Below are 53895 nucleotides of genomic sequence, written 5' to 3'. Positions count from 1 at the left end.
AAATCTCCGCACCCGCGTCATTGACCTGCGACGGCGTCTTTCAAATCCAACACCGTCTGTTCGTAAACGCTTTCTTTTTCTTGCGCGAAGTCGCGAAAGGTGATCGCCGTACGCGCAAAATAGGTCACTGCCGCCAAGCCAAGGAGAAGGATCAAGAGGTATTCAACCTTCATGCCTTTTCCCTTTGGACCGAACGCTTAGTCCAGTCCGCCGCTGCCAACGTTGTCGATGATCTCGATCGCGTTGTCCTTGCCACCCTGCGCATCCTCGCCAAGTGTCAGGAAGCTTGTACCCAAGAACGCCAAAGCCCCAAGCGCCAGGATCACAACCAAAATATACTCAATTTTCATGTGCTTACCCTCTCTCTATCGGATCAATTTGCCGTCAGATCGCTTATCTCGGTCGAGACAAAACTAACAATGTCCTGCGCGATCAAACCTAAGGCGGTGACAACGGCGATCCCCAAAGTAACAACCAATAAATATTCCAAAGACATAACAAACCTCCGCGACGTCAGAGTTGAATCGGATCTGTTAAATAGCAAGCAAATTTCGAAACAAGGCGGAAATTTCTCTGCCTGCTATTCAAGCAAATGGTACAGTCAACAATCGCACTATCGTAAGTCTTCCAATGCGCCTTCACCCTTTCGCCGGAAAACGTTTCGCATCGGATACCCGCTTTCCGGGATGCCTTGGCTCAGGTCCATTTCGCCGATTGCGGTAATCAATCTGCGCTTGCCGTGACGCTCAACCTGCACCACAACATTGATGGCTTCGGTGATCTGTCGCCGAACTGCCGTCATCGGGATTTCGACGTCCGACATCAGGCACAGCGTCTCAAGCCGGGTCATTGCGCGGTCTGTGTCATCGGCGTGAACTGTGGTCAGCGACCCGCCATGGCCCGAGTTCATGGCCTGCATCATGTCCAGCGCCTCGCCACCACGGCATTCCCCCACGATAATGCGATCCGGACGCATGCGCAAAGTTGCACGAAACAGGTCGCGAATAGACACACCACCGCGACCAAGGTGGTCCGGCATCTGCGCTTCCAACGAGACCACGTGATCGTTCTGCAGGTCCAGTTCGGCCACGTCTTCGATCGTGATAATCCGCTCGTCGTCTTTGCATAGGCCGGCAAGCAGGCGCAAAAGAGTGGTTTTACCCGTGCCGGTGCCACCGGAAATCACGATGTTTGCCGGCGCGTGGTCGCCCTTGCCGGTCACCTTGTCGGTTAGGTAGGTCAGGGCCGCGGCGCTCAGCGATCCGTTTTCGACAAGATCACTCAATTCCAACCCGGCCTGTCGGAACCTTCGGATCGTAATTGACAAGCCTTCGCGGCTGGCCGGGTCCTGAACGATGTGAACCCGTGATCCGTCGGGAAGGCGGGCCTCCTGCGACAAATCGTTTGCAGAAAGACGTTTGCCGGAAAACTGAAGAATTGCACGCGCCAGCGACCGAAGGCTTTCCGGAGACCGAAACCGGTCCTCGCCGGTGAGTGGCGGCACCATGGTGCCCCCTCGTTCGACGATGATCTGGTTGGGGCCATTGATCATGATCTCGCTGACTTCGGAATGCTCCAAGTCCTGCCGAATTGGCCCCGAAAGGGCTTTGATCATCGATTCAAAGGCTGTCTTTCTTAGGTCCTGATCCATTATCCAAAAGGCATCGCAAAAAGCAGCAAGTCCATGTGGTTGAGCGCGATAATCGCTTTCGCGAGGGCTAGAAAAAGCGTTCCAAAGCCAACAACGTATACGCCGGCAACGCAAAGGTATTCGATACTCATCCCAGCCCCCTTTTTCGGGTTATACGATCACCGGTCCGGGCGGTTTAAGTCAAGCCCGATGTTAAAACGGGTCCCGGATAACAAAGGGTATTCCAAGTGATGGCCACAGACTATTCCCGGCCTTATTGGCCAAACAACCCGCGAGGTTTCGTGGCACATACCGGGTACGGATATTGCAAGAAAGATGTATGCAATGACCTGCCCCCGAAACTTCGCTGGTTTTGATAGAGAGTTTGCTCACCTTTTGAAGGAGCAAACAAATGCGATAGAGCCGTTTTACCGAGGCACGGATCATCGGGATGAACAAGGAACATGAAGCCGGGATGCTGACGTCCGGAGGGTGACGGAAGCATGGCCTCAGCCAGGGCACATTCGACAATTTCAAGCCCAAGTACGGCGGCAGGGAAGTTTCCGACGCGTCTTAATTGTAAACCCTGGAAGACGAGAATGCTCAGCTCAAGCGGCCGTTGGCGGACACCATGCGGGACAAAGTCGTCCTGAAGGACCTACTGGGAAAGAGCTGACGACATCAAGCGAACGGCGGAATGCGGCGCTCAGGGCAATGCGGGATCACGACATCTCGCATCGCCGGGCCTGCAAGTTCGTTGGTGTCGATCCCGGAACTGTCAGGCGCGACCGTCCGCCTCATAATCTGAAGATCTGCAAGGATATGAAAAGGATTGCGAACAAGGTCTGCGAAAGTCGCGGCGTGAGTCTGCAATAACGGCCCGCGGGCCCAGAGAAAGGATGATGCCGGAAAACAGGTTCTACACGCCCTATTTGCCCTGGACCGTTCCCAGACCTTCAATGGTGAATTCGGCATGGGTGAACATCGCCGCGCATTGTTCGATCTGGCCAGCGTCCAGACGAAAAGCGTATTCCGTCAGAAGTGCGTTGATCTGAGCAAAGGCGTTTTGCCCGGTATGCCCCACGGCGTTTGCAGCCCGAAAGGTGAGACCAATCGCCAGCGAAGCCGGGAACACCAGCAGGAGTTGCCGTTTGGACAGCATGCAAATTTTCCTTTAATTTATATGGTTGAGGCAAGCAGCCATCCTGCGGCTGCAAGGAGAGAGGCACCTGCGACCGTGCTGAACCAGCCCGGCGAAGGCAATGATTTTTCGACGGTGACCACTATCGTGAGACCGACAATCCAGTAGATGTTCATCACGCCGCCAACAAACAGCAGTCCCATCATCGGCGTGGTGGCAATCAGACAAGTCCGGCCATAGCTCAGGCCAGCAAAAAAAGAGGGCGTAGCTCCCTTCATATTCCGGCAAGATTCGAGGCTCTGTCGTTTGGTGGGCAGGAACTGATAGGCACCAGCACAAACCAGAAGTGCGGCGGACAAGATGAGATTGGTGCTCCACAACTTCATAGGGTCCAAAAGCCCAACAGACACCAACCCGTATTGCACACCCGTCGCTGCAATAGAGAAACCGAGCCACGCCACTGAATAGCCCGCGATGTGAGAGGCCAGGCGCCAAACGGGCAAGCGGCCAGCCTGCGTGTCAGGCGGCAAATGGGTCCAGATGCCCGGAAGCATCATCGCCAACATCATCCCCCACCACATGCCCAGAACCCGCATTGGCCCTGGCCCCGCCACAGGCATGTCCATCATTGGCGCGTCGCCGGTCCGATGCCCGACGATCCCGGGATACGACATCTTGGAAATGCTCATGCCCATACCTGCACCGGCCAGCAGAAAGGCCCAGCAGAGTAGGACCAGCACAACGAGCAACCCAACCGCCCTATTTGTGCGGAGCGGATTGTGGTCTTCAGTAGTCGTCATGGTGCTTCACCCACGCCATCGGGTTGCCCTCGGTCGGTTCGTTGCGACCCGCCGGTGTCATGTCGATGTAGCTGTATGCCGCGTTTGTGATGTCTAGCCCGCGGCCATAAGTAGAGTAGGTGTGGAAAACAGTGCCAGCATCATCGCGAGCAAAGACGCTGGTGCCATGCGCCTCGTCCATCGGGTAAATCGCGTTGTCCTTGAAATTGTACCGCACCGGTTCTTCTGCGCGGTGATCCGAGCCGAAGCTGACGTCGAAATCGGCGTTGAAGCTGTTCTTGAACGACGAGACCCAGTTGAATTGCCATCCCATACGGCTCTTGAACGGCAACAGCTGCGCCAAGGGCGCGCGGGATATAGCGACAAACGCAATGTCGCGCCCGTTCAGATGTGGTTCGAGACCATTGAAGCTGTCGGCCCAGAACGAGCAACTCTTGCAGCCCTCCTGCCACTCGGGCCCGAACATGAAGTGGTAGACGATCAACTGGCTTTTGTCCCCGAACAGGTCCAGCAGCGTCGCCTCCCCTTTTTCTGTGTCAAAGGCGTACTCTTTATCTAGAGGAACCCATGGCAGGGCCCTGCGCGCTGCCGAAAGGTCATCCTTTTGTCGGGTGTGCGCCTTTTCCTTCTCCAACAGGGCCAGCCGCGCTTCGAGCCAATCTTCGCGTGTTCCGATGTTTGCTTGGGTCATGTCATGTCCTGAGTTCGTCGACACAATGTCGAGCGTTTCACCAATTGATTTGCAAATTAGCGATCGGCACTCTGATTGGACAAGTAGGCAGTATAATTGTATATAGTATTAAAAATAATACTGAATACGACGCAAGGGTCTGAATTTAGTGAGCAAAATCGACGATATCACGCATCAAGAAAGACTGGTGCAAGCCGCCGGTTGCCCCATGCCGAACATTGCCAAACTGATCGGTGGCAAATGGAAACTGATCATTTTGCAGATATTGATTTTTCAGGGGATGAAGCGCTTCAACGCGCTTCGGCGGCTGTGTGGCGACATTACGCAGACGATGCTGACGAACCAGTTGCGCGCGTTGGAAAAGGACGGGTTGGTGAAACGAAAGGTCTACGCGGAAGTGCCTCCCAGAGTGGAGTATTCCGCCACGCAAAAGGCCTTGGATCTGACCGATATGTTCATGTGCATGCACGACTGGTATGTAAAGCACGACAAATAACCAGCAGGCGCAGGTCCCACCAAACCTGCTGCGATCGCCCTTTTTTCGCATGGTGCCTTCTATTGCGCGAAGATGTTCCGCAGCAGGTGAAAGGATCGTTTCGGACGTACCTCATAGAGCGTTTTCGAACCCGCGCCGAGGCGATACAGGTTCGCTCTTGATCACACAGGCATCGACAAGCACGGCAAACATCTGGTGCCGGTCACCGTCAGGCGCGGGCCATTCTGCGTTGTGGTCGGAATCGACGAACAGGGCTTTTGGGGATTGTACATGACCATAGAAGGCGCCCCGCGCCACGCTCGCATATTGGTCATTGGGCGGCAAAACTCTGCCTCGCGATGTTTCTGGTGACATAGAGCAAATGCGCGGTACGAACATGGCCGGTCATCAATTCTTTGAATGACCTCTCTCGCTTCATTGGCTGCGCCGCAGCAGCGAGCGCGCCGCACGAGCGAAGCGAAGCCGGGAAATGCGCCGGGTTGGTTCCATTGAGTGGTCGGGTCTCTGGGCGTGGCGCAGATGCCTACCCCGGGGGCGGGCCCTATAATGGTCAATTCCACGCCGCAATCTGCTCGTTGCCCGCCAGCCGCCGGGTCAGAAAGTCCCATGTTCACAGGGCCTTACACGTTTCGATCCATGAGTTGGGCAGGGGTACTTGTGTATTTGTGTTCTTGTATGCAAGTATTCCAGCGAATCTGAAACAGGCGGCAGGCATGCAGAACTCAAAGACACGAACGGGTGAAACCGTGGTGGGACCACAGACAGATTTCAGTGCGCTTGGCACCATTGACCGATCGAGGCCGCTGGGGCCGCAAGTTTATGAAATCGTGCGTCTGGGCATCATCCAGGACCGCCTGCGCCCCAACGATCCGATCAACGAAACCGAGCTTAGCGCGCAATTGGGTGTCAGCCGCACACCCGTCCGCGAGGCCTATCAGCAACTGATCGAAGATGGGTTGATCGAATCGCGCAGCAAGGCCGGCACGCTGGTTGCGCCGCTGGACGAAGCGCGGGCGCGCGAGGGGACGGTGATCCGCCGGGCGCTGGAGCGCGAGGTGGTGGCCATCCTTGCGGCTGACCCGCCCGATCTGCGGCCGCTGGACTCGATCATCGCGCTGCAAAGCGTTGCCGTCAGCCATGACGACCATCTGGAGTTTTTTACACAGGACGAGCGGTTCCACGCCGCCCTTGCCGATCTGGCCGGCCTGCCGACAGCGTGGCGGTTGGTGCATTCGGTAAAGGGGCACACCGACCGGGTTCGGTTCATGCTGTCGCGAGACCGGCACAAGCGCAACAACGTTGCCTTCAACGCGCATCTGGCGCTGTTGGATGCCATCCGTGACGGCGACGTCGAGCTGGCCAAAGCGCTGATCACAAAGCACGTGAACGCCGCCCTAGTGGCCGTTCCGGCACCGCAATGACCCGGTGCGCGGCACCGGTAACCCATCGTTCGATCCATCGGTAGCAGGAGGCCGATTGTGTGCAATACACCCATAAAGCTGGCTGTGATCGGGTTGGGGATGGCCTCGAAACCGCATCTGGCTGCGTTGAAACTGCTGGCCGATCAGATCGAGGTGGTGGGCCTTTACAGCCGGTCCGAAAGCCGCCGCGCGGCTATGGCCGCCGAAACCGGGTGGCCAGCCTTCGACAGCTTGCAGGCCGTGGCCAACAGCGACGCCCAGGTGGTGATTGTGATCACCCCGCCCAACGCGCGGGCTGAACTTGTGCAAACACTTGGCGCGGCGGGCAAGGCGATCTTGATGGAAAAACCGGTGGAGCGTGACCTGGCGCGCGCCAAGGCGCTGGTGGAAACCTGCGAGGGTTTTGGGGTTCCGCTGGGGATCGTGTTGCAGCACCGCTATCGCGCCGGCGCCGAAGCATTGGCCGATCTGATGGCCTCGGGGCGGGCGGGCAAGGTGCTGATGGCGCGCGTTAGTCTGCCGTGGTGGCGCGATCAGGGGTATTATGACACGCCGGGTCGCGGCACGCTGGACATGGATGGCGGCGGTGTTCTGATCACCCAGGCGATCCACGTGCTGGACCTGATGCTCAGCCTTGCCGGGCCGGTCGCTGAAGTTATGGCCCTGACCGGGAAAACGCCGCTGCATCAAATGGAGACCGAGGATTTCGCCGCCGCCGGGCTGCGGTTTGAGAACGGCGCGGTGGGCTCGGTCGTGGCAACAACCGCGGCCTATCCGGGTGGGGCGGAAACGCTGGAACTGGAATGCACGCATGTTGCGCTGAAGCTGGAGGCCGGTGCGCTGACGCTGCATTGGCGCAACGGGCAGACCGAAACCGTGGGCGAGGTGACGGGGACCGGGGGCGGGGGCGATCCGATGGACTTTCCGTGTGACTGGCACCGCGACCTGATTACGGATTTCGCCGCACGGGTGCAGGCTGGGCAGGCGCCGCGGGTGTCGGGCCGGGACGCGCTGCGGGTGCACCGGTTGATCGACGCGATCGAACGGTCGGCCCGCACCAGGGCAATCGCGCAGGTGGAGGCCGAGGCATGAGTTTGCGTTTTGCCGCCCTGGGCCTGGATCACCGCCATATTTTCGGCATGGCGCAGGGTATGATAGATGCCGGCTGTGACTTCGCCGGGTATTGGACACTTGGGCGGCCGCACCCTTATGCGGGGTTCAAGAAACGCTTTCCTGACGTGCCTGAAAAGACGCTGGACGCCATTTTGCACGACCCCGATATCCCGTTGGTTCTGATCGCGACAGCGCCTGCGGACCGGGCCGATCTGGCGTTGATGGCGATGTCGGCGGGCAAGGATGTGATGCTGGACAAGCCGGGCTGCCTGACCGTGGCCGAGCTGGACCGGATCGAGGCCAAGATCGCGCAGACCGGGCGCATTTGGTCGGTGGACTTTTCCGAACGGTTCGAAGTGCCATCCACCACCCTGGCCAAGCAATTGCTGGATGAGGGGCGGATCGGCAAGCTGATCCATATTCTAAGCCAGTGCCCGCACCGGCTGAACGCCCATATGCGACCCGACTGGTTTTGGACCCCGCCCGAATATGGCGGCATCCTGGGCGATATCGGCACGCATCAGATCGACCAGTTCCTGCATTTCAGCCAGTCCGACTCCGCGCAGATCACCTTTGCCACGGTCGATAACCTGGCGACCCCCGATCACCCCGATTTCCAGGATTTCGGCGAGATGAACCTGATGGCTGGCGATGTGCGCGGCTATGTCCGGCTGGACTGGTTCACCCCTGATGCCGCCCCGAACTGGGGCGACGGGCGCCTGACGCTGGTGGGCACCGAAGGGTATATCGAGCTGCGCAAATACATGGATGTGGCCGGCCAGCCCGGCACGGATCACGTGTTTCTGGTCAATGGCGACACCTGCACGCGGTTCGACGCGCGCGAGGCCGGCACGCCCTATTTCGCGAATTTACGCGACGACGTTTTGAACCGAACCGAAAAAGCCTGCCCACAACGTCACACGCTGACGGTCACGAGGCTGGCATTCGAGGCGCAGGCAATGGCCGACACGAAGCGGACGCAAACAGGACTTGGGAGGAAACAATGAAACTAACCGGAATTCTGCTCGGCGCCATTGCCGCGGCAACCGTGGCCACGTCGGCGCTTGCCGATTGGCCCGAGAAACCCATTCAGCTGATCGTGCCTTGGGGTGCCGGCGGCGCCACCGATCAGGTGACCCGCGTGGTCGCGGCCGAAATGGCCGATGCGCTGGGCCAGAAGATCGTGGTGATCAACCAGACCGGCGCCTCGGGCTCGATCGGGTCCAAAGCGGCCTGGGACGCGCCGCATGACGGCTATACCTGGACGGCCGGTGCCGCAAAGGACCTGGGCACCTATGCGGTGACCGGCAAGATGGACACGTCGATCAAGGACTGGGACCTGTACCTGAATTCGGCGCTGGCCAGCATCATCTCGGTGCCTGCAAGCTCGGATATCAATGACCTGGACGGGTTTCTTACGGCGCTGAAGGCAGGGGGGCTGAAGGTTGCCACCTCGGGCGTGAACTCAGCCGGGCACTCGGCCATCGAAAGCCTGTCGCGCGCGGTGAGCGGCGACTATATCCACGCCGGCTATGATGGCGGGGCGGCGGCGGTTCTGTCGACCGTGTCAGGCGAAACCGATGTGACCACGCAGCTGATCTCCGAGCAGGTCGACATGCTGCGCGCCGGCAAGCTGAAACCCATCGCGATCTTGTCGGATGCCGACGTTGACGTCCCGGGCGTGGGCGTGGTTCCATCGGTGTCCTCGGCGCTGCCAGACCTTGCCCTGGCCCCGATCTATTTCGGTGTCTTCGTGCCGGGTGACGTGCCGGACGATGTGGCGGCCAAGATCGAGGCCGCCTGGGCCGGCTTGCAAAACTCGCAGGCGCTGAAGGATTATACCAAACAGCGCGGCTCGATCCTGACGGTGCATGCCGGCGACGAGGCGCAAGACAAGGTCTGGCCGTCGATTCAGCTGAACGCCTGGCTGCTGCACGATAGCGGCGCCTCGACCGCCAGCCCCGACACGCTGGGTATTCCGCGGCCGTAATACCATCGGGCCGTCCCGGCAGGGGCGGCCCCCGGAACCGGAGGTGAGGATGACAAACGGTGCATTGGACAGGATTTCGGGCCTGGTCTTTGTGGGGCTGGGCTGCCTCGTCGTCTGGGGGTCGTGGCTCATGCCCCGGTTCGAGGATCAGGGCGCGCCGGTCTATCAGGCCCCCGGCCTGACGCCAGGGCTTTTGGGTGTGGCGCTGGCGGTATCCGGCGCCATTCTGGCCCTGCGCCGCGGGCGCGACGGGGCCCAGACAACCACGTTCTGGCAAAACGTGTTCGGCGCCCCGCAAAGCCGCCGGCGCGCCGGTGCTGCGGTGGTTCTGACCGTGATTTACGGCGCGGTTTTGTTCGGCAACACACCCTACCTTGTAGCAACGTTCCTGTTTGTCACCGCCTTTGTTTTGGTGTTCGAGATTGGGCTAAACTCCCAGAACCGCACCAAGGGGGTGGTCCGGTCGGTGATTGTCGCCATTGTGCTGGGCGTGGTGACCAGTTTGGGCACAAGGTTCCTGTTCGAGACCTTGTTCTTGATACAGCTGTCCTGACCGCCCGTGCCCGAGCTTTCCGCCATCCTCGCCGGGTTCTCTGATGCGCTTGCCCTGAACCTGTTATTCGTCACGGTCTGGTCCACGCTGCTTGGCATCGTGATCGGTATGTTGCCGGGGCTGACGGTGACCATGGGGCTGGCGCTGCTGACGCCGCTAACCTTCCACATGGACAGCGCCACGGCGATCACCGCGCTGTTGGGGCTGTATGTCGGGGCGATCTATGGCGGCAGCCGCACCGCCATCATCCTGAACATGCCCGGCACACCGGCCAGCGCGGCCACGGCGCTGGATGGCTATCCGCTGGCGCGCCAAGCCCGCGCGCGTGAGGCGCTGGCGCTGGCCACGGTCGGGTCGTTCTTTGGCACGCTTGTCGGTGTTGTCCTGCTGCTGTTCACCGCGCCTATTTTGGCCGATTACGCGCTGAACTTCGGCTCGTTCGAGTTCTTCTGGTTGGCGTTTTTCGGGGTTGTCATCTCGGGCCACCTGACCGCGCTGGACGATCCGCTGAAAGGCTGGATCGCCGGGTTCCTTGGGCTGACCTTTGCGATGATCGGGCAGGAACAGGTCTTTGCCTATTCCCGGTTTTCGTTCGGTATCCATGACCTGACCGGCGGGATCAGCCTGATCCCGGCGATGGTCGGCGCGTTCGGGTTGGTCGAGATCCTGTCGGGCATCTCGTCAACCAAAGCGCCGGAAATGTCGCAAAACACCGGCCGGTTGCTGCCCAAGGTGCGCGATGTGGTGAACAATGCGGGCACGATGGCGCGCTCGGGCATCGCGGGCACCGTCATGGGGCTGATCCCCGGCGTGGGCGAGGACATCGGCGCCTGGGTGTCCTATGCCATCGCCAAGCGCCTGAGCCGCGCGAAAGAGCTGTTTGGGCGCGGCTCAACCGAGGGGCTGATCGCCGCCGAAACCGGCAATTCGGCGGCTGTACCCGGCGCGATCATCCCAGTGCTGACGCTGGCCATCCCCGGCTCGGCCCCGTCGGCGGTGTTGTTGGCGGCGCTGGTGATCCACGGCATTCAGCCCGGCCCTATGATCATGATCGTCAGCGCCGAACTGGTGTACGGCGTGGTTGCCGCCATCGTGCTGGCCGCCGCCACGATGACCGTGGCCGGGCTGGCGCTGACCACACCGCTGCTGGCGGTGCTGCGGGTGCCGCGCGAACGGTTGCTGCCGGTGATCTTCGTGCTGTGCACGGTGGGGGCCTTCGCCATCGCGGCGCGCCCCTTTGATGTGTGGACGATGCTGGCCTTTGGTATCCTTGGCTTTGTGCTTCGCCAGATGAACTATCCCATGGCGCCGCTGGTGTTGGGGTTGGTCCTGGGGGACCTGCTGGACAAAAGCTTGCGGCGCGGGCTGATCCTGTCGGAAGGGTCGGTCGAACCGTTCCTGACCCGCCCCATCAGCGCCGTTCTGGCCGCCGCAACGGTGCTGAGCATTGTCTTGCTGCTGCGGCCACGGCGTCGCAAACCCGACCCCCGAGCCTAGTCGAATTGCTCAGACGTTGGAACAATCGCTAGCGGACACCAACTACGTTTCGAAAAGGCGCGCCCTGGATTTCGTGACAAATTGAAACGGAACCTATGGCGTTGGCGTCGCCCGAAGAGCGCGTCCTAGACGTGCTGGCAGGCGAAGGGGCTGGCCGATATAGACTTAGACGCGTGGCCTGCCTCTGCGTGCCCCTGTGGGTACTACCCGCCGATCTTCGACCGACCGTCGCGGACCTGTGCAAGCACCCGTGACGGCAAGAAAATGCGAAGAAGCGGAATAGCTTGCGGCCTGTTCCCCGATGCTTGTGCGCGTCATGGAGCGCGCCGGGGCCGCGTCTCATTGAGGCGCTGCTCTTTTAAGCTATTACCTGTCAAAAGGTCATGCTTAACTCAAAAAAACAGAAGTAAGGATTGATACGAAACGGCGAACTTCGAGCCTACCTAAAAGCGGTAGTAGAAAAAGCTTGGCCTCTTGTTAATTGGCTAACACACCATCGGAATGCTGGGCAAAGTTCCGCGCTTGTGGCGGCGGACTCAGTAGCAGCGATAATCAACTACTACGTCCAAATGCTTGGTCGCGAAAGAATTGACCGTGTTCAACAATGCCCAAACTGTGCTTCCCGCGACATACGTACTTGGTACGACAGGGCTATTGAACCCGACGGGGCTTACTTTGAACAATGTGCGCAGTGTGGCTCGGACAGCCATCCATAGATACATTCCAACCCCACAAGCCCATTGAAAGCAAGTAGTAGAATGTTAATAGATCTTAGTCCGCGCCAGATTCATCAACGAATACAGAGAGATTTGGCTCCGGCGGTAGGGATCGAACCTACGACCAATTGATTAACAGTCAACTGCTCTACCGCTGAGCTACGCCGGAACTTGACGGGCGATATAGCAACAGCGTTTGGCGGCGTCCAGTGGGAGGCAGCGATTTTTTCGCTTTTTTTGTATCGCCCCACTGTCATACCAAAAAATTACTTAAATGTCCAGTGATGAATATTATTGAGCGGCACCCCAACTCTGCGTCAGACGGGTGCATTTTCGCATGCGTCTGATCAAGAGGATAAGATATGACTGACATCTTTTCGCCGATCCGCGTGGGTCGGTATGACTTGAAGAACCGTGTTTTCATGGCTCCGCTGACGCGTGGCCGTACCGGAGCCGAGGGGGTTCCCGGAGAGATCAACGCACGTTACTACGCGCAGCGCGCGACAGCCGGGTTGATCATCGCTGAAGCCACCGCCATCAATCAGGCAGGCAAAGGGTGGCCAGGAGCGCCGGGTATCTTCTCGGACGAACAGGTTGCCGGATGGAAACAGGTGGCCGATGCGGTTCACGAACAGGGTGGCCGGATTTTCGTGCAAATCTGGCACATGGGGCGCGCCGCGCTGCCGGTTTACACCGGACAGGACGCACCGGTTTCGGCTTCGCCGATTGCAGCAGAGGGCGCTATTCCGGGCCCTGATGGCGTTCCGGTAGAGTTCCCAACACCGCGACCACTGACCAAGGATGAGATCTCCGAGATCGTTCAGGACTTTGCGCAAGCCGCCAAGAACGCGGTTGAGGCAGGTCTGGACGGGGTCGAAATTCACGCGGCAAACAACTTCCTGCTGGACAGCTTCCTGCGTGATGGCACGAATGAACGAACCGACGAATACGGCGGCTCTCCTGAAAATCGCGCGCGGTTCCTGATCGAAGTGGTCGAGGCCGTGTCGAACGCCATTGGTGCGGACCGTACGGGTGTGCGTTTCTCGCCCACTGCCAGCCCTTTTGGCATTCGCGACAGTCGCCCGGCAGAAACCTTCGCTGTAGCCGCCGAAAAGCTGAACGCCTTTGAACTGGCTTACCTGCACATCCTCGAAGTGCCGAAGAACATTGAACACATGATGTCTTCGGATCAGGATCCCGTGGTTGCCGATATCCGCAAGGCCTATAACGGAACGCTGATCCTGAATGGCCAGTATGACAAGGATCGCGCCAACGCTTCGCTTGCAGCCGGCGCGGGCGACGCGGTGTCTTTCGGGTATGCCTATGTGGCCAACCCCGATTTGGTAGCGCGGATGCAAGGTGATCATCCGTTGGCCACGGCCAATGACGACCTGCTGTATACCCCGGATGCCGAAGGGTATTCCGATTATCCGGCGCTGACGCTGGAACCGGCCGAGTAATCAGCCTCCCTCGGTCAGCGCGAACACCGCGCTGGCCGAAACCGGGCCTTGGCTGACGACCCGGCCACCCTCAACCAGAGCCAAAAGATGTGCGATCACGTTGCGTTGAGCAGCAGGCAGCAAGTAGGCGTCGACATCTGTGTAAATGCGACGCGTCAGGGTGGCTGCATCGGCGGGGCCGTCTTGCAAAGCGTCCAGTATCTGGGCCTCGCGCCCTTTGCGATGGTCAAACAGGTTTCGAACCCGCGCCTCTGGATCGATGACGGGGTTGCCGTGTCCGGGGTAAAACACCCTGTCACGCCGCCCCATCAGTTTCTGCAACGACGCCATGAAGTCGTTCAGATTGCCGTCGGGAGGCGAAACCATCGATGTGGCCCAATCCATCACATGATCACCTGAAAACACCACGTTGCCCCACGCGAAACACAGGTGATTGCCCAGGTGCCCCGGTGTCCAGAGGGCCTGCACGCGCCAGTCTTCGCCCTCGATCCAACCGCCATCAGGCACAATCTCGTCCGGTGCGAAAGTATGGTCCAAACCTTCACCGCCCCCAATGTCGGCCAGAACCGGCTTGCTGCCAGCTTGCGTGTCGCCAAATGCATAGACAGGCGCGCCGGTTGCCTGGGCCAGGTTGGTGACACCGGCAGAATGGTCGACATGGCTGTGGGTGACCAGGATATGGCTGACCACTTCGCCTGGTTGCAGCGCATCCAGCAAGGCCTGCAGATGCGCGGGGTCGTTGGGGCCTGGGTCGATGATCGCCACACGCCCTTCGCCCAGGATATAGCTGTTGGTGCCGTGATACGTCATCGGCGAGCCATTTGGCGCCAGGACCTGGCGGATACCGGGTTCAGGCGTTGTGGCCTTCAAAGGGCGCTGTGTAGAAGACATTGAGGGCTTTCCACCTGTTCTTGGCACTACTAGGGTCTAGCCATGAAAGGCGTTCTGAGCAAACTGCGATTGCCACGGGGGCTTTATGGCCGTGCGGCACTGATCCTGATCCTGCCGATTGTGATCTTGCAATTGGTGGTGTCTGTTGTGTTCATTCAACGTCACTTCGAAGGCGTGACGCGTCAGATGACACGGAATGTCGCGATCGAAGTTCAGTTTTTTCTGGACAAAGTTGGCCAGTCCCCAGACTTGCAGACCGGGCTGGCGGAAACAGCTGAATTCGCCGAAGCGCTTGAACTGACAGCGGGTCCCACTGCTCAACGTCCGATCACGGATCAGCGCGGGGTTTTTGACTTTTCGGGCATCACTCTCGTCGCCGAACTCCACAATGTTTTGCCGGCATTGCTGGTTGTTGACCTCAAATCCGATTCCCGACGCGTGCGGATGTATGTTGGCACCGGCAAGGGTGATTTATTGGTCGAGGTTCAAAGACGGCGCTTTTCCGCGTCCAATCCCCATCAATTGCTCGTGTTGATGATTTTCACCGGCTTGGTCATGACACTGATCGCGTTTTTCTTCCTGCGAAACCAGTTGCGCCCCATCCGCCGCCTGTCGCGGGCGGCCGAAGCTTTCGGCAAAGGGCAGCATGTCTCGTACCGGCCTTCGGGGGCTGTCGAAGTGCGTCTGGCCGGATCTGCCTTTCTGGATATGCGCGCACGGATCGAAAGGCAGATCGAGCAGCGCACCCTGATGCTGTCTGGCGTGTCACATGACCTGCGCACACCATTGACCCGCCTCAAACTTGCATTGTCCCTGATGCCAGAGGGGCCGGATCAGAAGGACATGGCCGCCGATATCGAAGATATGGAAAGGATGTTGGATGCATTCCTTGACTTCGCCCGGTCAGATGCGGTTGAAAAATCCGAACTGATCACCCCCGACGCGCTTGTGGCGCGGATATGCGAGCGCAATGGCGATGTGCTGGAACTAGGGCCAATTGCGTCTTCGGGGCCGGTAGGAATGCGTCCGTTGGCGGTTACCCGTTCCGTGCAGAACCTCGTGAACAACGCACTCAACTACGGATCTCGCGCGCGGCTCAGCGTTGTCGCAACCAGCAAGTCTCTGAAATTTGTGGTAGAAGACGACGGTCCAGGCATTCCGCCAGCTGCGCGCGAACGTGCGATGCAGCCATTCATGCGCCTTGACGAGGCGCGCAACCAAAACGCCGGGGGCGGGGTCGGGCTGGGTCTGGCCATTGCTGCCGACATCGCGCGCCAACATGGTGGTGCGTTGCGTTTGAAAGACAGCAACGATCTGGGCGGGCTGTGCGCAGAGTTTGTTATCGCGCGATGACGTGTGGGAGATGGTAGGCCCGGCAGGACTTGAACCCGCAACCAAAGCGTTATGAGCGCTCTGCTCTAACCAATTGAGCTACAGGCCCGCCATTCCTATGTGCCTACCAGACAGACGGGCCGCGTCAAGCAGCTTTCGAAGGTCTGAAATCCGGCATCAGCGTGACGTGGTCCACCTGTTCCAACGACCTGCAAATCGTTTCAATCAACAGGCGTCCTGTTGCGTTCAGCGCATCGCGATGCGGATAAACGACAAATACCGGTTTCGGCGGCAACGAATACGCCGGTAGCAAGCGCTCTAACTGCCCGGCAGCAACAGCCTCGTTACAGGCGTTCGCAGGCATACGCGCCACGCCAAAGCCACGCAGGGCTGCAGATTGGTAAAGGGGTGGACTGTCCACAACCATGCCCTCGCGCATAGACACATTCAAAACCTCATCACCTCGTTTCAAGGGAACGATGTTTTGTCCATGCACCTCGCGATAGCGAATAAACGGAAGTGGTTTCAATCCTTCGGGACATTCGGGTCGGCCGTATTTGTCCAGAAAGCTGGGAGCAGCGACCAGGTGCGACTCGATTTCGGCGATTTTGCGCATCACGCCACTTGTATTGCCCGGCGCACCTATGCGCAGCGCCATGTCATAGCCTTCGCCGACCACATCCACGACCCGGTCTTCAACCCGCAGGATCAGGTCGAGTTCGGGGTGTTCCGAGCACAATGACTGAATGTCGTGGCCAACTTCGGATTGCGCCATAAACTGGCTCACCGACAGGCGGAACTCCCCAGCGGTTTCATTTTCAAGAGCGGTCAGTTCGTCCGACAGCATCTTGTGCTGGCCCAAAACACTGCGAGCGTGGTGGGCCAAAATTTCGCCCGCCCGCGTTGCCGAGGCACCACCACGGCTGCGATTGATCAGTGTCTTGCCGTAATGCGCTTCCAACGCCGCGATCTGCTGGCTTACGGCTGGCTGGCTGATCCCCTTTTCGCGGGCCCAAGCGGCGAAAGAGCCGTGTTTCAGGACACCAAGAAAGCTCTCGAAGGTTGTCAGGTGATCCATGGCGATAAGCCTTTCTTATACCCAAGATAAGCAGCAGCCCACTGCCGATGCGCCTGAAGCTAAATATATACATGACCACGCCGGTTTTAAGGCGTGTAATTTTTGGAGTTTCCACATGACCCTCAATCGTCGCACATTCTTCGCCGCCAGCGCTGCGCTGCCGCTGGCAGGCCTCGCCAAACCCACTTTTGCAGCAGCAGACAAAGCAGAGGCACAGGTGAACGGCATCTACCGTCAGAAAGTAGGCAAGTTCGAGATTACCGCGCTGCTGGATGGCCACCTGCCAATTGGGCCCGAACTTATCAACGGCTATGATGAAGCCAAAGCAGCTGCAGCCCTGGCGCGCCAGCATCGCAAGCCTGAACCCAACGGCACCCTGATCCCCGTGACCGGTTACCTGATCAACACCGGTGACAAGTTGATCGCTGTTGACTGTGGCACCAACGATGCCATGGGCCCAACCCTTGGCGGCTACCACGGCGCGCTGGCCGCGGCCGGTTACTCTGCCGATCAGGTCGACATGGTGATCGCAACTCACCTGCATCTGGACCATATCGGTGGTCTGGCCGCCAAAGACGGCACCGCACGATTTGCCAATGCTGAACTGGTCAGCACCGCGAGCGAGTGGGATTTTTGGTACAACGACGAAATTCGCGCGTCGGTACCTGACAACTTCAAAGGTTTCTTCGATATCGCGCGGTTCCAGACCACGCCTTACGCCGAAAAGCTTACGCTGGCCAAAACCGGCGCCGAGATCGTGCCAGGGATCGAGATTGTGGACCTGCCCGGCCACACTCCGGGCCACATTGGCCTTCATCTGCGGTCCGAAGGTGAAGAACTGTTGATCTGGGGCGACATCGTTCATGCGACCGCCCTGCAGTTTGACAATCCCGATTGGACCATCGCCTTTGACACCGACGCCGAGCAGGCCCGCGCGACGCGTCTGAAGGTGCTGGACATGGTTGTGACTGACAACGTACCGGTCGCTGGCATGCACCTTGACTTCCCGGGTTTCGGATATGTTGGCAAAATGGGTTCGGCCTATCGGTTTGACCCAATGCCGTGGCGCTACGTGCTGTAAGGGCCGCTGAATCATCGGAAAGCGGCGGGATCGCCGCTTTCCATCCGGCCCGCCTTGCGATAAGTCACCGCCAATTGCGGGCTATCGGGGCGACAGGCGATGACGAATTCTGGAAAAAACGGGCTGACCTATGCCGAAGCTGGCGTGGATATCGATGCGGGAAACGCGCTGGTTGACCGGATAAAACCCGCCGCCGCCGCCACCAACCGTCCGGGCGTGATGGCGGGTCTGGGCGGGTTTGGCGCGTTGTTCGATCTAAAGGCCGCGGGATACGACGACCCGATCCTTGTGGGGGCCACCGATGGCGTCGGCACCAAGCTGCGCATTGCCATCGACACAGGCGTTCTGGGCGGCGTGGGCATCGATCTGGTCGCAATGTGCGTGAACGATCTGGTCTGCCAGGGGGCAGAGCCGCTTTTTTTTCTCGACTATTTCGCCACGGGAAAGCTGTCGGTCGACGAGGCCGCCAAGGTTGTCGAAGGCATTGCCGAGGGGTGCCAGCGTTCGGGCTGTGCGCTGATCGGTGGCGAAACCGCCGAGATGCCTGGCATGTACCAAGATGGCGATTTCGATTTGGCCGGCTTCTCGGTCGGCGCGATGAACCGCGGCGCGGACCTGCCGCGCGACGTGCAGGCGGGCGATGTCATGATCGGTTTGGCCTCGGACGGGGTGCATTCGAACGGCTACAGCCTTGTGCGCCGGATCGTCGAACATTCCGGTCTGGCCTGGGAAGATGCCTGCCCCTGGGGCGACGGCACGCTTGGCGACGCCTTGCTGACGCCCACACGGCTTTATGTCAAACCGGCGCTGGCCTCGGTGCGCGCGGGACATGCAAAGGCACTGGCCCATATCACGGGCGGTGGTCTGACCGAGAACCTGCCGCGCGTGTTGCCCGAGGGCGTGGGCGCGGTGGTTGACCTGGCCGCCTGGCCGCTGCCGCCGGTGTTTGACTGGTTGGTACGAGAAGGCGGGTTGAGCGAAACCGAACTGCTGAAGACGTTCAACGCCGGGATCGGCATGGTTGTGATCGTGCCGCGCGAGGTTGCTCAGGAAGCAGGGGAACTTCTGGAGGCAGAGGGCGAGCGCATTTGCATCCTGGGTGAATTAGTCGAAGGCGAAGGCGTCACGTATCGGGGCACGCTCAAGTGACCAAGCGCGTTGCGATCCTGATTTCGGGTGGCGGCTCGAACATGGTGGCGCTGGCCCGGTCGATGACCGGCGATCACCCGGCGCGCCCGGTGTTGGTGGCCTCGAACGATCCGCAAGCCGGTGGGTTGGCCAAGGCGGCCGACATGGGTATTGCCACTGCGTCAGTAGACCACCGCCCGTTCAAAGGCGACCGCGCGGCCTTCGAAGCTGAACTACAGAAAATCTTGACCGAAGCGCGCCCCGATATCCTGTGCCTTGCAGGTTTCATGCGCATTCTGACCCCTGAATTCATAGACAGCTGGGCCGGAAAGATGCTGAATATCCACCCTTCGCTGTTGCCCAAGTACAAAGGCCTGCATACCCATGCCCGCGCGCTTGAGGCCGGAGACGCCGAACATGGCTGTACCGTGCACGAGGTGACGGCGGAATTGGATGATGGCCCGATCCTTGGTCAGGCCCGTGTGCCCATTTTGGCCGATGACACACCTGAAACTCTGGCCGCGCGCGTATTGCCGATGGAGCACAAGCTCTACCCAGCCGTTCTGCGACAATATGTGATCGGAAATCGCGCACTGGTTGAGATCAGCTAAGCCTTTTCATTTCTGTGAAAGTTTTTTAACACTTGAATACCCCTTGCAGCGAAGCATGGGGATGCTAGGGGTGTTGAATGCGAACTTTGACCACGACCGAAGCTTTGGCAGATTTCTGTGCCGAGGCACGCAAAGGCCCCTACGTTACGATCGATACCGAGTTCCTGCGTGAACGCACGTACTACGCCAAGCTCTGCCTCGTGCAATTGGCAATCGCAGGAGATGGCGAGGCGGTTCTGATGGACCCGCTGGCGGATGGGCTCAGCATGGAACCGCTCTACGAGCTCTTCCGCGACACGTCCGTGGTCAAGGTCTTTCATGCCGCGCGGCAAGACCTTGAAATATTCTTTGTCGAAGGCAAGGTTTTTCCTGAACCTCTGTTTGACACACAGGTCGCCGCAATGGTGTGCGGATTTGGCGAGCAGGTGGGGTACGAGACCCTTGTACGCAAGATTGCCAAAGCGCAGCTGGACAAGACCTCGCGTTTCACCGACTGGTCGCGCCGTCCGCTGTCTGATGCACAAAAGAATTATGCCCTGGCCGATGTCACCCATTTGCGGGTCATTTATGAGTTCCTTGCGGAAAAGCTTGAAGAAAACGGCCGCAGCAAGTGGCTAGTGGAAGAGCTGTCCGCGTTGACCGACTCAGAGACCTATATCGTGCGCCCGGACGAGGCGTGGCGTCGGGTCAAAACCCGCACGAACTCGGGAAAGTTCATGGCCCATGTGCGCGAACTGGCACGATTCCGCGAAGGCTATGCACAGTCCAACAATGTACCGCGCAGCCGTGTGTTCAAAGACGACGCGCTGCTGGAACTGGCTTCGACCAAGCCCAAGAACCCCGGCGATTTGGGCCGCTCGCGCCTGTTGCTGCGCGAGGCGCGCAAAGGGGCGATCGCCGACGGCATTCTAAGCGCTGTGAAAACAGCCGGTGAAATCAAACCGGAAGACTACCCAAAGGTCGAATCCACCGGTCAAAAGATGCAAGTCGATCCGGCGCTGGCGGACCTTTTGCGGGTGTTGCTGAAAGCAAAATCAGAATCCGCAGGAGTGGCGCAGAAACTCATCGCGACGGCGGCCGAACTGGACAGAATCGCGGCCGGGCTGCGGGATGTACGAGCGCTCAACGGTTGGCGCGCCGAGGTCTTTGGCGATGACGCGTTGCGGCTTTGCGAAGGCGAACTGGGCCTCGCCGCCAAAGCGGGCCGTGTCGAGGTCATCCGCCTTTAGGTCAACATCACCTGCGGCTGGTCTGCTGGTTGGATGCGCCCCGCACCGCGATGGTGCGAACCCCTGCTAATGTCTGGTCTGACAAAAACAGACCGGCGGTTAACTCGCGTGAGAACTCGCTGCCGGCTGGCTCTTTCAATGGCGACGGAAACGCCGTGAAATACAGCACCAGTGTACCGGTTTCCACGTCGATATCATCCGCAATCACCAGTTCTGCCCGCCAGTAACCTTGCTCAGGGGGAACCGCAACGGCCTGCACAATCGCTCCGCCGGGGGCCTTGTCGACGGTCATCGACGTAACCTGCGCAACCAAGGGGCCACGGATCGTTGTCGGGGTGACAACCTCAACCTCCTCGGACGTGCTGCGTCCGAACCAGTTGAACGGGTTCAGTCGCGATTGCCCAATGCGGGCGCAGCCCGTCAAAACAAGACACGCCGTCAGCAGGGCCAGAACCGGTGTTTTCATTGCACGTCCTCTTGTGGCTCACTCTGAGTTAGCCCAATTGAGACGCCTTGAAAACCCACCGCTCGCACGGGCTGGACCTTTGCGCCACAAAGCCCTAACTCAATCCACGATAAACCCGGAGACAGATATGGCCAGCGACGCGTTTGAAGAGCTTGTGGATACGTTCGATTTCCTTGACGACTGGGAAGAGCGTTACCGCCACGTGATCGACATGGGCCGTGCCATGGACGTGCTGGACCCGGCCTTGCAGGTGCCCGCCAACAAGGTCGATGGCTGCGCCAGCCAGGTCTGGCTGCAAACCCGGATCGACGGCGACGTGTTCACTTTCCAAGGCGCCAGCGACGCGATGATCGTCAGCGGCCTGATCGCGGTGCTGCAAGCGCTCTATAACGGTCTGACACCGGCCGAAGTCACCGCTGTCAACGCACCGACCGAACTGGCGCGTCTGGGCCTTGACGAACACCTGTCATCCCAACGCTCCAACGGTCTGCGCGCAATGGTTGCCCGCATTCGTGAAAAGGCAGCGGCGGCGTAAACGGCTGCAGTCTCATCCCGCCCGAGCGCAGGCGCCGCAAGGCGACAAGCGAGACATAGACCGGCGCCGTCAGGCGCTCATTTTGACTGATAATGTAACAACACGAATACGCGGATGGCCGAGGCCAGGCCGATCTCCATACCGCGCGAGGCATCAATTTCGGCCGCCAAGGCGTTGATCGGCTGCGACTTCTCCGCTGCAATTTCGCGAAATGCATCCCAGAACTCTGGTTCCAGCGACACCGACGTCCGGTGCCCGTTCAAGGTCAGCGAATGCTTTTGCGGGCGGGTGGGCATCATGTATTTCCCGCTTTAAGACGGGCCACGAACCTGTCGGCGTAGACGCCATAAACGGTTTCGCTAATTTGCGTCAGATAAGGCACCGCCAGATTGTGCCCAATGCCTTTATGAATTCGCCCCAACACATCATAGTGACCGGCCCTATGCGGATCGAAAAAGCCGCCATACTCTCCCGCCCCATCGCCTAAAACGACGATTTGCCAAGGCTCTGTCGTCAGCCAAAGGGCCACGAAGGGGATCGGGCCGGGTTGGATCAGGTTTTCCGCGGTGGCTGGCATTTGGGGGTGCGGGTAGTTGCGCTTGACCCACGGATCTAGTCCCAAATGCAAGGCGTTGACCTGCGCCAATTCCGCGTCGGTCAGAATATGAATGCCCAATGGTGTGTTATCCAAAAGGAACCGATGATCCTTGCCGGGTTCAAGCTGTGCAATGTCGATTTTCAAAAAGGGCAGGTGTTCGGCCCGAATATCGGCACTTGGCGCGCAGCTGCGCAGCAGACCCGAAGCGCCCACGCTCACGACGCCAAACGCAGCTCCGAGCGTGACGTAGTTCAGCACAGACCGCCGAGAAACCATGAAGCACCCGAATTTGACAAGACCGTCAAACTATCTGTCGTCGCGCTTGTGGCTGTCAAGCCGCGCCACCTGCGCGGCTTGCTCGGATTTGTTGCGTGCCTTCTCGGCCTTGGTCTGGCCGAACTTCGCCGCGTTTTCATCCCCCTGCGCGCGTTTTGCGTCGCGGGCGCGGGCCTTGCGGGCCGCGCGCAGGTTGATGGGTTTGCTCACGATTTGGGGCCGATCATCTGTTCGGGCCGAACCACCGCGTCAAAGGTTTCGGCGTCGACAAAGCCCAAAGCGATGGCCTCTTCCTTCAGCGTGGTGCCGTTCTTATGCGCCGTCTTGGCCACTTTGGTGGCGTTGTCGTAACCGATGGTAGGCGCCAGAGCGGTCACCAGCATCAGGCTTTCCTTCATCAGCTTGTCGATGCGCGGCTCGTTGGCCTTGATGCCGTTCAGCATGCGCAGGGTGAAGCTGTCCGCGACATCCCCCAACAGCTGGATCGACTGCAGCAGGTTATAGCTCATCATCGGGTTATAGACGTTCAGCTCGAAATGGCCCTGCGAACCGGCAAATTTCATCGCCGCGTCGTTGCCCATCACATGGGCGGCGACCTGGGTCATCGCCTCGGCCTGCGTGGGGTTCACCTTGCCCGGCATGATCGAGCTGCCGGGCTCGTTTTCCGGCAGGATCAACTCACCCAGACCCGAGCGGGGGCCTGAGCCCAGGAACCGGATGTCGTTGGCGATCTTGTACATGCTGCCCGCAACCGTGGCCAAAGCGCCCGACATAAAGACCATGGCGTCATGGGCGCTGAGCGCTTCGAACTTGTTTGGTGCGGTCACGAAGGGCAGGCCGGTGATCTCGGCCATGTTCGCGGCAACGGCTTCCGACCAGCCCGGCGCGGTGTTCAGCCCGGTGCCCACGGCGGTGCCGCCCTGGGCCAGCTCGTAAATGCCCGGCAGCGCCTGTTTCACGCGTGCAATGCCCTGGCGGATCATGTGGGCATAGCCCGAGAACTCCTGACCCAGGGTCAGCGGCGTGGCGTCCTGGGTGTGGGTCCGACCGATCTTGATGATGTCTTTGAACTCATCTGACTTGGCTTCCAACCCCTCGGCCAGTTTCTCCAAGCCCGGCAGCAGCACGTCGCGCACCGACATGGCGGCGGCGATATGCATTGCAGTGGGAAAGGTGTCGTTCGACGACTGGCCCATATTGCAGTGATCGTTCGGGTGCACCGGGTCTTTCGAGCCGATCTCGCCGCCCAGGATCTCGATCGCGCGGTTGGCGATCACCTCGTTGGAGTTCATGTTCGACTGGGTGCCCGAGCCGGTCTGCCAGACCACCAGCGGGAAGTTGTCGTCAAACTTGCCTTCGAACACTTCGCCCGCGGCCTGAATGATAGCGTCGGCGATGCGCGCGTCCAGCTTGCCATTGGCCTTGTTCTGCATCGCGCAGGCCTTCTTGATCACGCCAAGGGCCCGCACGATGGCCACGGGCTGTTTCTCCCAGCCGATGGGGAAGTTCATGATCGACCGCTGGGTCTGTGCGCCCCAGTATTTGTCTGTTGGAACTTCGAGGGGGCCAAAGCTGTCGGTTTCGGTGCGGGTGGCGGTCATGGGATCCTCCGGGAAACAGGTCGCGGAAGGTTTAGCCACTTGACTGCCCCCGTGCAACGGGCAGCGGGGCGGCATTTGCACCGCCCCGGCCAATGTTTGCGATAAACTTGTCGTGGTGCGGTGCGTCAGGCGGCGCGCTGCACGGTTTCGCCGGTTTCCACATAGGCTTTGTTGGCGGCCAGCAGGCTTTCCAGCCCGCCGCGCAACTGGCGTTTCATCAAAGGCGCCATCAGCTTGCCCAGCAGCCCCATCTTGGGGGTGAATTCAAAGGCAAAGTCGACGCGCGTACAGTCGGCGCCAACCGGTTTGAATGTCAGCGTTCCAAAGGCGCGCTTGATCGGCACCGTGCCGTCGTAGATGTCGATCTTCATCAGCTTTTCCGGCTGATACGCGATCACACGTTCAAGGATGTGGTTCTTGCCATCCGCCAGGTCACAGCGCCGCTCGGCCCCCAGCCCGGTATCCGCGCTGTCATTGATCAGGTGCGAGCCGTTCAGGTTGGGATTGTAGCGGTAGATATTGCCGAAATCATCCCAGCTGGCCCAGACCTGCGACACGGGGGCGTTGACGGTGATGGATGTCTCAAACGATGCCATTTGTTCCTCCTTGTTAAACCCGACCCAGCCACGCGGCGATGCCGGTGCCGATCTCGTCGGGATAGTCTTCCTGAATGAAATGCGCGCCGGGGCCCAGGTGGATGGTTTCCAGGTTCGGCACGTTGGCCTGCATCCATTCCACCGCCGGCGGCGGGATCAGGGCGCCGGGCGTGACGTGGAACAACAGTTTGGGCAGGTCGCTTGAGGTCATGAACGCCGCGATGTCGCGGGTCAGTTGCGTGGTGGCGGCAGGCTCGCCCCCGATGGGTACCTCGCGCGGCCAGACCAGTTGCGGTTTGCGGCTGGCGGCGTCGGGGTAATAGCTGTTGTATTGGGCCAGAACCTCGGGGCTGAGCGGTGTCAGAACCGCCTGTTTGCCCAGGATCTCGTCGACGAACATGTTGCCTTGCAGGATCATCTCTTCGCCAACACCCGGCGTGCGCCATGCCTTGAACAGGCCGCCGGCAAACTCGCCCATCGCCTCGTAGGATTCAAACGGCATGGCAGGCGGGGCCACGGTTTCCATAAAGGCAATCGCCGACACGCGGTCGGGGTTCTGCATGGCCCAGTCAAACCCCAGCGCGCCGCCCCAATCGTGGATCACCAGCACCACGTCGGTAAGGTCCAGCGCGTCCAGCAGCCCGTGCAGATGCGCGGCCTGATCGGCATAGGTATAGTCAATATCGGGCTTGGCGCTGTCGCCCATCCCTATCAGGTCGGGCGCGATGGCGCGGTGCCCGGCGGGCAGATGCGGGATGATGTTGCGCCACAGATAGGAAGAGGTGGGGTTGCCGTGCAGGAACACCACCGGGCGCCCCTCGCCATGATCCACATAGGCCATCCGGTGGCCGTTCACGGCCAGAAAGGATTTAGGAAACGGCGTTTGCGGCGCAGCCAAAGCGGGCATCGCGGCCAGCGTGGTGCTGGCCAGCAGGGATTTCAGAAGGGTACGTCTTTGCATGTGTCACCTGAAAAGTCAGAATATGATCTGACTCTAGCGGTGACGTTTTTTATCCGGAATGGCCGTTTTTGCATCTAGGTGGATCGAAAATGGACCGCCGATTCCTAACCCTGACGGAACGTATACACCCGGGCAGGGGGAAGGTTGCCCCAGATCTTGGCGGATTTGGTCCATGTCAGCTTCAGCCCTTCGCGCAAGCACTGGGCGATTGGCGGAACCGGACCATAGGTGAATTGAACAAAAGTGCCGCCGGGTTTCAGAACGCGGAACGTGCCCTCGACTATGGCGCGCTGAACGTCGTTGGGCATTGACAACAAGGGCAGGCCGCTGATCACCGCGTCCAGTTCGCCCAGGGGCAGGTTGCCGACCTCCTGCGCAGGGGCGCGACGGATATCGGCCGCAGGGAATTGACCCCGCAAGGTGTCGACGAAGGTTGGGTTCAATTCAAAGGCCGTGATGTTCTTTTCCGCCACACCGGCAGACAGGATGGCGCGGGTGATCTTGCCTGTCCCCGGTCCCAGTTCAGCCACATGACCGGTTTCGGGCGACAGACCCCGGCACATTTCCCGTGCAAGGGCCTCGGATGACGGGGCGAGTGCAACCACCTCGCCCGGTTTTCGAAACAACTGGCCAAGGAAAATTCTCAGGTCACCGGGCATGGTGGCCTCCTTCGTGGTGAATGCTATTTTCTGAAACTGTCTAGGCTGACGATTTCGGCGTCTTTATGCTCGGCCTCGTCTTCTTCGGGCGCGTCTTCGACCGGGTCTTCGACGGCTGTAAGCGCGGCCTCTTCCTCGTCGTCGCCATCCTGCGTTTCAAACCGCAGGCCAAACTCTACCGACGGGTCCACGAAGGTGCGAATGGAAGTGAACGGGATCGACAAACGCTCGGGGCTGTCGCCGAAGCTGAGCGTGACGGCAAACCCGTCCTCCGTCACCTCCAGATCGTCAAAGCGGTGTTGCATGACCACCGTCATTTCGTCCGGATAGCGGTCGCGCAGCCAGTCGGCGATATCCACTTCGGGATGGGTGGTGTCAAAGGTCACAAAGAAATGGTGCAGTCCAGGCAATCCGTGATCGGCAACATCCGCCAGTACCTCGCGGATCAAACCGCGCATGGCCTTGTGCATCAGGTTTCCGTATTCGATGGATTGCGTCATGCCCGACCTCGGTGAAATCAATTGTCTCAAGCATAAGGGATTCGAAAACTTATGAAAGAGGCGGCGACCCGGATTCTAGCCGATCAGGCTGATCCCCGCGCTGATCCCCGCCATTACCGCCAGAACGCGTAACAGGGGCCAGCGAAATACCAACAGCAAAGCGCCCGCCAACACGGCCAGCGCCACGGGCAGGATCGCGACTGAAGACACCACTGGGGCCAGGATTTCAATGGGTCCCAGCGTCGCCCGACCGACATCGGTAAAAAAAACGTGCAGCGCAAACCAGATCGACAGGTTCAGGATCACACCAACAACCGCCGCTGTTACCGCCTGCAACGCCCCGCCAATGCGCGGATGTGCCGCAAGCCTTTCAATGTATGGGGCGGCGGCAAAGATCCACAGGAAACAAGGAATAAATGTGACCCACAGCGTCAAAAGCGCCGCGGCGAAGGCCAACGCCGCACCGCCCTGCGCGAACCCGGCAAGAAAGCCCACAAACTCGGTCACAAGGATCAGCGGCCCAGGCGTTGTCTCCGCAAGGCCCAACGCATCGATCATTTGTGCCGTGGTCAGCCAGCCGTAACTGTCGACCACAGTTTGCGTCATGTACGCCAGCACCGCATAGGCCCCGCCGAATGTAACGACCGCGAGGATTGAAAAGAACTGCGCCACCGGGCCAAGCAAGACGGGCGCAAAAGCAGACGCCAACGCCACCGGTATCAGCCAAAGCGCGCCCCAGATCGCAATTGTACGCAGGGTGTTCGGCGTGGCCACCGTTGCACTATCGACGGCCTCGCCTTTGGCGGTGAAATACCCCCAGCAGCCCGCTGCTGCGATGATCACCGGAAAGGGTGCGTTCAGGGCAAAGATCCCTGCAAAGGCCAACCCGGCGATCACCCAACGATCTATGCCGTGCAAGGCCTTCTTTGCCACTTTCAGCAGCGCTTGCAGCACGATGATCACAACCGCTGCCTTGATGCCGACAAACAGCGCCTCAACCAAGGGTACCCCACCAAATAACGCATAGATCCACGCCAGCGCCATGACGACCGCTGCTCCCGGCAGCACGAATAGCGCGCCGGCCAGGATACCCCCCGGCACGCCGCGCAACCGCCAGCCCGCATAGGTGGCCAGCTGCATCGCCTCGGGGCCAGGCAACAACATGCAAAAGCTCAGCGCGCGCAAGTACTGATCCTCGGTTAGCCAACTGCGATCCTCGACCAACTCTTTGTGCATCAGGGCAATCTGCGCTGCCGGTCCGCCGAAGGACAGCAAGCCAATGCGCCCAAAGACGCGGAACAGATCGGTCATGGAGGGCATGGCATGCTCGCAGTTTATCGCCGTTCGATGCGCCCTAAATGGTCCGCGTAACAGTCACATGTCAAATGGTTGAAAGTGCAGGCTTCTGTTGCCAGGTGCCTGCGAACCCCGCCTGCCGCGGCTAGGCGACAGGGCTTAAGATTTCGATCACTCGAACTGCTTAAGCAGCCAGAGCCATCGGAGCTTTGTTGTCGTTTGCAACTAGCTTAAATGAACCGATAACGGTGGTATCTCACCGAAACAAAGCTAACCCCTTTAGACGTTCGTCGATCCTATTTCGACCCCATGATCCCCAAACGAAGGATGGTTGGTGGAGTCGCCGGGTACCGCCCCCGGGTCCGATCCGCTTATTACGAGCGCGTTTATGTCCATAGTCGGCAAGCCGACACACCGAACATATGCCCTGCCATTTACCGTTGCAAGCAGGTTGACTTTTGCGACGGCGCCATCCGTGCTACAAACTTAAGAAATGCTTAGGTTTTTCAGGGAATCGGTGTTTTTGTTTCTTCCCCCTGAACAGTGATGGTGAGACTGCGCAAATGGTTGATTTTCCGGCAACAACGAACACGTTCAGCAGCACGGGTGCCGTTCAGGGGCTGACGGTCGAGCTTGAGGCGATCCTGCCGACCTTTGCCACCGACACGTTCCAGACCGAGGCGGTGCTGAACACCAGCCCGGTCACCGAAGACATCAACATCGCCATCGTGATCGACACGTCGGGGTCAACCGGCGGGCTTTCGGGCAGTGATGTGGACGGTGACGGCGACATCGACACCTACCTCGAGGCCGAGATCGAGGCCGCCAAGGCCCTGTTCCAATCCATTCAGGACGCGGGGTTCGACACGTCCGAGGTTGAGATTACCCTGATCGAATATAACACCAACGCGGCAACGGTTGGCAGCTATGGCCTTGATGAATTTGACGATTTTGTCTCGGATGTCGAAGATCTGGACGATGGCGGGCGCACGAATTACGAAGACGGTCTGCAGACGGTTCTGGATGAATGGACAGCCACCACAACGGATGGCGACCCGAACAATGACGTCACCGCGGATGACACCAATTACGTGTTCTTCCTGTCCGATGGCCGGCCGTTCCCGTCCAGCCAGGTTTTCACCGACGAGGTCGAAGATCTGGAGGATGATTTCAACGCCCAGATCATCGCCATCGGGGTGGGGGACAACGCGCCGCTGGGCGCGCTGAACCAGGTCGACAACACCGGCGGCGCGCAAAAAGTTACGGATATCAGTCAGTTATCCGACGTGATCACCGGCCCCGTGGTGCCCGCGGATTTCGAAGGGTTCGAGATTGTCGTCGATGGTGAAGTGCTGGGAACCTTCCCGCCGGGGCACCCTGCAGTGGGCTCAACACCGTTTGGCTATACGCTCGATTGCGTTGAGATCACCGGGTATGACTACGTGGTGGGCGAAGATATCGACGTGGAAATCCGCGCGGTGTTTGACGATGGCAACTCGGTGGTTTCGGTGGGCTCGATCACCATTCCGACGCTGGTTTGCTTTGCCGAAGGGGCACTGATCCTGACGCCGGGTGGATATGTCGCGGTTCAGGATCTGGCCGAGGGCGACCGGGTGATCACCCGCGACCACGGGGCGCAGCCGATCAAATGGATCGGTGCACGGCGTCTGGACAAGCAGTTTTTGTCAACGAATCCAACGATGTACCCGATCCGCCTGACCAAGGGCAGCCTGGGGGGCGATCTGCCGGAAAGCGACCTGATGGTGTCGCGCCAGCATCGGTTCCTGATGCGCGGCTGGCAGGCCGAGCTGACCTTTGGCGCGTCCGAGGGGGTGTTTGTGCCCGCTCATGCTCTGGTCAATGACGGCACAATCCGCGTCAACCGGGATGTCGACGCGGTCACGTATTACCATTTTGCCTTTGAAAATCATGAGGTTGTCACCGCCAACGGGGTCGAGACCGAAAGCCTGTACCTGGATGCGCAGACCATCTCGGCCCTTGGTGCCGAGCAGCGCGACGAGCTGTTCCGTATCTTCCCCGAGTTGGAAAACGGTGCCATCGAACCGGGCGACAACAACGCCGCGCGACGGCAGTTGAAGGGGTTCGAGGGGCAGGTGGCCGCCAAGCTGCGCGCCTGAAACTTTAACGGGGTTTTGCAAGTTTTGACCCCGCCCCGGACCCCAAGTTTAAACTTTCACGCCACCCCAAGCAGCCGCATCCGCGGCTTGTGACGCGCGCCATAGAGGAACCGCGCCCAGCGGGCGAAAGCAAAAGTCAGCCAACCGGCGTCGATCTCGATCACGTCGGTCAGACGGCTGCCGCCCTGGGTCGGCGTGACGGTCAGCGTGTGATTCCACGATTTCACCCCGGCGCCGCGTTCGGATGATTGCAAAACCATTGCCGCATCGTCCGACCGCAACACGGTCATTTCATAAGGTTGCCTGGGCAGACGGCCAAACAGCGACACGCCAACCTGCAGGTGCTGGCCGGTTTCGGTGCGCCCCTGGGGCAGGCCATCGAAATGCACCAGGCCGCGCATCACCTCGGCCAGCGCACCGTAATCGGTGACCAGCGCCCAAAGCGTGGCGGGCGGAACGGGGTAGTCATGGGTCAGGGTGACGGTGCGCATGGGCGTGGTCCTTGGTGGTGAAGGCGGCGGCCAGATCGCGCGCCATGGTGGCGGCGTCGACCGGCAGCGGGGCAAGGGCAAACCCCACATAACCCCAGTTTATAAACTGCGCGCGCGACAGCGCGGCGGCAGGCGGCAGGCCGTGGCCCTGCAGCAACTCGCGCAGGTACCCGATGCGCAATGTGTCGACTTGCGCCACGGCATCGGCCACCCGTGCATCTGCGCCGGCCCATCGACGGATTGCGGCCTCGAGCCGCTGCGGGTTGGTCAGCACGCGGGCGATCAGGGTTTCCAGCTGCGCGTCGGCGGGCAAGGTGGCCAGGTCGGCGATCTGCGCCTCGGTGATGGCGGCGGACCAGCCTTTGATCAGCGCCAGGTGAAAGGCATCCAGATCGGCGAAATGCCAATAAAAGCTGCCGCGCGACACCTTCAGTGCGCGCGCCATGCGGTCGGCCTTAAGCCCCTCGTGGCCTTGGGCTTTCAGCACCTCGAAACCGTGGGTGATCCAGTCCTGCGATGTCAGTCGGTTGGCCATGGGCGATTCCATACAGTAGTGTATGGTTTGGCGCAAGCGACCCCGGAGCGCAGCGGGCGAAAAAAGCAATTGTCAGCGCGGATTGCACAGGGCAGGCTGCGCGGGCGAGGGCTGGGGGATATCGGGGGGGATCGGGATGATCACCAGAGAGTATGTACAGACGATGGCGCGCTATAACGCGTGGCAAAACACCGAAATGCTGGCCGCGGCCGAGGCGGTGGGCGATGCGGCACGGCAGATGGACCGGGGGGCGTTCTTTGGCTCGATCATGCGGACCATGTCGCATTTGCTGTGGGGCGATCAGGCGTGGATGTCACGGTTCGACAACGCGGTGACCCCGCCCGAGGCGCCGTTTTCCGACAGCGCGGTGGCCTTCACCGACTGGGCCACCTATCGGTCGCAGCGGGTGGCGACGGATGCCGCGATTGCCGCTTGGGCCGGTGACGTTACGCAGGAAACGCTGGATGGCGACCTGACGTGGTTTTCGGGGATGACGGGGTCGGACATGTCGAGGCAGATGGCCGTTTGCGTTGCGCATCTGTTCAACCACCAGACCCATCATCGCGGCCAGATCAACGCGATGCTGACCGCGGCGGGCGCCAAGGCGTGGAGCACCGATTTGCCGTTTATGCCCGATGCCTGAGTTGGCGGACCACATCCATCTGCGCCGGGCGGGGGTGGATGGGCCGCTGGTGGTCTGCGTGCATTGCTCGGCCAGTCACAGCGGCCAGTACAAGCCTTATTTCGACGCGCTGTCAGGGCGGTACCGGATGGTGGCGCCGGACCTGCACGGCTATGGCCGCAGCGGGGCCTTGCCGCGTGACGGGCAGCCGTGGTTCGTGCACGATGCGGGCATTCTGCGCACGCTGGTAGCGGCCGAGGCGCCGGCCAAGGTGCATTTGGTGGGCCATTCGCTGGGCGGGGCGACGGTGTTTTACGCGGCGCGCGACATGGCGGACCGTGTCGCGTCGATCACGATGATCGAGCCGGTGCTGTTTCCGCTTTTGGCCGAGGCCGGTGACCCGCTGGCCGCCGATGGCGAGCATTCGGCGGCGGTGATTGCCGGCTGGCTGCGGTTGGGCCGGCCCGAGCGGGCGGCGGCCTCGTTCGTGGAATTCTGGTCGGGGCCGGGCAGTTGGGACGCGCTGAACGATGATACGCAGGGCTATGTGACGCAGGTGATCGACCGGGTGGGCGACGATTGGGCGGGCATGCTGAGCGGCTTGCCGGGGCAGGCCCGGATCGCCGATTGCGCGGCATTGAACAATGTTCCGGTCCAGCTGATCCGCGGCACGGCGACGCGCCCGTCAGCCGCTGCGATCACGGCGCGCTTGCAAGCGGCCATGCCTTGGGCCACTGTGACAGATGTCGAAGGGGCCGACCATATGGCGGCCGTCACGCAACCGGTTGAATTCATTGACAGGATCGGGGCGTTTCTGGCGGCCCACGCGGGCCCCTGATCAAAGACAAAGGAGACGCGCATGTTCAGAGCATTGGTTGTAGAGAAAGCCGAAAGCGGCGAAACGCAGGCCAGCATACAAGACGTGGACGAGGCGCGTTTGCCCGATGGCGACGTGACCGTGGCGGTGGAATACTCGACCGTGAACTACAAGGACGGGCTGTGCCTGGGCCCCGGTGGCGGGCTGGTGCGGACCTATCCGCATGTGCCCGGCATAGATTTTGCCGGCACGGTCGAGGCCAGCGACAACCCCGATTTCAAACCCGGCGACAAGGTGGTGCTGACCGGCTGGCGCGTGGGTGAGGTGCAGTGGGGCGGCTATGCCGAAAAGGCGCGGGTCAAGGGCGAGTGGCTGGTGCCGCTGCCCGACGGGTTGACGACACGCCAGGCGATGGCCGTAGGCACGGCGGGCTTTACCGCGATGCTGGCGGTTTCGGCGTTGGAGGCGCATGGCATGGTGCCCGGCGTCGGCCCCGTTCTGGTAACCGGGGCGGCGGGCGGTGTGGGCTCGGTGGCCACAGCGATTCTTGCGCATCTGGGATACGAGGTGGCGGCGGTCACAGGGCGGCCCGACACGGCGGAATACCTGCGCGGGCTGGGCGCCAACCGCATCGTGGCGCGCGCCGACCTGGCCGAGACAGTGCGCCGGCCGCTGGAAAGCGAAACCTGGGCGGGTTGCGTGGATGCGGTGGGCGGCCCGATGCTGGCCCGCGTTCTGGGCCAGATGCAATACGGCGCCTCGGTTGCTTCTGTGGGGCTGGCCGGTGGCGCCAACCTGCCGGCGACGGTGATCCCGTTCCTGTTGCGCGGTGTGAACCTTTTGGGCATCGACAGTGTGATGCAACCGACCGAAAGCCGCCAGCGCGCATGGCAGCGGATTGCCCGTGACCTGCCCATGGCCAAGCTGGAAGAGATGATCGTGCCCGCGACGCTGGGCGATCTGCCCGATTTGGGGGCAAACATCCTGAAAGGCCAGGTACGCGGCCGCGTGGTGGTGGATGTACGGACTTGACGGCTTGGCGTGATTGACTGGCCGGGAAAACGCGTTAGCTCTGGACTCAAGATTTTCTTAACAAATTGATGAGTCTTTGCATGACGGTTCTGGATACAGGATTTGTTCGGTCGCAGTTTCCCGCCTTTGACGAGCCGGGCCTGAAAGGGCAGGCGTTTTTCGAAAATGCGGGGGGGTCCTATACGTGTGGGCCGGTGATCGACCGGCTGACACGGTTTTATCGCAGCTACAAGGTGCAACCCTATGCCCCCTATGCGGCGTCACAAAAGGCCGGGGCGGAAATGGACGCGGCGCGCACGCGTCTTGCCGCGTTGATGGGGATCGAAGAGGACGAGTTGTCCTTTGGTCCATCAACCACGGCCAATACCTATGTTCTGGCACAGGCTTTTCGGCGGTGGTTGAAACCCGGCGACACCATCGTGGTGACCAATCAGGATCACGAGGCCAATTCGGGGCCGTGGCGGCGGCTGGCCGAGGCCGGGATCGAGGTGCGCGAATGGCGCATGGACCCCGAGACCGGGCATCTGGACCGGCTAAAGCTGGACGACCTGCTGGATGACACGGTGCGGCTGGTGTGTTTTCCGCATTGCTCGAACGTGGTGGGCGCGGTGAACGATGTGGCGGCGATCTGTGCGCAGGCCCATATGGCGGGCGCGTTCACTTGTGTCGACGGGGTCAGCTATGCCCCCCATGGCGTGCCCGATGTGGGGGCGCTGGGGGCCGATATCTATCTGTTCTCGGCCTATAAGACCTATGGGCCGCATCAGGGTATTATGGCGCTGCGGCGTGGGCTGGCGGACCTGCTGCCCAACCAGGCGCATTATTTCAACGCCGACGTGCGGTACAAGCGCTTTACCCCCGCGGGCCCCGACCACGCGCAGGTGGCGGCCTGCGCGGGCATGGTCGATTATTTCGAAGCGCTTTATGCGCATCACTATCCCGGTCAAGCGGTATCTACCCGCAAAATGGGGCATGCGGTGCATGATCTGATGCGCGGGCACGAAGAGGTGCTGATGCAGCCGGTGTTGGATTACCTGTCGGCCCGCAACGATGTGCGGCTTTTGGGGCCAACCAAGGCAACGTGCCGCGCGCCCACACTGGCGCTGGACCTTGGGCGGGCGGGCGAACCCGTGGCGGCCGCGTTGGCCGCACATGGCATCATGGCGGGGGGCGGCGACTTCTATGCGGTGCGCGCGCTGGAGGGGCTGGCGGTGGATCCCGGTCTGGGTGTGCTGCGGCTGAGCTTTGTGCATTACACGACCGAAGATGAGATCCAACAGCTGCTGACAGCGCTGGACGCGGTGCTTTGAGCGATCGCGCACCGGTTCTTTGGTGGGCGCGGCGCGATTTGCGTTTGGCGGATAATGCGGCGTTAAGTGCCGCGGTGGCCAGTTCCGCGCCTGTGATCCCGGTGTTCCTCTTTGACGAGGCGGTTGCGGGGCTGGGCCGGGCGGCGGCGTGGCGGTTGGCGCAGAGCCTGGCCAGCCTGGACGCGGACCTGCGCGCCCAAGGCAGCCGGTTGATCCTGCGCAGGGGGGACGGGCTGCCGGCATTGCAGAGGCTGATCGCCGAAACGGGTGCCCGCGGCGTATTCTGGACCCGCAGCTATGACCCCGACACGATCTCGCGCGACACACGGATCAAGGCAGCGTTCAGCGATGCCGGGATCGCGGCCCGCAGTTTCGGTGGCCAGCTGTTGTTTGAACCCAGCAAGGTGCGCAGCGGGGCCGGTGAACCCTACAAGGTGTTCACCCCGTTTTGGCGGGCCATTCGGGCGGGCGATGTGGGGGCAAAGCTGCCCACGCCCGACATCCCGTCGCCCGCGAATTGGCCCGCCAGCGACCCGCTGAACGACTGGGCGCTGGACGCGGGAATGCGGCGCGGGGCGGCGGTTGTGGCGCGGCATGTCGCGGCGGGCGAGGGCGCGGCAATGGACACGCTGCAGCGCTTTGTGTCTGGACCGGTGCGCGATTACGCCGAACGGCGCGATCTGTTGGCGGGGGACGGAACCTCGACCCTGTCCGCGCATCTGAGCCTCGGCGAGATCTCGGCCCGGCAGGTTTGGCAGGCAGGGCAGGGTCCAGACGGTGCCGAACCATTTGTGCGTCAGGTGGCATGGCGCGAATTTGCGTGGCATTTGCTGGTGGACCGCCCCGATATGGCAACAGAGAACTGGCGCGACGGTTGGGACGGGTTTCCATGGATCGATGATGCCAGCCATCCCGACCTGATTGCGTGGCAGCGGGCGCAGACCGGTGTGGATGTCGTGGATGCGGCAATGCGCGAGCTTTACGCGACGGGCCGCATGCATAACCGGGCGCGGATGATCACCGCCTCGTACCTGACCAAGCACCTGATGATCCATTGGCGTCACGGGTTGAACTGGTTCGAGGATACGCTGATCGACTGGGACAAGGCGGCCAACGCGATGGGGTGGCAATGGGTGGCGGGCTGCGGGCCGGATGCTGCCCCCTATTTCCGGATATTCAACCCCGACACGCAGGCCGCGAAATTTGACCCCGACGGTGTTTACCGCAACCACTGGCTGAGCGGATCCGGGGCGCGGGACTTTGCCGCTGCGGTGCCGGTCAGCTGGAGCATCGACGCCAATGCGCCGCGCCCAATCCCCCGCCCCCTGGCCGAGGGGCGTGCGCGCGCATTGCAGGCCTATCAGGCCCACCGGGCCGACAAAGCCACATGAGCGCGTGAATGCGACGTGGCCCCCTTGCGCGGCGCGCGGCAAAGGCTGAAACTGCATATCAGAGCAGTAAAACCGCAAAAGAGGCCCCAAGATGCCCACCGCCGCCCGTCTTATCGCCGCGATCTGTTACGCCGCCGTGGCGTTCTTCGCCTCGGAAAGCTTCACACAACTTCTGCCTGATGGCACGCCAACGGACTGGTTTTCCGAGATCAATGCCGCCTTCGGGGCCTTCGCTGGCTGGCGTATACATGGCCGGCAAGCGGGGAACCCGATGGGGCCGGCGATCTCGGTCATGTTGGTGACCGAGGTTGTGGGGCTGTTCTATGTGCTGGTGTTCCACTCGCTGTACCAGATGATCCAGAACGCGCTGGACAAGAAATACGGTGACACGATGGAGGCCATCGTTGGCATGTTCCAACTGGCCGGGCAATACGGCAAGATGCTGGCGACCTTCCCGGAAGGAATCGGAATACTGCTTGTGGGCGGCTTGTTGTCGGCCTGGGCTACGGAAGCTGCCAACCGCCGCTGGAGATAATTTTTGGCTGATCTGTTTTTCTACGGCACGTTGCGACACGTGCCGCTTTTGGCCTGCGTGGCGGGCACTGAATTATTGCGACATGAACCGGCGGTATTGCCGGGATTCGAGGCCTTTCTTGTCAAGGACGCAAACTATCCCGGATTGCGCGCCGCGCCGGGTGCGGGGGCGCCGGGCATCCTGGTGCGTGGAATGTCGGACGAGGCCGTTGCGCGGCTGGATTATTACGAGGGCGGCCACGGTTATGTTCTGGAACCGCGCGATGTCGAGACCGAGAACGGGCCGGTCACGGCGCTGGTTTACCTGCCGACGCGCGACTTTGCCGATGGCGGGCCGTTTGATCTGATGGCGTGGCAGGACCGGTGGGCGCAGATCAACCTGTTCGCCGCACAAGAGGTCATGGCCCAATATGGCCTGCGTCCGGCGGCAGAGGTTATGGCGCGTTACCCGATGATCCTGACACGGGCCACTGCACGCGCCAATGCGCAGGCTGGCGGGCCGGTAACCCTGCGCCGTGCGACCCGGCCGGGTGACGTGGTGGTCGATGATCAGACACAGCCCTATGCACGGTTCTTCGCGATCGAGGACTACAAGCTGCGCCATCGCCGGTTTGACGGCACGATGGGCCCGCAACTGGACCGGGCGGTGTTTGTCTCGGGCGATGCGGCGACGGTGTTGCCCTATGATCCGGTCACCGACCGGGTGCTGCTGGTAGAGCAGTTTCGCATGGGCCCCTTGGCGCGTGGTGATGCGCAGGTCTGGTCGCTGGAGGCCATTGCGGGCCGCGTGGATCCGGGCGAGATGCCCGATCAGACCGCGCGACGCGAGGCGGTGGAAGAGGCGGGCCTGACGCTTGGCGCGCTGCATCGGGTGCATGGATACTATCCGTCGCCGGGGGCCAAGACAGAGTACCTGTATTCCTTCGTCGCTGAATGCGACCTGCCCGACAGCGCGGCGGGGCTGGGCGGTATGCCCGGCGAGGGCGAGGATATCCGCAGCCATGTCTTGCCCTTTGACGCGGCGATGGAATTGCTGGCGGCGGGCGAGATTGAAAACGCGCCGCTGATCCTGTCGCTTTACTGGCTGGCCGCCCATCGCGACAAGTTGCGCGCACGGTCTTGAGTTCGGGGGCGCGCGTGGATACCTAGGGGGCATCAAAAGGGAAGCAATGACCATGCGCAAAGATCTGGCCGAGCTGATTGGCAACACCCCCCTGATCCGCCTGAACGGGCCAAGCGAGGCCACGGGCTGTGAGATCTGGGGCAAGGCGGAATTCATGAACCCCGGCCAGTCGATCAAGGATCGCGCCGCGTTGTTCATCATCCGCGACGCCATCGCGCGCGGCGTGTTGCGGCCCGGCGGAACGATCGTTGAAGGCACGGCCGGCAATACCGGCATCGGTCTGGCGCTGGTTGGTGCCTCGATGGGGTTCAAGACCGTCATCGTGATCCCCGAGACCCAAAGCCAGGAGAAAAAGGACATGATCCGCCTGGCTGGCGCTGATCTGGTGCAGGTGCCCGCGAAACCGTACCGCGACATGAACAACTATATCCGCTATTCGGCACGCCTCGCGGATCGGCTGGCACAGTCCGAGCCTAACGGTGCAATCTGGGCCAACCAGTTCGACAATGTGGCCAACCGTCAGGCCCATGTCGAGGGCACGGGCCCCGAAGTGTGGGAGCAGACCGGCGGTGAGGTCGACGGGTTCATCTGTGCGGTGGGTTCAGGCGGCACGCTGGCCGGAGTGGCCGAGGTATTGCAGCCCAAGGGCGTCAAGATCGGCCTTGCCGATCCCGATGGGGCCGCCTTGTTCAGCTATTACACTCAGGGCGAGCTGAAATCGTCTGGCGACTCGATCACCGAGGGCATTGGCCAGGGCCGGATCACCGCGAACCTCGAAGGGTTCACGCCGGACATGTCCTATAACATCTCGGACGCCGAAGCGCTGCCCTATGTGTTCGACATGCTGACCGATGAGGGCCTGTGCCTGGGCGGATCGTCCGGGATCAACGTGGCCGGCGCGGTGCGCATGGCCCGCGAAATGGGGCCGGGGCACACGATTGTCACCGTGCTGTGTGACTATGGCAACCGGTATCAGTCCAAGCTGTTCAACCCGGATTTCCTCAAGTCCAAGAACCTGCCCGTGCCACAATGGCTGGACGGTGACGCGCGCGCGTTGCCCGAGGTTTTTTACAGCTAACCCCTTGGTTCTTGCCAAAAACCCCTTTTCTGCCGCAGTGTAAGCGACAGGAAAGGGGGGCAGCGTGCAGTCGAGCAACGAACCGGTCACCTATATCGATCCAACGGCCGGGCGCCACGTTCAGCTGGACGGGCTGCGCACGCTGGCGATGATGGGCGTCTTGTACGTGCATTTCTGGAACTCTGACCCGGTTCTGGAACATGCCCGTGTTTCGCTGTTTTTCACGGTCAGCGGCTTTCTGATCACCATGATCCTGCTGAAGGCGCGGGCGCGCGGCGCGACGGGGCTGCGCGTGGCGGTGAACTTCTATATCCGGCGGGCGCTGCGGCTGTTTCCGGCGCTGGTGCTGCTGGTGGTTGTGGCGTGGTGGACCAATGCCGAGGACGCGCGGGCGTCGATTGGGTGGCATGCCTTGCAAGCCTCTAATTTCTATTTTTACGCCAACGAGACCTGGGACCCATGGGTTTTTGCGCATTTGTGGAGCCTTAATAATCTTGAACAGTTCTATCTGATCTGGCCGTTGGTGATCCTGCTGCTCCCAAAGCGCGCCATGTGGGCGGTGGTGATCGGGCTGCTGCTGCTGCCCGTGGCGTTGCGACTGAGCGTCGGGATGATGGGAGTAGGCGGCTGGGCGCGGATCCTGCCGCTGTACACGTTTGACCCGATCGCGGCGGGCAGCCTTTTGGCCATGGTGCGTGACCATGACGTCGTGGCCCGGCACAGCCGCAACCCGGTGGTTGTTGTGGCGGCACTGAGCGTGCTGGGCGCGCCGTTCCTGTTGGGTGAGGCCTATGGCGCAGGTGAGATGTACCGTGCGCTGAGCGTTGCGGCGTTGGTTGTAATCGTGGCCGGGGCCTATCACGGCTATGGTGGTCCGTTGAACCCGATCCTTGGCAACCGGGTCATGCGCTATGCCAGCCAGATCAGCTATGCGGTGTTCATATATCACCTGATGCTGTGGTGGCTGTTGGTACAATTTGTGCCGGCTTTGTACGATCGAGAAGGACGGACCTTCTTCGTGATGCTGGCGGTCAGCGTGGCAATGGCCGCCTTGTCATGGCATGTCTATGAACGCCCAATTTCGCGCCTCAAATCGCGCTTCCCGGTGGTCTGAAACGCATTGATTTCATCGCCATCCCGGTTGCGGCGCACAATCCGCTTGAATGGCCCCCCCGGACCCGGTATCAGACGCGGCACGGACAGGTGGCCGAGTGGTCGAAGGCGCACGCCTGGAACGCGTGTAGGCGGGAAACCGTCTCCAGGGTTCGAATCCCTGTCTGTCCGCCATTTCCCCTTTTACGTCTCTGTGATCGCCTAACGTTTTGATATGCAAGGTGGTTTTGGCGTTTCGCCTGCCTTTTTCCTGTCGCTGGAGGAACGGGCCTGCAAGATCAGTTTGGCGTTCGGTCTGTCACCTCGTTTATAAAGGTTTCCAAAGGCTTGGCCGCCCCCTGCACCCGTTCAAGGAAAGCTGTGAACTTGCTGTTGCGGTGCATATTGTTTTGAGCAGAGGTGAATGGGGCGATGACAAGCTGACCAAATCTCGGCAAGATCGGGTCAAATCCATGAGCGCGGGGTAAAAATGCCCCGCGCGATCGTTTGTCGCGATGACCTGCACAAGGCCCGGACGGGCGGGGGAAAACGGCTGACGGTCAACGCCAAGAGGAGGGCAAGGCATGACATGCGTTTTTGTTCAGGTGCGCTGTGCGCCGGGTAAAACCTATGACGTTGCGGACGCCATTGCCGCGAAGGAAATCCATTCCGAGATGTTCTCGACCAGTGGGGAATTCGATCTGCTGATCAAGATCTATGTCCCTGCCGGCGAAGATATCGGTCGGTATGTGAATGACAGGATAAGCCCCACAGAGGGTATCGAACGGACGCTGACGACACTGACTTTTTCAGCGTTTCAATAAAGACGACAACACGGAGGTTTACATGAAAAAGCTTGTTACGTCAGCCGCGGTGCTGGCCCTATTGGCGGCCCCTGCATTGGCCGACACCAAGATCGGCATGATCACGACCCTGTCTGGCGGCGGCGCCGGTCTGGGTGTGGATGTGCGCGACGGGTTCATGCTGGCCATCAGCCAGTCGGGCCGCGATGACATAGAGGTTGTGATCGAGGATGACCAGCGCAAGCCGGACATCGCGGTGCAACTGGCCGACAAGATGATCCAGTCTGAGAAAGTGGACGTTCTGACCGGCATAATCTGGTCGAACCTGGCCATGGCCGTGGTGCCCAGCGTGACCGCGCAGGGCAAGTTCTACCTGTCGCCCAACGCCGGCCCGTCGGCATTGGCCGGGGCGGGGTGCCATCAGAACTATTTCAACGTGGCGTGGCAGAACGACAACCTGCACGAGGCGGCGGGCGCCTATGCCAACAGTGCCGGCTATGGCAACAGCTTCATCCTGGCCCCGAATTACCCGGCAGGCACCGATGCGCTGACCGGGTACAAGCGTACCTTTGAAGGCGATGTTGCCAACGAGATCTACACCAAGCTGGGCCAGACCGATTATGCCGCCGAGATTGCGCAGATCCGCGCCTCGGATGCTGACAGCGTGTTCTTTTTCCTGCCCGGCGGCATGGGTATCTCGTTCCTGAAACAATATGCCGACAGCGGTATCGAAAAGCCGGTTATTGGCCCCGCTTTCAGCTTTGATCAGGGTATCCTGCAAGCGGTGGGTGACGCCGCGCTGGGTGTGGTGAATACCAGCCAGTGGAACAAGGACATCGACAACGCCACCAACGCGGCATTTGTCGAAAGCTTCCAGGCCGAATATGGCCGCCTGCCATCGTTATATGCCAGCCAGGGCTTTGACACCGCGAACCTGCTGATCTCGGCGATCGAGGCTGCGGATGTATCCGATGCCGATGCGTTCCGGGACGCGCTGCGGGCCGCGGATTTCGACAGCACGCGGGGGGCATTCTCGTTCGGTCCGAACCACCACCCTGTTCAGACAATCTATGCGCGCGAAGTGATCAAGGAGGGTGACGTGTTCACCAACAAGATCGTCGCCACCGCACTGGAAAACCACGCAGACGCCTATGCGGCTGACTGCAAGATGTGATCCGAACCTCTCGTCCGGACCCCGGTTCGGGCGAGAGACCTTCTTCAGCCGGAAAACCTGATGTCTTCCATCTTGATCATCGAGCAGGTCCTGAATGGCCTTCAGTTCGGCGTGATGCTGTTTCTGATGGCTGCCGGGTTGACGCTTATCTTTGGGGTCATGGGCCTGATCAACCTTGCCCACGGGTCGCTTTACATGGTTGGCGCCTTTGCGGCGGCCTGGGTGGCGGGGGCGACCGGGTCGTTCCTGTTGGCGCTGGTTGCGGCGCTGGCAGCCGCCGCCGCCGCGGGCGCGCTGGTGGAGATCGTGGTGATCCGGCGGCTTTACAAGGCGGCGCATCTGGATCAGGTGCTGGCCACCTTCGCGCTGATCCTGATCTTTTCGGAAGGCACGCGTTGGGTCTTTGGATCCTTCCCGCTGTTTCTGGATATCCCCGATTACCTGTCGGGGCCCGTCACGTTGCCGGGCGGCATTCAGTACCCGTTCTATCGGCTTGTGCTGATCGGCATCGGCTTTGCCGTGGCGCTCGGGTTGTGGTGGCTGACGGCCAAAACCCGGATCGGCATTCAGATCCGCGCCGGAGAAAATGACCGCGAGATGATTGCCGCGCTGGGCGTCGATATCTCGAAGCTGTACACCTTGGTCTTCGCGTTGGGTGCGGCGCTGGCCGGGCTGGCGGGTGCGCTGGTGGGCGCGATCCAGTCGGTGCAGGTGGGCATGGGCGAGCCGGTTCTGATCCTGGCCTTCGTGGTAATCGTCATCGGTGGCATCGGATCGATCCGCGGGGCCTTCATTGGCGCGCTTCTGGTCGGGCTGACGGACACGTTGGGCGGTGTTTTCCTGCCCGAGCTGTTCAAGCTGTTCATGGAGACTACAACGGCCACGCAAACCGGATCGGCCTTGGCATCAATGGCGGTTTATATCCTGATGAGTATCGTCCTGATATGGCGCCCCTCGGGTCTGTTCGGAGCACGGGCATGATCGGGGAACGGCATGTCAATCTGGCCGTGTTGGCCGGGCTGGTGATTGTTCCGCTTTGGGCCCTGTGGGCGGACGAGATTTTCACCATCACGCTGACCACCCGCGCGGTGATCCTTGCGCTGGCGGCGGTCGGGCTGAACATCGCGCTGGGCATTGGCGGCATGGTGTCCTTTGGCCACGCGGTGTTTTTCGGGCTGGGCGGCTATGCCATGGGGATCCTGGCCTTTCACGCGCAGAGCTATACCCCCTTGCAGTTTGGCCCGCTGTCGCTGGCGGGCACCAAGTCGATGCAGGTGATCTGGCTGGTGGCAATGGTGACATCCGCTTTGGCGGCCTGGGTGATCGGGTTGCTCAGCCTGCGCACCACGGGCGTATATTTCATCATGATCACGTTGGCCTTCGGGCAGATGTTTTTCTATTTCGCGATCTCCTGGGGCAGCTATGGCGGCGAGGACGGCCTGTCGATCTATGTGCGCAACGGATTTCCGGGGCTGAACACGCTTGTGCCGATTCAGTTCTTTTGGTTGTGCCTAGTGGCGCTGTGCGTGGCGCTTGTGGTGCAATGGCGGTTGCGGACGTCCCCGTTCGGGCTGACGCTGAACGCGGTACGCCAGACGCCGCAACGGGTTGAAACGGTGGGGTTGAACCCACGGAAACACAAGCTGGTGGCCTTTGTCATCTCGGGCGCGATCACCGGGCTGGCGGGCGCGCTTTTTGCCGATCTCAACCGCTTTGTCTCGCCCACGATGTTCAGCTGGCAGCTGTCGGGTGAGCTGATCATTTTGATCATCATCGGCGGGGTTGGCCGGCTGATGGGCCCGGTCATTGGCGCGGCGATCTTCGTCGCGTTGGAGCATTGGCTGGGCGGGTTGACCGATTTCTGGCACATCTGGCTGGGCGTCATCCTGATCTGTATTGTCCTTTTTGGGCGGGGCGGGGTCATTGGCCTGTTGACCGGCAAGGAGGGGCCGCATGTCTGACACCATCCTTGCCACGCGGAATTTGCAGAAATCCTTTGGTGCGCTGAAGGCCACGGATAATGTCTCGATCGATCTGCGCGCCGGTGAAATCCACGCGATCATCGGACCAAACGGCGCCGGTAAATCCACCTTGATCGGGCAGATCAGCGGCGGGTTAAAATCGGATGCCGGGCAGGTCCATTTGATGGGGCGCGACGTGACGGCGCTGGCGACCGAGGCGCGGGCCAAGGCCGGTCTGGGCCGAACCTTTCAGATCTCGGCGCTGGCGATGGAAGATACTGTGTTGGAAAACGTGCTGCTGGGCGCGATTGGCGCAACGGGCGGCGGATGGCGGTTCTTGCGCGGGGTAAGCGGCGACAGGGACCTGAACGCCCGCGCGATGGAGGCCCTGGCGCGGGTGGGTCTGGCCGCAGCCAAAGACACCCGCTGTGCCGACCTGTCCCATGGGCAGCGCCGACAGCTTGAGGTCGCCGTGGCGCTGACGTTGCAGCCCAAAGCCTTTGTCATGGATGAACCCATGGCAGGCCTGGGGGCCGAGGGATCCAAGGCGATGACGGGGTTCCTTGACGGTTTGCGCTCTGAGGCGCCGATCCTTTTGGTGGAACATGACATGGACGCCGTATTTGCATTGGCGGACCGGATCAGCGTGCTGGTCTATGGCCGCATCATCGCCTCCGGCAATGTCGACGAAATCCGCGCCTCGGCCGAGGTACGCGAGGCCTATCTGGGGGAAAGCGTATGAGTTTGCTGACCGTCGAATCCCTCGCGGCCTCTTACGGGTATTCGCAGACGTTGTTCGACGTGAACCTGTCGGTCAGTGCGGGCGAGGTTCTGGCGCTGATGGGGCGCAACGGGATGGGCAAGACCACAACGGTGCGGGCAATCTGCCGGATGATGCCTGCGGGTGGGCGGCTGGAGTTCGCCGGGCACGACCTGACGGCCTTGTCCAGCCACAAGGTGGCGCGTTTGGGTGTTGGCCTGGTGCCCGAGGGACGGCGCTGTTTTGCCGATCTGACGGTGCGTGAAAACCTGATCGCTGCCGCCCGTTCCGGACCATGGACGATTGCGACCGTCGGCACACTTTTCCCGCGTCTGGTCGAGCGCAGCGGGCAACGGGCGGCTTCGTTGTCGGGGGGGGAGCAGCAGATGCTGGCCATCGGCCGGGCCCTGATGACCAACCCGAAACTGATGATTCTGGACGAGGCGACAGAGGGTTTGGCCCCAATCATCCGTCAGGAAATCTGGGCCGCGATTGCGCGGCTGAAACGGGAAACGGGTATGGCCCTGATTGTCATCGACAAGTCGCTGGCCGAGCTTGCCACGGTCTGCGACCGCGCGGTCATCGTCGAGCGGGGCACAACAGTCTGGCAAGGCGCGATGGATGCGCTGACCCCCGAAATCACCAGCAAATACGTAGGGATATGATGGCGTTCGAGTTTCCGCAAAAGGTTCTTTTCAAACATTGCGATCCCGCCGGGATCGTCTTTTACCCACGCTATTTCGAGATGATGAATGACTGCCTCGAAGCGTTTTTCGAGGCCCAGTTGGATATGCCATGGCACCTTCTGCACCGTGCAGGCGCTGTGCCCACTGCACAGATCGAAACAAGGTTCACCGCCCCCAGCCGGCACGGCGATCGGTTGCTGTTGCGTTTGCAGGTCACGCGTGTGGGGCGCAGCTCGTTCAGCTATGAAATGGTTGCCACTTGCGATGATGAACAGCGTTTCGTCACCACTGGTACTCTGGTCAACGTCAACGAAACGGGGCGTCCGGCGCCGTGGCCCGAGGGGCCCCGGACCCGGCTTGAGGCGCAACTGTGACCTATGCGGGATGCGGGCAAGGGGCCGGACTTGGAGAAAGCAACGCGGGGTCTGCCGCGTTTCTGGGAGCACGGCGATGACCGACCGGGATTGGGATGATGCTTTTGACAACCGCACCCACGCGGTTGGCGTGGATGCCCTGATCGGGGAATGGCCTGTTGCCGCTGCTGCTTACCGGGCAAGCGGGGTGCGGATCGACACCGATATCGCTTATGGAAGCAGCGCTCGGCAAAAGCTGGATATCATCTGGCCCGACAGAGCGCCCAAAGGGTTGGCCATGTTTGTACATGGCGGATATTGGATGGCGTTCGACAAATCCAACTGGACCCAGTTTGCCAAGGGCGCGCGGGATCGCGGCTGGGCGGTGGCGATACCCAGCTACACCCTGGCACCGCAGGCCAAGATCCACGAGATGACGGCCGAGATCGTTGCCGCTTTGGACCACGCGGCGCAAATGGTTGACGGACCGATCCGGCTGGCCGGGCATTCGGCAGGCGGGCATCTTGTGTCACGTTTTGCGTGCCGCGATCTGCAGGCTGCGTGTGCCGGGCGGATCGAACATGTACTGTCGATCAGCGGGTTGCACGATTTGCGTCCGCTGATGGCAACGAAGATGAACGAGACGTTGCATCTGAACCTGGCTGAGGCGCGGGCCGAAAGCGCGGCGTTGCTGGAACCGCGCAGGGACGCGCGGTTGACCGCCTGGGTTGGTGGGGGCGAGCGGCCCGAGTTCATCCGTCAGGCGCAGTTGCTGGAAATCGTATGGCGCAGTTTCGATGTGGATGTTTCGGCCGTGGTTGACGGCATTCACAACCACTTTACGGTGATCGAAGGGCTCAGGGATCCAAACAGCGACATCACGCAGGCGTTTGTCACTTAAACTTCGCAGGCCCCAGTCGGGGCTTGCCCGACAACCTGACATCCGCAAACATGTTGCCAAGTAAACGGGGGGACGTGGCGGTATGATTGTTGTTGGCGTGGATTTTGGCACACAAAGTGTCAGGGCAACGATTTTGGATGCCGATGCGGGCAAGCTGTTGTCAAGCGCCGCGCAGGGCTATGCCGTGCAGCGCAGTGCCGATGACCCCTTGCTGGTGACACAATCGCATTATGATCAGATGACCGCATTGCAGGCGGCGGTTTCCGCGGCGTTGAGGGCCTCTGAAACACCTGGCGATGCAGTGGTTGGCATGGCGTGCTCGGCCACCAGTTCCAGCGTGATTGTGACCGACGAACACTTGCAGCCCATCACCGACTATTACCTGTGGTGCGATCACCGCGCCCACAAGGAAGCGCAAGAGATTACGCAAGCTGCGCATGCGCGAGGATTCGAGGGTATCCAGTGGTGCGGGGGGACCTATTCGCACGAATGGGGCTTTGCCAAGCTGCTGCATTTCCTGCGGCACAATCCGGATTTGCGGTCCAGCGCGGCCTTGGCGCTGGAAAACTGCGATATGATCACCGCCACGCTGTGCGGTGTTAGCGGGCCCGATGATCTTGTCCGAAGCACCTGCGCGATGGGTCACAAGTGGATGTGGGGCACGCCCTGGGGAGGCTTTCCCGACGATGCGTTTCTTGGGGAGGTCGATCCCTTGCTGGCCGAGGCCTCGCAGATGTTGCGTGGCAAGGTTGTGCCTCAGGGCGGTGTGGCCGGATATCTGAGCGATGAATGGGCGCAAAAGCTGGGCCTGCGCGCAGGAATCTCGGTGGGCGTTGGGGCCATTGATGCGCATTGGGACGCCGTTGGGGCAGGCGCATCACGCGGCGACATGGTGAACATCATCGGGACGTCGACATGCCTGATCGGCGTTTTGCCGGGCCAGGCACGGGCTGTTCGGGGCGTCAGCGGCGTTGTTCCGGGCAGCGTTCTTCCCGATGGTATCGGGATCGAGGCGGGCATGTCCGCGGTTGGTGATCTGTTCCAATCGGTTGCGCGGCGCAACAACAGTGATCTGGTGGCGATGACGGACAGCTTGAACGCCGAACCGCGCCGGATAACCGGATTGGTCCGCATTCCGTGGGACAATGGCGACCGGACGATCCTTGTTGACGCCAATCTGGGCGGGGTCCTTGTGGGGTTGGATCTTGAGCACACCGCGCTGGACGAGTTGCAGGCGGCGATCGAGGGCACAGCGCTGCAGACGCGGCTGATCCTTGATCATATCGGAACCCAGATGGTGCCGTTTGAACGGATCATCAACGGCGGGGGCATTCCGCCCAAGAATCCGTTCCTGAATCAGGTCTATGCCGACATTCTGAACCGCCCCGTTTGTGTTCCCAAGACCCCGACAACCGGCATAGGTGCGGGCATTTTTGCGGCGGTGGCCGCTGGCCTGTTTCCCTCTGTTGAGGACGCGCAGGCGGCGTTTTGCCCGGAATTCGACGTCATCGAACCCGATCCGGCCTTCGTGGCGCGGTATGACGAGACCTACGAAGTGTTCCACACGCTTTACCATGCGCTGGGCAACCGCGAGGCCGGACAGCAAGCGGAGGCTTTGAAAATATTGCGCAGGCAACGTGTGGGTCAGTGACAACCGGTATCTTGCGGCGGGTTTGCAGTTATGCGCTGGCGCGGGGAACAGGCCCTTCGATCCGCAATGCGTCACCTGAAACCTCGCCGTTGACCATATAATGGCGTTTCAGGTTCTCCCGGCTGATGACGGCGTCGGGGGCGCCTTGGTCGACGATCTGCCCGTGGCTCATCAGGTAGACCCGGTCACAATACCGGCGTACCAGGTCCAGGTCGTGAAGCGTCATCAGCACGGTTTTGCCGCGCCGCTGCACCTCGTCCAGCAGAACCAATTGGTAATGCAGGTCAAGGTGGTTGGTGGGTTCGTCGAGGATATAGATATCCGGGTCGCGCGCCAGAAGCTGCGCGAAGTAACAGCGCTGTAGCTCGCCGCCGGACAAAGCGCTGGCAGGTTGGTCGGCCTTGTCTGTCAGCCCCGCCAGATCCAGCGCCGCGTCGCGCCTGCTGGCGGCCGCGTCCGGATCAAGGTTCAGAACGGCCAGACCGATCTCGACAATGTCCGTTGCTGTAAGCCCTGCCAGCAGACCCGCGCTTTGAACCAATGCGCCGACCATGGCCGCCCAGTCCTTGAACGGAGTGTCCGTCAGTTGATGCCCCAGTGCGGCGATGTTGCCCGCCACCGGACGCTCGGCCCGGTAGACCGCGCGCAGCAATGACGTTTTGCCGGCCCCGTTCGGGCCGATCAGGCCGTGGATTTGCCCCTTGGGCACCGTCAGGGAAACATCGCGAACATAGGGTTTGCCACCGACATGGACCGCAAGGTTTTCGATGGTCAGAGCGGGATCAGATGGCACGGCGCAATCCCCTGAGAATGAAGATGAACGGTGGCGCGGCCAGCAGGGCCAGCAATACGCCCAGAGGCAGCTCTTCGGGGGCCAGCAACATGCGGCACATCAGGTCGACCGCGATCAGGACAGTCGCCCCCACCACCATCGCCATTGGCAACAGAACCCGGTGGCGCGCGCCGATCAGCAGGCGTGCCATGTGCGGGACGATCAGGCCGACAAAGCCGACGATGCCGGCCACCGAAACGGCCAGACCGGTCAGGACCACTGTCACGGTAAAGATCATCACGCGCAAACGTCCGGTCCGTATCCCCATCGACTGCGCGCGCTCTTCCCCCAGCAAGGTCGCGTCCAGCGCATTGCTGTGACGCAAAGACCAAAGGGCAAACAGGACAAGAGCAATGGCCAGCAAAGGAACCTCGGCCCATTCCGTTCCGGCCGCGGTTCCCATCAACCAGCCGATCGCGTTCCGCGTGGCGTGCGGGTCGCCGATATAAAGGAAAAAGGCCGTCAACGACTGAAACATCAGCGACACGGCGACACCTGCAAGGATCACGATCAGCGGGTCCATCGGGTGGCCGCGCCGTTGCGACAAGCCCAAGGTCATCAGAAAGGCGCAGGCCGCCCCTGCAAAGGCGATGGCGGGCACGCCGAAGCTGTCGGTGACCGATTTCGGCAGCCAGATTATGGCGGCAACCGCAGCGGCTGACGCCCCGGACGACAGGCCCATCAAATAAGGATCGGCCATGGGGTTGCGCAGGGCCGTTTGCATCAACGCCCCCGCAAGGGCCAGGCCGGCCCCGATCATTCCCACCGCCAGCACGCGCGGAATACGCCATTGCCAGACAATCAGCGACAGGCCCTTGGGCGCGTCATCGCTGCGCAGCAATATTGCGGCGCGATCGGCCCAGCTGATCTGGGCCGTGCCCCACAGCACGCCCGAAACCGCCACCGCAACAAGCAGCAGCAGCACGAGGGGAAAGAGGATCGGGAACCGATGGGTCACTTAGTTCAGCGCCGAAAGCTGCGCGTTGACGCGTTCAATACCGTCGGCAAAGCGCATACCCAGCAGGGTTTCCGAGAAGGGAACGGTCACGAAACGCCCCTTTTGTACGGCGGTCAGTTGCGACAGAACCGGATCGGCCTCCATATAGGCGCGCTTGTCGGCGGCAGTGGACCAGCCTGCCTCGATCAACAAGATGACATCGGGGTCTGCCTCGACCACGCGTTCCCATGCCAGATCAACCCATGTGCCTTCCACGTCGGCGCTGATGCTTTGCAGGCCGGCCGTTTTGGCCACCAGGGCCGGGCCGCCGCAGCACCCGATGGAATAGGGTGTGTCGGTCCCGCTGTCATAAATGAACGCGGTCTGGCCTGCGCCGGCGGGGTTGGCCCGCACGGCTTCGATCCGGGCGCTGGTTTCCGCGATCAGCGCGTCAGCTTTTTCGCTAACGCCAAAGACCGCGCCAATGGCCGCGATGTCGTCAAGGATCGGTTGAACGGTCAGGGGGACGTTTTTGGGGTGCGCAGACTTGCACGAGGCGTCAACCAGGTAGGTGCCAATGCCCAGATCATGCCATTTCTGCGCGGCGCCCAGATTGTCTTCGGAAAAGGCGGAACCGAACCCGGCAAAAAGGAAATCCGGTTCCTGTGCCAGAACCACCTCGGCGGCGGGGTACTTCTCGGCCAGAACCGGGACAGAGTTGAAGGCATCCTGCCATTGGGCCGGGATTGCATCATCAAGATAGGCGGTGCCCACCATTGCGCCTTCCAGTCCCAGCGCCAGCATCACCTCGGTGGCTTGCTGGTTCAGGGTGATGGCGCGGGTGGGTGCTTTTTCGAATTCGAAACTGGCATCGCAGCTGTGCAGCGTGACGGCTTCGGCCTGCGCAGCGGCAGCGGCAGCGGCAAAGCCAAGCGGCGCGAGGAGGTTAAACAGTTTCATGGGTCTCTCCGGTCTTGTGAATCAATAGGTTTTGCGGCGTGCGCCCGCCACGCAGCGCTTGCGCGACGAAGGTTCGGATGTCGTTGGTGTCGGTCAGGCGGTACCAGTGGCCCTGTGGGTAATGCACAATGACAGGGCCATTGTTGCAGGGGAAAAGGCAGCCCGTGGTCGTGATCAGGCAATCTGCGCCGAGGTTGGCGCGGCCCAGTTCGGCCTTGAGCGCGTCAACGAGGTTGGGGGCGTCTTTGAGATGGCAGCGCGGGCCTGCACAAACCAGCAGGTGGTGGCGAAAGGCGGGCGGATGGTCCCAGCCTTTGCCGATTTCACCGTGTGGCTGCGGGTGAACCGGTGTCAGCGGCACCTGCGCAGTGGCAGCCGACTGCACCACCAGGTGATCCAGATCGGCGGGTCCAGCCAAAAACAATGCAGGGGCATTTGGGCCCTGTTGGCAGAGCCAACTGCCCGCCGCACCGGGAAGCCATTTTTCAAGGCTTTGCGAAAAGGGCAGGCCAACCGGGCGCAGTTCGATCCGCTGTGCGCCTTGCGCGGTAAAGGTGTCCAGCACGCGCCACATGGCGTTGCCGGTCGCTTCCAGCCGCACGGCTTTTGCAGGAACGGGTGCGGCGCCTTCCAGCGCTTTTGCAAGCTGTAGAAACCTGGACTGGCTGACGTAAGTTGCTGAGATTAAGTAAATATACGCGTCCATCCCGACCTCGTATTCGGAGGCGGGCAGCGAAAGTCAGGTCGACTGAATGTCTCTGTCATCATGTCCTCCACGGGCCCTCCGCCCGGTTGGGTTGCGTTTGAAGATGGCAGGTCTCCTGACTTGCGGCTTGGTGCTTACCGTGCCTTCCCAAACCTTGTCGGTTCAGTGGCCTTTACGGTTTGCGCGCCGCTTACAGTTGCGGGGGCAGTCTCGGAGTTGAGCGTCAGCTCGCACCGAATTCCCTTTTTTCCCGTCGCTTGAAGCTTGGGGAACCATCAGCATTGTTCGTGTCAGCCCGCAGCGTGGTTGTCAAGCGGCAGGCGCCATGGTGTCAGTCTTCGTCGGCCAGATCATAGATCGGGTCCAGCACCAGCAGAAGGCGTGTTTCGCCCGTGCCCTCGATCGGCGGAGAGCGATGCAAAAGCCCCGTTGGCGCGTCGTCTGGCCAACGGGTGCCGCGCAGCACAACAGGGCAGGCCGAAGGGACGGATTCAATCTCGTTGGGGACGTGCCCGCGTTCGGCCATGCCGTATTGCGTGGCTTGACCTCGATAGGTGCAGACCAGCCGCGCGGTAACCGCGTCGATGTGGAATTTGCGGCAGGCATTGGTTGTGATGGCGTCGAGGCGCAGGCGCAGATACGGGGCCTCCATCAGGTTGGCGAAGGCGCGGGAAAGCTGCGCGATATCGTCGACCAGCCAGTCGCGGGCCGGGGCGTCGGTGGCCGACACAAGGGGCATCAAGGACAGGACATGCCCGCGCACGGCTTCGGGTGCGAGGATCACACGATCCTGCGGCAAGAGATCCGCCGGCAGTTTGGCCAGCCATTCAATGGCGTGCGGTTCCGGCGCCCGGTCATAGATCGCCGCGCCGCAACCCGGTTGGCGGATCTCTGCGAACGCATCGGGGGACCGGCCTTTGCGAACGGCGGTGGCAAGGTCTGTCGGGGTGGTTACGGCCATATCCAGGGTCATCGGTGCTTGCCCTTTCGCTCAAAGACACTTGGTTTCGTCAGGTAGGTGCATGTTTTGTTATGTTATAACATGCCTAACCGCAAGGCCCGCAACATGGAGAACTGCCTGTGAGCGGTGTCCTGAACACACCGCGCGGGTGTCGGCATAACCTTCGGCACTGGACAAGCTTGGGCGGCTGGTATCAAGCTGTTGGCAATTAGAAACAGGGAGACATTTGCATGAAACTGATCTCGACCACCGCGATGGCTTTGGCTCTTTTGACGTCGGCCGCATATGCTGACGGGCACGCCGCCTGCGCCGCCGGTAAAACGTTGACCGACGGAACGCTGACCATCGCCACCGGTAACCCGGCTTATTACCCTTGGGTCATGAATGATGCACCCGAAAGCGGTGAAGGTTTCGAGGCCGCCGTTGCCTATGCCATCGCCGACAAGATGGGTTTTGACGCCGACAGCGTGACATGGGTGCGCACCAGCTTTGACGAAGCGATTCAGCCGGGCGCGAAGAATTTCGACTTCAACATGCAGCAATACTCCATCACGCCCGAGCGCGAAGAGATGGTGGATTTCAGCCTGCCTTATTACACCTCGGCCATGGCGGTGCTGACGACGCAGGGTGTTGTGGATGCCGGTGCGACGGCGACATTGGACAGTCTGAAGGGCCTGAAATGGGGTGCCGTGGCAACCACC

Annotated in this window: 61 protein-coding genes, 3 tRNA genes, 1 other RNA gene, 1 pseudogene and 1 riboswitch (1 of these 67 running past the window's edge); of the genes and pseudogenes, 36 read left to right on the top strand and 30 right to left on the bottom strand. The window is 61.1% G+C overall.

The features are described from left to right. Nucleotides 1–17: 17 nt before the first annotated feature. The 5 genes from ACMU_RS19425 to ACMU_RS19865 form a co-directional block, all read right to left on the bottom strand. Nucleotides 18–173: a hypothetical protein gene (locus ACMU_RS19425; protein ID WP_161635635.1), complete on the bottom strand. Its 156-nt coding sequence runs from the start codon at nt 171–173 to the stop codon at nt 18–20. Between the two features lie 24 nt (nt 174–197). Beyond that, nucleotides 198–350, bottom strand: a complete 153-nt coding sequence (locus ACMU_RS19420) for a hypothetical protein (protein ID WP_161635634.1) — start codon at nt 348–350, stop codon at nt 198–200. 23 nt (nt 351–373) lie between these two features. Next, nucleotides 374–496 (bottom strand): hypothetical protein, encoded by a 123-nt coding sequence (locus ACMU_RS19870; protein WP_268870859.1) that lies wholly within the window; start codon nt 494–496, stop codon nt 374–376. A gap of 117 nt (nt 497–613) precedes the next feature. After that, on the bottom strand, nt 614–1615 hold the full coding sequence (locus tag ACMU_RS07095) for a CpaF family protein (RefSeq protein WP_161635633.1): 1002 nt from the start codon (nt 1613–1615) through the stop codon (nt 614–616). 35 nt (nt 1616–1650) lie between these two features. Then, the gene (locus tag ACMU_RS19865; protein ID WP_268870858.1) at nt 1651–1782 is read right to left on the bottom strand and encodes a hypothetical protein; all 132 of its coding nucleotides are present in this window, start codon (nt 1780–1782) and stop codon (nt 1651–1653) included. 299 nt (nt 1783–2081) lie between these two features. Here ACMU_RS19865 and ACMU_RS19010 point away from each other — a divergent pair. After that, nucleotides 2082–2473: pseudogene (locus ACMU_RS19010) on the top strand (transposase); the annotation flags it as partial. Nucleotides 2474–2558: 85 nt separating this feature from the next. On the opposite strand, the gene ACMU_RS07090 reads toward ACMU_RS19010, so the two are convergent. The 3 genes from ACMU_RS07090 to ACMU_RS07080 are packed head-to-tail and all read right to left on the bottom strand — an operon-like array spanning nt 2559 to nt 4262. Further along, the gene (locus ACMU_RS07090) at nt 2559–2792 is read right to left on the bottom strand and encodes a hypothetical protein (RefSeq protein WP_035257873.1); all 234 of its coding nucleotides are present in this window, start codon (nt 2790–2792) and stop codon (nt 2559–2561) included. Between the two features lie 17 nt (nt 2793–2809). Further along, complete coding sequence (locus ACMU_RS07085) at nt 2810–3571, bottom strand: DUF2182 domain-containing protein (protein WP_051588119.1); 762 nt, start codon at nt 3569–3571, stop codon at nt 2810–2812. Further along, nucleotides 3558–4262, bottom strand: a complete 705-nt coding sequence (locus ACMU_RS07080; RefSeq protein WP_035257872.1) for a DUF899 domain-containing protein — start codon at nt 4260–4262, stop codon at nt 3558–3560. The genes ACMU_RS07085 and ACMU_RS07080 overlap by 14 nt, the downstream gene beginning before the upstream one ends. 148 nt (nt 4263–4410) lie before the next feature. Between ACMU_RS07080 and ACMU_RS07075 the strand changes: the two genes are divergently transcribed. The 7 genes from ACMU_RS07075 (at nt 4411) to ACMU_RS07040 (ending at nt 11332) form a co-directional block, all read left to right on the top strand. Continuing rightward, a complete protein-coding gene (locus tag ACMU_RS07075) occupies nt 4411–4758 on the top strand; it encodes a winged helix-turn-helix transcriptional regulator (protein ID WP_328286654.1) in 348 nt (115 codons plus the stop codon). 713 nt (nt 4759–5471) lie between these two features. Beyond that, entirely contained in the window at nt 5472–6179 is a 708-nt protein-coding gene (locus ACMU_RS07065; protein WP_051588117.1) for a GntR family transcriptional regulator, read from the top strand. A 57-nt stretch (nt 6180–6236) separates the two neighbouring features. Continuing rightward, nucleotides 6237–7271 carry a Gfo/Idh/MocA family protein gene (locus ACMU_RS07060; protein ID WP_236626218.1) on the top strand — a complete coding sequence of 345 codons (1035 nt, stop codon included), beginning with the start codon at nt 6237–6239 and terminating at the stop codon, nt 7269–7271. Beyond that, entirely contained in the window at nt 7268–8299 is a 1032-nt protein-coding gene (locus ACMU_RS07055) for a Gfo/Idh/MocA family protein (protein WP_035257863.1), read from the top strand. The genes ACMU_RS07060 and ACMU_RS07055 overlap by 4 nt, the downstream gene beginning before the upstream one ends. After that, nucleotides 8296–9282 (top strand): Bug family tripartite tricarboxylate transporter substrate binding protein, encoded by a 987-nt coding sequence (locus tag ACMU_RS07050; protein WP_035257861.1) that lies wholly within the window; start codon nt 8296–8298, stop codon nt 9280–9282. The genes ACMU_RS07055 and ACMU_RS07050 overlap by 4 nt, the downstream gene beginning before the upstream one ends. A 49-nt stretch (nt 9283–9331) precedes the next feature. After that, complete coding sequence (locus ACMU_RS07045; RefSeq protein WP_081805432.1) at nt 9332–9835, top strand: tripartite tricarboxylate transporter TctB family protein; 504 nt, start codon at nt 9332–9334, stop codon at nt 9833–9835. A 6-nt stretch (nt 9836–9841) separates the two neighbouring features. Then, on the top strand, nt 9842–11332 hold the full coding sequence (locus ACMU_RS07040; RefSeq protein ID WP_035257856.1) for a tripartite tricarboxylate transporter permease: 1491 nt from the start codon (nt 9842–9844) through the stop codon (nt 11330–11332). 810 nt (nt 11333–12142) lie between these two features. On the opposite strand, the gene ACMU_RS07035 is transcribed toward ACMU_RS07040, so the two are convergent. After that, nucleotides 12143–12217: transfer RNA gene (locus ACMU_RS07035), tRNA-Asn, on the bottom strand. Between the two features lie 193 nt (nt 12218–12410). Between ACMU_RS07035 and ACMU_RS07030 the strand changes: the two genes are divergently transcribed. Then, nucleotides 12411–13508: an alkene reductase gene (locus tag ACMU_RS07030; protein WP_035257853.1), complete on the top strand. Its 1098-nt coding sequence runs from the start codon at nt 12411–12413 to the stop codon at nt 13506–13508. On the opposite strand, the gene ACMU_RS07025 is transcribed toward ACMU_RS07030, so the two are convergent. Further along, nucleotides 13509–14399: an MBL fold metallo-hydrolase gene (locus ACMU_RS07025; RefSeq protein ID WP_035257850.1), complete on the bottom strand. Its 891-nt coding sequence runs from the start codon at nt 14397–14399 to the stop codon at nt 13509–13511. A 42-nt stretch (nt 14400–14441) separates the two neighbouring features. Between ACMU_RS07025 and ACMU_RS07020 the strand changes: the two genes are divergently transcribed. Next, the gene (locus ACMU_RS07020) at nt 14442–15752 is read left to right on the top strand and encodes an ATP-binding protein (RefSeq protein ID WP_035257847.1); all 1311 of its coding nucleotides are present in this window, start codon (nt 14442–14444) and stop codon (nt 15750–15752) included. A gap of 11 nt (nt 15753–15763) precedes the next feature. Here the strand turns inward: ACMU_RS07020 and ACMU_RS07015 are convergent. Continuing rightward, nucleotides 15764–15840, bottom strand: a tRNA-Ile gene (locus ACMU_RS07015). Between the two features lie 36 nt (nt 15841–15876). Next, the gene (locus tag ACMU_RS07010) at nt 15877–16809 is read right to left on the bottom strand and encodes a LysR family transcriptional regulator (protein ID WP_051588116.1); all 933 of its coding nucleotides are present in this window, start codon (nt 16807–16809) and stop codon (nt 15877–15879) included. A gap of 115 nt (nt 16810–16924) precedes the next feature. Between ACMU_RS07010 and ACMU_RS07005 the strand changes: the two genes are divergently transcribed. The 4 genes from ACMU_RS07005 to rnd all read left to right on the top strand — a co-directional run bounded on the left by ACMU_RS07005 (nt 16925) and on the right by rnd (nt 20858). Beyond that, complete coding sequence (locus ACMU_RS07005; RefSeq protein WP_035257845.1) at nt 16925–17890, top strand: MBL fold metallo-hydrolase; 966 nt, start codon at nt 16925–16927, stop codon at nt 17888–17890. A 99-nt stretch (nt 17891–17989) separates the two neighbouring features. Continuing rightward, entirely contained in the window at nt 17990–19039 is a 1050-nt protein-coding gene (gene purM / locus ACMU_RS07000) for a phosphoribosylformylglycinamidine cyclo-ligase (RefSeq protein ID WP_035257843.1), read from the top strand. Then, on the top strand, nt 19036–19629 hold the full coding sequence (gene purN, locus ACMU_RS06995) for a phosphoribosylglycinamide formyltransferase (protein WP_035257840.1): 594 nt from the start codon (nt 19036–19038) through the stop codon (nt 19627–19629). The genes purM and purN overlap by 4 nt, the downstream gene beginning before the upstream one ends. A gap of 77 nt (nt 19630–19706) precedes the next feature. Beyond that, the gene (gene rnd, locus ACMU_RS06990) at nt 19707–20858 is read left to right on the top strand and encodes a ribonuclease D (protein ID WP_035257837.1); all 1152 of its coding nucleotides are present in this window, start codon (nt 19707–19709) and stop codon (nt 20856–20858) included. A 7-nt stretch (nt 20859–20865) separates the two neighbouring features. Here the strand turns inward: rnd and ACMU_RS06985 are convergent, their stop codons facing one another. Further along, nucleotides 20866–21324: a hypothetical protein gene (locus ACMU_RS06985; protein ID WP_035257834.1), complete on the bottom strand. Its 459-nt coding sequence runs from the start codon at nt 21322–21324 to the stop codon at nt 20866–20868. Nucleotides 21325–21451: 127 nt separating this feature from the next. Here ACMU_RS06985 and ACMU_RS06980 point away from each other — a divergent pair, with 127 nt between their 5' ends. Next, entirely contained in the window at nt 21452–21859 is a 408-nt protein-coding gene (locus ACMU_RS06980; RefSeq protein WP_035257831.1) for a SufE family protein, read from the top strand. A 77-nt stretch (nt 21860–21936) separates the two neighbouring features. Here the strand turns inward: ACMU_RS06980 and ACMU_RS06975 are convergent, their stop codons facing one another. The 10 genes from ACMU_RS06975 to ssrA form a co-directional block, all read right to left on the bottom strand. Beyond that, nucleotides 21937–22155: a ribbon-helix-helix domain-containing protein gene (locus ACMU_RS06975; protein ID WP_035258676.1), complete on the bottom strand. Its 219-nt coding sequence runs from the start codon at nt 22153–22155 to the stop codon at nt 21937–21939. Next, nucleotides 22155–22715, bottom strand: coding sequence for a hypothetical protein (locus tag ACMU_RS06970; RefSeq protein WP_152544546.1), 561 nt, complete (start codon nt 22713–22715; stop codon nt 22155–22157). The genes ACMU_RS06975 and ACMU_RS06970 overlap by 1 nt, the downstream gene beginning before the upstream one ends. A 48-nt stretch (nt 22716–22763) precedes the next feature. Further along, complete coding sequence (locus ACMU_RS06965) at nt 22764–22943, bottom strand: DUF4169 family protein (protein ID WP_035257826.1); 180 nt, start codon at nt 22941–22943, stop codon at nt 22764–22766. Beyond that, entirely contained in the window at nt 22940–24334 is a 1395-nt protein-coding gene (gene fumC / locus ACMU_RS06960; protein ID WP_035257823.1) for a class II fumarate hydratase, read from the bottom strand. Before fumC ends, ACMU_RS06965 begins: the two co-directional genes overlap by 4 nt. Nucleotides 24335–24459: 125 nt before the next feature. Beyond that, the gene (locus tag ACMU_RS06955; protein WP_035257821.1) at nt 24460–24930 is read right to left on the bottom strand and encodes an SRPBCC family protein; all 471 of its coding nucleotides are present in this window, start codon (nt 24928–24930) and stop codon (nt 24460–24462) included. Between the two features lie 13 nt (nt 24931–24943). Further along, nucleotides 24944–25891: a haloalkane dehalogenase gene (locus tag ACMU_RS06950; protein WP_201769876.1), complete on the bottom strand. Its 948-nt coding sequence runs from the start codon at nt 25889–25891 to the stop codon at nt 24944–24946. Nucleotides 25892–25995: 104 nt separating this feature from the next. Then, nucleotides 25996–26550: a class I SAM-dependent methyltransferase gene (locus tag ACMU_RS06945; RefSeq protein ID WP_035257819.1), complete on the bottom strand. Its 555-nt coding sequence runs from the start codon at nt 26548–26550 to the stop codon at nt 25996–25998. A gap of 23 nt (nt 26551–26573) precedes the next feature. Further along, nucleotides 26574–27050: an SspB family protein gene (locus tag ACMU_RS06940; RefSeq protein ID WP_035257817.1), complete on the bottom strand. Its 477-nt coding sequence runs from the start codon at nt 27048–27050 to the stop codon at nt 26574–26576. Between the two features lie 75 nt (nt 27051–27125). Further along, complete coding sequence (chrA, locus tag ACMU_RS06935) at nt 27126–28361, bottom strand: chromate efflux transporter (protein WP_236626217.1); 1236 nt, start codon at nt 28359–28361, stop codon at nt 27126–27128. 83 nt (nt 28362–28444) lie between these two features. Then, nucleotides 28445–28796, bottom strand: a transfer-messenger RNA (tmRNA) gene (ssrA, locus tag ACMU_RS19005). Between the two features lie 113 nt (nt 28797–28909). On the opposite strand from ssrA, the gene ACMU_RS18685 reads away from it, so the two are divergent. After that, a complete protein-coding gene (locus ACMU_RS18685; RefSeq protein ID WP_051588112.1) occupies nt 28910–30484 on the top strand; it encodes a Hint domain-containing protein in 1575 nt (524 codons plus the stop codon). A 56-nt stretch (nt 30485–30540) separates the two neighbouring features. Here ACMU_RS18685 and ACMU_RS06925 read toward each other — a convergent pair whose 3' ends face one another. Together ACMU_RS06925 and ACMU_RS19250 are read right to left on the bottom strand one after the other, a co-directional pair. After that, nucleotides 30541–30975 carry an SRPBCC family protein gene (locus ACMU_RS06925; protein WP_161635632.1) on the bottom strand — a complete coding sequence of 145 codons (435 nt, stop codon included), beginning with the start codon at nt 30973–30975 and terminating at the stop codon, nt 30541–30543. Beyond that, entirely contained in the window at nt 30950–31510 is a 561-nt protein-coding gene (locus ACMU_RS19250) for a TetR/AcrR family transcriptional regulator (protein ID WP_161635631.1), read from the bottom strand. The genes ACMU_RS06925 and ACMU_RS19250 overlap by 26 nt, the downstream gene beginning before the upstream one ends. Nucleotides 31511–31646: 136 nt before the next feature. Here ACMU_RS19250 and ACMU_RS06915 point away from each other — a divergent pair, with 136 nt between their 5' ends. From ACMU_RS06915 to ACMU_RS06825, 19 genes are all read left to right on the top strand, one after another. Beyond that, the gene (locus tag ACMU_RS06915) at nt 31647–32153 is read left to right on the top strand and encodes a DinB family protein (RefSeq protein ID WP_035257814.1); all 507 of its coding nucleotides are present in this window, start codon (nt 31647–31649) and stop codon (nt 32151–32153) included. Then, the gene (locus tag ACMU_RS06910; protein ID WP_035257812.1) at nt 32146–32970 is read left to right on the top strand and encodes an alpha/beta fold hydrolase; all 825 of its coding nucleotides are present in this window, start codon (nt 32146–32148) and stop codon (nt 32968–32970) included. The genes ACMU_RS06915 and ACMU_RS06910 overlap by 8 nt, the downstream gene beginning before the upstream one ends. 21 nt (nt 32971–32991) lie before the next feature. Beyond that, nucleotides 32992–33981, top strand: coding sequence for an MDR family oxidoreductase (locus ACMU_RS06905; RefSeq protein WP_035257811.1), 990 nt, complete (start codon nt 32992–32994; stop codon nt 33979–33981). A gap of 80 nt (nt 33982–34061) precedes the next feature. After that, nucleotides 34062–35291 (top strand): aminotransferase class V-fold PLP-dependent enzyme, encoded by a 1230-nt coding sequence (locus ACMU_RS06900; RefSeq protein ID WP_035257810.1) that lies wholly within the window; start codon nt 34062–34064, stop codon nt 35289–35291. Then, nucleotides 35288–36682 (top strand): cryptochrome/photolyase family protein, encoded by a 1395-nt coding sequence (locus tag ACMU_RS06895; RefSeq protein WP_035257808.1) that lies wholly within the window; start codon nt 35288–35290, stop codon nt 36680–36682. Before ACMU_RS06900 ends, ACMU_RS06895 begins: the two co-directional genes overlap by 4 nt. A gap of 91 nt (nt 36683–36773) precedes the next feature. Next, nucleotides 36774–37217 (top strand): TrgA family protein, encoded by a 444-nt coding sequence (locus tag ACMU_RS06890; RefSeq protein WP_035257804.1) that lies wholly within the window; start codon nt 36774–36776, stop codon nt 37215–37217. A 3-nt stretch (nt 37218–37220) separates the two neighbouring features. After that, complete coding sequence (locus tag ACMU_RS06885; protein WP_035257802.1) at nt 37221–38339, top strand: gamma-glutamylcyclotransferase; 1119 nt, start codon at nt 37221–37223, stop codon at nt 38337–38339. 46 nt (nt 38340–38385) lie between these two features. Then, complete coding sequence (locus tag ACMU_RS06880) at nt 38386–39417, top strand: cysteine synthase A (protein ID WP_035257799.1); 1032 nt, start codon at nt 38386–38388, stop codon at nt 39415–39417. Nucleotides 39418–39481: 64 nt separating this feature from the next. Continuing rightward, entirely contained in the window at nt 39482–40531 is a 1050-nt protein-coding gene (locus tag ACMU_RS18680; RefSeq protein WP_051588107.1) for an acyltransferase family protein, read from the top strand. Between the two features lie 83 nt (nt 40532–40614). Further along, nucleotides 40615–40704: transfer RNA gene (locus ACMU_RS06870), tRNA-Ser, on the top strand. Nucleotides 40705–41093: 389 nt separating this feature from the next. Continuing rightward, nucleotides 41094–41333, top strand: a complete 240-nt coding sequence (locus ACMU_RS06865) for an Lrp/AsnC ligand binding domain-containing protein (protein ID WP_035257797.1) — start codon at nt 41094–41096, stop codon at nt 41331–41333. A gap of 22 nt (nt 41334–41355) precedes the next feature. Beyond that, nucleotides 41356–42486, top strand: a complete 1131-nt coding sequence (locus ACMU_RS06860) for an ABC transporter substrate-binding protein (RefSeq protein ID WP_035257794.1) — start codon at nt 41356–41358, stop codon at nt 42484–42486. Between the two features lie 60 nt (nt 42487–42546). Further along, the gene (locus ACMU_RS06855; RefSeq protein ID WP_035257792.1) at nt 42547–43467 is read left to right on the top strand and encodes a branched-chain amino acid ABC transporter permease; all 921 of its coding nucleotides are present in this window, start codon (nt 42547–42549) and stop codon (nt 43465–43467) included. Then, on the top strand, nt 43464–44447 hold the full coding sequence (locus ACMU_RS06850; RefSeq protein WP_035257790.1) for a branched-chain amino acid ABC transporter permease: 984 nt from the start codon (nt 43464–43466) through the stop codon (nt 44445–44447). Before ACMU_RS06855 ends, ACMU_RS06850 begins: the two co-directional genes overlap by 4 nt. Continuing rightward, on the top strand, nt 44440–45189 hold the full coding sequence (locus ACMU_RS06845; protein ID WP_035257788.1) for an ABC transporter ATP-binding protein: 750 nt from the start codon (nt 44440–44442) through the stop codon (nt 45187–45189). Before ACMU_RS06850 ends, ACMU_RS06845 begins: the two co-directional genes overlap by 8 nt. Continuing rightward, entirely contained in the window at nt 45186–45872 is a 687-nt protein-coding gene (locus tag ACMU_RS06840) for an ABC transporter ATP-binding protein (protein ID WP_035257786.1), read from the top strand. Before ACMU_RS06845 ends, ACMU_RS06840 begins: the two co-directional genes overlap by 4 nt. Continuing rightward, on the top strand, nt 45872–46267 hold the full coding sequence (locus ACMU_RS06835; RefSeq protein ID WP_035258664.1) for an acyl-CoA thioesterase: 396 nt from the start codon (nt 45872–45874) through the stop codon (nt 46265–46267). Before ACMU_RS06840 ends, ACMU_RS06835 begins: the two co-directional genes overlap by 1 nt. A 76-nt stretch (nt 46268–46343) precedes the next feature. Beyond that, entirely contained in the window at nt 46344–47147 is an 804-nt protein-coding gene (locus ACMU_RS06830; RefSeq protein WP_035257784.1) for an alpha/beta hydrolase, read from the top strand. Between the two features lie 82 nt (nt 47148–47229). Further along, a complete protein-coding gene (locus ACMU_RS06825; RefSeq protein WP_035257782.1) occupies nt 47230–48798 on the top strand; it encodes a ribulokinase in 1569 nt (522 codons plus the stop codon). Between the two features lie 28 nt (nt 48799–48826). Here ACMU_RS06825 and ACMU_RS06820 read toward each other — a convergent pair whose 3' ends face one another. From ACMU_RS06820 to ACMU_RS06800, 5 genes are all read right to left on the bottom strand, one after another. Next, nucleotides 48827–49591, bottom strand: a complete 765-nt coding sequence (locus tag ACMU_RS06820; protein ID WP_035257778.1) for an ABC transporter ATP-binding protein — start codon at nt 49589–49591, stop codon at nt 48827–48829. Next, nucleotides 49581–50588, bottom strand: a complete 1008-nt coding sequence (locus ACMU_RS06815) for a FecCD family ABC transporter permease (RefSeq protein ID WP_081805429.1) — start codon at nt 50586–50588, stop codon at nt 49581–49583. The genes ACMU_RS06820 and ACMU_RS06815 overlap by 11 nt, the downstream gene beginning before the upstream one ends. Then, on the bottom strand, nt 50589–51527 hold the full coding sequence (locus ACMU_RS06810; protein ID WP_035257776.1) for an ABC transporter substrate-binding protein: 939 nt from the start codon (nt 51525–51527) through the stop codon (nt 50589–50591). After that, entirely contained in the window at nt 51514–52233 is a 720-nt protein-coding gene (locus tag ACMU_RS06805; protein WP_035257775.1) for a (2Fe-2S) ferredoxin domain-containing protein, read from the bottom strand. Before ACMU_RS06805 ends, ACMU_RS06810 begins: the two co-directional genes overlap by 14 nt. 88 nt (nt 52234–52321) lie before the next feature. Further along, nucleotides 52322–52525: riboswitch (cobalamin riboswitch) on the bottom strand. Nucleotides 52526–52564: 39 nt separating this feature from the next. Further along, nucleotides 52565–53206: a DUF1826 domain-containing protein gene (locus tag ACMU_RS06800; RefSeq protein ID WP_236626216.1), complete on the bottom strand. Its 642-nt coding sequence runs from the start codon at nt 53204–53206 to the stop codon at nt 52565–52567. Between the two features lie 218 nt (nt 53207–53424). On the opposite strand from ACMU_RS06800, the gene ACMU_RS06795 reads away from it, so the two are divergent. Further along, nucleotides 53425–53895, top strand: the 5' portion of a protein-coding gene (locus ACMU_RS06795; RefSeq protein ID WP_035257774.1) for an ABC transporter substrate-binding protein. Its footprint extends 354 nt past the window's final position; the window shows 471 of its 825 coding nt (coding positions 1–471); it begins with the start codon at nt 53425–53427; its stop codon lies off the right edge, out of view.

Origin of the sequence: Actibacterium mucosum KCTC 23349 (assembly GCF_000647975.1) — a bacterium.
Classification (GTDB): domain Bacteria; phylum Pseudomonadota; class Alphaproteobacteria; order Rhodobacterales; family Rhodobacteraceae; genus Actibacterium; species Actibacterium mucosum.
This window is presented reverse-complemented; position numbering and strand designations above follow the sequence as displayed.

What these genes read in the sequence shown, in the direction of transcription:
- ACMU_RS19425 (WP_161635635.1), bottom strand. Translation starts at nt 173, where the DNA reads ATGAAGGTTGAATACCTCTTGATCCTTCTCCTTGGCTTGGCGGCAGTG.
- ACMU_RS19420 (WP_161635634.1), bottom strand. Translation starts at nt 350, where the DNA reads ATGAAAATTGAGTATATTTTGGTTGTGATCCTGGCGCTTGGGGCTTTG.
- ACMU_RS19870 (WP_268870859.1), bottom strand. Translation starts at nt 496, where the DNA reads ATGTCTTTGGAATATTTATTGGTTGTTACTTTGGGGATCGCCGTTGTC.
- ACMU_RS07095 (WP_161635633.1), bottom strand. Translation starts at nt 1,615, where the DNA reads ATGATCAAAGCCCTTTCGGGGCCAATTCGGCAGGACTTGGAGCATTCC.
- ACMU_RS19865 (WP_268870858.1), bottom strand. Translation starts at nt 1,782, where the DNA reads ATGAGTATCGAATACCTTTGCGTTGCCGGCGTATACGTTGTTGGCTTT.
- ACMU_RS07090 (WP_035257873.1), bottom strand. Translation starts at nt 2,792, where the DNA reads ATGCTGTCCAAACGGCAACTCCTGCTGGTGTTCCCGGCTTCGCTGGCG.
- ACMU_RS07085 (WP_051588119.1), bottom strand. Translation starts at nt 3,571, where the DNA reads ATGACGACTACTGAAGACCACAATCCGCTCCGCACAAATAGGGCGGTT.
- ACMU_RS07080 (WP_035257872.1), bottom strand. Translation starts at nt 4,262, where the DNA reads ATGACCCAAGCAAACATCGGAACACGCGAAGATTGGCTCGAAGCGCGG.
- ACMU_RS07065 (WP_051588117.1), top strand. Translation starts at nt 5,472, where the DNA reads ATGCAGAACTCAAAGACACGAACGGGTGAAACCGTGGTGGGACCACAG.
- ACMU_RS07055 (WP_035257863.1), top strand. Translation starts at nt 7,268, where the DNA reads ATGAGTTTGCGTTTTGCCGCCCTGGGCCTGGATCACCGCCATATTTTC.
- ACMU_RS07050 (WP_035257861.1), top strand. Translation starts at nt 8,296, where the DNA reads ATGAAACTAACCGGAATTCTGCTCGGCGCCATTGCCGCGGCAACCGTG.
- ACMU_RS07045 (WP_081805432.1), top strand. Translation starts at nt 9,332, where the DNA reads ATGACAAACGGTGCATTGGACAGGATTTCGGGCCTGGTCTTTGTGGGG.
- ACMU_RS07030 (WP_035257853.1), top strand. Translation starts at nt 12,411, where the DNA reads ATGACTGACATCTTTTCGCCGATCCGCGTGGGTCGGTATGACTTGAAG.
- ACMU_RS07025 (WP_035257850.1), bottom strand. Translation starts at nt 14,399, where the DNA reads ATGTCTTCTACACAGCGCCCTTTGAAGGCCACAACGCCTGAACCCGGT.
- ACMU_RS07020 (WP_035257847.1), top strand. Translation starts at nt 14,442, where the DNA reads ATGAAAGGCGTTCTGAGCAAACTGCGATTGCCACGGGGGCTTTATGGC.
- ACMU_RS07010 (WP_051588116.1), bottom strand. Translation starts at nt 16,809, where the DNA reads ATGGATCACCTGACAACCTTCGAGAGCTTTCTTGGTGTCCTGAAACAC.
- ACMU_RS07005 (WP_035257845.1), top strand. Translation starts at nt 16,925, where the DNA reads ATGACCCTCAATCGTCGCACATTCTTCGCCGCCAGCGCTGCGCTGCCG.
- purM (WP_035257843.1), top strand. Translation starts at nt 17,990, where the DNA reads ATGACGAATTCTGGAAAAAACGGGCTGACCTATGCCGAAGCTGGCGTG.
- rnd (WP_035257837.1), top strand. Translation starts at nt 19,707, where the DNA reads ATGCGAACTTTGACCACGACCGAAGCTTTGGCAGATTTCTGTGCCGAG.
- ACMU_RS06985 (WP_035257834.1), bottom strand. Translation starts at nt 21,324, where the DNA reads ATGAAAACACCGGTTCTGGCCCTGCTGACGGCGTGTCTTGTTTTGACG.
- ACMU_RS06980 (WP_035257831.1), top strand. Translation starts at nt 21,452, where the DNA reads ATGGCCAGCGACGCGTTTGAAGAGCTTGTGGATACGTTCGATTTCCTT.
- ACMU_RS06975 (WP_035258676.1), bottom strand. Translation starts at nt 22,155, where the DNA reads ATGCCCACCCGCCCGCAAAAGCATTCGCTGACCTTGAACGGGCACCGG.
- fumC (WP_035257823.1), bottom strand. Translation starts at nt 24,334, where the DNA reads ATGACCGCCACCCGCACCGAAACCGACAGCTTTGGCCCCCTCGAAGTT.
- ACMU_RS06955 (WP_035257821.1), bottom strand. Translation starts at nt 24,930, where the DNA reads ATGGCATCGTTTGAGACATCCATCACCGTCAACGCCCCCGTGTCGCAG.
- ACMU_RS06950 (WP_201769876.1), bottom strand. Translation starts at nt 25,891, where the DNA reads ATGCAAAGACGTACCCTTCTGAAATCCCTGCTGGCCAGCACCACGCTG.
- ACMU_RS06945 (WP_035257819.1), bottom strand. Translation starts at nt 26,550, where the DNA reads ATGCCCGGTGACCTGAGAATTTTCCTTGGCCAGTTGTTTCGAAAACCG.
- ACMU_RS06940 (WP_035257817.1), bottom strand. Translation starts at nt 27,050, where the DNA reads ATGACGCAATCCATCGAATACGGAAACCTGATGCACAAGGCCATGCGC.
- chrA (WP_236626217.1), bottom strand. Translation starts at nt 28,361, where the DNA reads ATGACCGATCTGTTCCGCGTCTTTGGGCGCATTGGCTTGCTGTCCTTC.
- ACMU_RS18685 (WP_051588112.1), top strand. Translation starts at nt 28,910, where the DNA reads ATGGTTGATTTTCCGGCAACAACGAACACGTTCAGCAGCACGGGTGCC.
- ACMU_RS06925 (WP_161635632.1), bottom strand. Translation starts at nt 30,975, where the DNA reads ATGCGCACCGTCACCCTGACCCATGACTACCCCGTTCCGCCCGCCACG.
- ACMU_RS19250 (WP_161635631.1), bottom strand. Translation starts at nt 31,510, where the DNA reads ATGGCCAACCGACTGACATCGCAGGACTGGATCACCCACGGTTTCGAG.
- ACMU_RS06915 (WP_035257814.1), top strand. Translation starts at nt 31,647, where the DNA reads ATGATCACCAGAGAGTATGTACAGACGATGGCGCGCTATAACGCGTGG.
- ACMU_RS06910 (WP_035257812.1), top strand. Translation starts at nt 32,146, where the DNA reads ATGCCTGAGTTGGCGGACCACATCCATCTGCGCCGGGCGGGGGTGGAT.
- ACMU_RS06905 (WP_035257811.1), top strand. Translation starts at nt 32,992, where the DNA reads ATGTTCAGAGCATTGGTTGTAGAGAAAGCCGAAAGCGGCGAAACGCAG.
- ACMU_RS06900 (WP_035257810.1), top strand. Translation starts at nt 34,062, where the DNA reads ATGACGGTTCTGGATACAGGATTTGTTCGGTCGCAGTTTCCCGCCTTT.
- ACMU_RS06890 (WP_035257804.1), top strand. Translation starts at nt 36,774, where the DNA reads ATGCCCACCGCCGCCCGTCTTATCGCCGCGATCTGTTACGCCGCCGTG.
- ACMU_RS06880 (WP_035257799.1), top strand. Translation starts at nt 38,386, where the DNA reads ATGACCATGCGCAAAGATCTGGCCGAGCTGATTGGCAACACCCCCCTG.
- ACMU_RS06865 (WP_035257797.1), top strand. Translation starts at nt 41,094, where the DNA reads ATGACATGCGTTTTTGTTCAGGTGCGCTGTGCGCCGGGTAAAACCTAT.
- ACMU_RS06860 (WP_035257794.1), top strand. Translation starts at nt 41,356, where the DNA reads ATGAAAAAGCTTGTTACGTCAGCCGCGGTGCTGGCCCTATTGGCGGCC.
- ACMU_RS06855 (WP_035257792.1), top strand. Translation starts at nt 42,547, where the DNA reads ATGTCTTCCATCTTGATCATCGAGCAGGTCCTGAATGGCCTTCAGTTC.
- ACMU_RS06850 (WP_035257790.1), top strand. Translation starts at nt 43,464, where the DNA reads ATGATCGGGGAACGGCATGTCAATCTGGCCGTGTTGGCCGGGCTGGTG.
- ACMU_RS06845 (WP_035257788.1), top strand. Translation starts at nt 44,440, where the DNA reads ATGTCTGACACCATCCTTGCCACGCGGAATTTGCAGAAATCCTTTGGT.
- ACMU_RS06840 (WP_035257786.1), top strand. Translation starts at nt 45,186, where the DNA reads ATGAGTTTGCTGACCGTCGAATCCCTCGCGGCCTCTTACGGGTATTCG.
- ACMU_RS06835 (WP_035258664.1), top strand. Translation starts at nt 45,872, where the DNA reads ATGGCGTTCGAGTTTCCGCAAAAGGTTCTTTTCAAACATTGCGATCCC.
- ACMU_RS06830 (WP_035257784.1), top strand. Translation starts at nt 46,344, where the DNA reads ATGACCGACCGGGATTGGGATGATGCTTTTGACAACCGCACCCACGCG.
- ACMU_RS06825 (WP_035257782.1), top strand. Translation starts at nt 47,230, where the DNA reads ATGATTGTTGTTGGCGTGGATTTTGGCACACAAAGTGTCAGGGCAACG.
- ACMU_RS06810 (WP_035257776.1), bottom strand. Translation starts at nt 51,527, where the DNA reads ATGAAACTGTTTAACCTCCTCGCGCCGCTTGGCTTTGCCGCTGCCGCT.
- ACMU_RS06805 (WP_035257775.1), bottom strand. Translation starts at nt 52,233, where the DNA reads ATGGACGCGTATATTTACTTAATCTCAGCAACTTACGTCAGCCAGTCC.
- ACMU_RS06800 (WP_236626216.1), bottom strand. Translation starts at nt 53,206, where the DNA reads ATGACCCTGGATATGGCCGTAACCACCCCGACAGACCTTGCCACCGCC.